The organism is Consotaella salsifontis (genome assembly GCF_900167365.1).
GTDB lineage: Bacteria > Pseudomonadota > Alphaproteobacteria > Rhizobiales > Rhizobiaceae > Consotaella > Consotaella salsifontis.
Genome location: NZ_FUXL01000008.1, coordinates 110,393 through 166,070 on the forward strand (window position 1 = coordinate 110,393; position 55,678 = coordinate 166,070).

The 55,678-nt window shown below is 65.1% G+C and carries 54 protein-coding genes, 1 other RNA gene and 1 pseudogene (2 of these 56 cut by a window edge); 27 read left to right on the top strand and 29 right to left on the bottom strand.

Features of this window, described 5'->3' with window-relative positions:
• A protein-coding gene (locus tag B5D38_RS12940) for an ATP-binding protein (RefSeq protein WP_245319191.1) crosses the window boundary here: on the bottom strand, positions 1–474 show its beginning. Its footprint begins 801 nt before the window's first position; 474 of the gene's 1,275 nt are visible here — the first part of the coding sequence; the start codon lies at positions 472–474; its stop codon lies off the left edge, out of view.
• Entirely contained in the window at positions 471–1,199 is a 729-nt protein-coding gene (locus B5D38_RS12945; protein WP_078708850.1) for a response regulator transcription factor, read from the bottom strand. Before B5D38_RS12945 ends, B5D38_RS12940 begins: the two co-directional genes overlap by 4 nt.
• A gap of 231 nt (positions 1,200–1,430) precedes the next feature.
• On the opposite strand from B5D38_RS12945, the gene B5D38_RS12950 reads away from it, so the two are divergent.
• Entirely contained in the window at positions 1,431–2,270 is an 840-nt protein-coding gene (locus B5D38_RS12950; RefSeq protein ID WP_078708851.1) for a Spy/CpxP family protein refolding chaperone, read from the top strand.
• Between the two features lie 375 nt (positions 2,271–2,645).
• On the opposite strand, the gene recR is transcribed toward B5D38_RS12950, so the two are convergent.
• The 4 genes from recR to ffs all read right to left on the bottom strand — a co-directional run bounded on the left by recR (position 2,646) and on the right by ffs (position 5,902).
• On the bottom strand, positions 2,646–3,251 hold the full coding sequence (gene recR, locus B5D38_RS12955) for a recombination mediator RecR (protein ID WP_078708852.1): 606 nt from the start codon (positions 3,249–3,251) through the stop codon (positions 2,646–2,648).
• Positions 3,252–3,279: 28 nt separating this feature from the next.
• A complete protein-coding gene (locus tag B5D38_RS12960; RefSeq protein WP_078708853.1) occupies positions 3,280–3,603 on the bottom strand; it encodes a YbaB/EbfC family nucleoid-associated protein in 324 nt (107 codons plus the stop codon).
• An 81-nt stretch (positions 3,604–3,684) separates the two neighbouring features.
• Complete coding sequence (locus B5D38_RS12965) at positions 3,685–5,562, bottom strand: DNA polymerase III subunit gamma/tau (protein ID WP_078708942.1); 1,878 nt, start codon at positions 5,560–5,562, stop codon at positions 3,685–3,687.
• Positions 5,563–5,805: 243 nt separating this feature from the next.
• Positions 5,806–5,902: signal recognition particle sRNA small type (gene ffs, locus B5D38_RS12970), an RNA gene on the bottom strand.
• A 65-nt stretch (positions 5,903–5,967) separates the two neighbouring features.
• Here ffs and B5D38_RS12975 point away from each other — a divergent pair.
• The 4 genes and pseudogenes from B5D38_RS12975 to B5D38_RS12990 all read left to right on the top strand — a co-directional run bounded on the left by B5D38_RS12975 (position 5,968) and on the right by B5D38_RS12990 (position 10,200).
• On the top strand, positions 5,968–6,381 hold the full coding sequence (locus B5D38_RS12975; RefSeq protein WP_078708854.1) for an HIT domain-containing protein: 414 nt from the start codon (positions 5,968–5,970) through the stop codon (positions 6,379–6,381).
• A 7-nt stretch (positions 6,382–6,388) separates the two neighbouring features.
• Positions 6,389–7,312, top strand: coding sequence for an NAD(+) diphosphatase (gene nudC / locus B5D38_RS12980; RefSeq protein WP_078708855.1), 924 nt, complete (start codon positions 6,389–6,391; stop codon positions 7,310–7,312).
• Between the two features lie 98 nt (positions 7,313–7,410).
• The gene (locus B5D38_RS12985) at positions 7,411–8,616 is read left to right on the top strand and encodes an HlyD family secretion protein (protein WP_078708856.1); all 1,206 of its coding nucleotides are present in this window, start codon (positions 7,411–7,413) and stop codon (positions 8,614–8,616) included.
• Positions 8,544–10,200, top strand: a pseudogene (locus B5D38_RS12990) (DHA2 family efflux MFS transporter permease subunit). The gene B5D38_RS12985 and the pseudogene B5D38_RS12990 overlap by 73 nt, the downstream one beginning before the upstream one ends.
• 16 nt (positions 10,201–10,216) lie before the next feature.
• Here B5D38_RS12990 and B5D38_RS12995 read toward each other — a convergent pair.
• The gene (locus B5D38_RS12995) at positions 10,217–11,185 is read right to left on the bottom strand and encodes a prephenate dehydratase (RefSeq protein WP_078708943.1); all 969 of its coding nucleotides are present in this window, start codon (positions 11,183–11,185) and stop codon (positions 10,217–10,219) included.
• A 269-nt stretch (positions 11,186–11,454) separates the two neighbouring features.
• Between B5D38_RS12995 and B5D38_RS13000 the strand changes: the two genes are divergently transcribed.
• The 10 genes from B5D38_RS13000 (at position 11,455) to B5D38_RS13045 (ending at position 24,645) form a co-directional block, all read left to right on the top strand.
• Positions 11,455–12,435 carry a c-type cytochrome gene (locus B5D38_RS13000; protein ID WP_078708857.1) on the top strand — a complete coding sequence of 327 codons (981 nt, stop codon included), beginning with the start codon at positions 11,455–11,457 and terminating at the stop codon, positions 12,433–12,435.
• 104 nt (positions 12,436–12,539) lie between these two features.
• The gene (locus B5D38_RS13005; RefSeq protein WP_078708944.1) at positions 12,540–13,910 is read left to right on the top strand and encodes an IS1182 family transposase; all 1,371 of its coding nucleotides are present in this window, start codon (positions 12,540–12,542) and stop codon (positions 13,908–13,910) included.
• Positions 13,911–14,299: 389 nt separating this feature from the next.
• Positions 14,300–16,156 (top strand): extracellular solute-binding protein, encoded by a 1,857-nt coding sequence (locus B5D38_RS13010; RefSeq protein ID WP_078708945.1) that lies wholly within the window; start codon positions 14,300–14,302, stop codon positions 16,154–16,156.
• The gene (locus B5D38_RS13015; protein WP_078708858.1) at positions 16,153–18,012 is read left to right on the top strand and encodes an extracellular solute-binding protein; all 1,860 of its coding nucleotides are present in this window, start codon (positions 16,153–16,155) and stop codon (positions 18,010–18,012) included. Before B5D38_RS13010 ends, B5D38_RS13015 begins: the two co-directional genes overlap by 4 nt.
• A 35-nt stretch (positions 18,013–18,047) precedes the next feature.
• The gene (locus tag B5D38_RS13020) at positions 18,048–19,190 is read left to right on the top strand and encodes a microcin C ABC transporter permease YejB (RefSeq protein ID WP_078708859.1); all 1,143 of its coding nucleotides are present in this window, start codon (positions 18,048–18,050) and stop codon (positions 19,188–19,190) included.
• 98 nt (positions 19,191–19,288) lie between these two features.
• On the top strand, positions 19,289–20,398 hold the full coding sequence (locus tag B5D38_RS13025; protein ID WP_078708946.1) for an ABC transporter permease: 1,110 nt from the start codon (positions 19,289–19,291) through the stop codon (positions 20,396–20,398).
• Positions 20,399–20,402: 4 nt separating this feature from the next.
• Complete coding sequence (locus B5D38_RS13030; protein ID WP_078708860.1) at positions 20,403–21,404, top strand: cation diffusion facilitator family transporter; 1,002 nt, start codon at positions 20,403–20,405, stop codon at positions 21,402–21,404.
• An 8-nt stretch (positions 21,405–21,412) separates the two neighbouring features.
• A complete protein-coding gene (locus B5D38_RS13035; protein ID WP_078708861.1) occupies positions 21,413–23,050 on the top strand; it encodes an ABC transporter ATP-binding protein in 1,638 nt (545 codons plus the stop codon).
• Entirely contained in the window at positions 23,047–23,697 is a 651-nt protein-coding gene (locus tag B5D38_RS13040) for an NUDIX domain-containing protein (protein ID WP_078708862.1), read from the top strand. The genes B5D38_RS13035 and B5D38_RS13040 overlap by 4 nt, the downstream gene beginning before the upstream one ends.
• A 3-nt stretch (positions 23,698–23,700) precedes the next feature.
• Positions 23,701–24,645 (top strand): 2-hydroxyacid dehydrogenase, encoded by a 945-nt coding sequence (locus B5D38_RS13045; RefSeq protein WP_078708863.1) that lies wholly within the window; start codon positions 23,701–23,703, stop codon positions 24,643–24,645.
• Positions 24,646–24,729: 84 nt separating this feature from the next.
• Here B5D38_RS13045 and B5D38_RS13050 read toward each other — a convergent pair whose 3' ends face one another.
• Positions 24,730–24,927 (bottom strand): hypothetical protein, encoded by a 198-nt coding sequence (locus tag B5D38_RS13050; protein ID WP_078708864.1) that lies wholly within the window; start codon positions 24,925–24,927, stop codon positions 24,730–24,732.
• A 140-nt stretch (positions 24,928–25,067) separates the two neighbouring features.
• Here B5D38_RS13050 and B5D38_RS13055 point away from each other — a divergent pair, with 140 nt between their 5' ends.
• Entirely contained in the window at positions 25,068–25,985 is a 918-nt protein-coding gene (locus B5D38_RS13055; RefSeq protein ID WP_078708865.1) for a LysR substrate-binding domain-containing protein, read from the top strand.
• Here the strand turns inward: B5D38_RS13055 and B5D38_RS13060 are convergent.
• The 3 genes from B5D38_RS13060 to B5D38_RS13070 form a co-directional block, all read right to left on the bottom strand.
• Positions 25,966–26,829 (bottom strand): C40 family peptidase, encoded by an 864-nt coding sequence (locus B5D38_RS13060; RefSeq protein ID WP_078708866.1) that lies wholly within the window; start codon positions 26,827–26,829, stop codon positions 25,966–25,968. The two genes, B5D38_RS13055 and B5D38_RS13060, sit on opposite strands and share 20 nt — an antisense overlap.
• A complete protein-coding gene (locus tag B5D38_RS13065) occupies positions 26,826–27,176 on the bottom strand; it encodes a MarR family winged helix-turn-helix transcriptional regulator (protein ID WP_078708867.1) in 351 nt (116 codons plus the stop codon). The genes B5D38_RS13060 and B5D38_RS13065 overlap by 4 nt, the downstream gene beginning before the upstream one ends.
• 106 nt (positions 27,177–27,282) lie before the next feature.
• Entirely contained in the window at positions 27,283–28,674 is a 1,392-nt protein-coding gene (locus B5D38_RS13070) for a leucyl aminopeptidase family protein (RefSeq protein ID WP_078708947.1), read from the bottom strand.
• Between the two features lie 134 nt (positions 28,675–28,808).
• On the opposite strand from B5D38_RS13070, the gene B5D38_RS13075 reads away from it, so the two are divergent.
• Entirely contained in the window at positions 28,809–29,621 is an 813-nt protein-coding gene (locus tag B5D38_RS13075; RefSeq protein ID WP_078708868.1) for a tetratricopeptide repeat protein, read from the top strand.
• Between the two features lie 14 nt (positions 29,622–29,635).
• Here the strand turns inward: B5D38_RS13075 and B5D38_RS13080 are convergent, their stop codons facing one another.
• Positions 29,636–30,496, bottom strand: coding sequence for an alpha/beta fold hydrolase (locus B5D38_RS13080; protein WP_078708869.1), 861 nt, complete (start codon positions 30,494–30,496; stop codon positions 29,636–29,638).
• A 170-nt stretch (positions 30,497–30,666) separates the two neighbouring features.
• Between B5D38_RS13080 and B5D38_RS13085 the strand changes: the two genes are divergently transcribed.
• Positions 30,667–31,017 (top strand): DUF1428 domain-containing protein, encoded by a 351-nt coding sequence (locus B5D38_RS13085; protein WP_078708870.1) that lies wholly within the window; start codon positions 30,667–30,669, stop codon positions 31,015–31,017.
• Positions 31,018–31,096: 79 nt separating this feature from the next.
• Positions 31,097–31,753, top strand: coding sequence for a glutathione S-transferase family protein (locus B5D38_RS13090; RefSeq protein WP_078708871.1), 657 nt, complete (start codon positions 31,097–31,099; stop codon positions 31,751–31,753).
• A 15-nt stretch (positions 31,754–31,768) separates the two neighbouring features.
• Here B5D38_RS13090 and B5D38_RS13095 read toward each other — a convergent pair whose 3' ends face one another.
• The 8 genes from B5D38_RS13095 to B5D38_RS13130 all read right to left on the bottom strand — a co-directional run bounded on the left by B5D38_RS13095 (position 31,769) and on the right by B5D38_RS13130 (position 40,519).
• Positions 31,769–32,758: a type II secretion system F family protein gene (locus B5D38_RS13095; protein WP_078708872.1), complete on the bottom strand. Its 990-nt coding sequence runs from the start codon at positions 32,756–32,758 to the stop codon at positions 31,769–31,771.
• Between the two features lie 144 nt (positions 32,759–32,902).
• A complete protein-coding gene (locus B5D38_RS13100) occupies positions 32,903–33,916 on the bottom strand; it encodes a type II secretion system F family protein (RefSeq protein ID WP_425349333.1) in 1,014 nt (337 codons plus the stop codon).
• Positions 33,913–35,406, bottom strand: a complete 1,494-nt coding sequence (locus tag B5D38_RS13105) for a TadA family conjugal transfer-associated ATPase (protein WP_078708873.1) — start codon at positions 35,404–35,406, stop codon at positions 33,913–33,915. The genes B5D38_RS13100 and B5D38_RS13105 overlap by 4 nt, the downstream gene beginning before the upstream one ends.
• Positions 35,407–35,416: 10 nt before the next feature.
• Complete coding sequence (locus B5D38_RS13110; RefSeq protein WP_078708874.1) at positions 35,417–36,703, bottom strand: CpaE/TadZ family protein; 1,287 nt, start codon at positions 36,701–36,703, stop codon at positions 35,417–35,419.
• Between the two features lie 14 nt (positions 36,704–36,717).
• Positions 36,718–37,422: a CpaD family pilus assembly protein gene (locus B5D38_RS13115; protein ID WP_245319193.1), complete on the bottom strand. Its 705-nt coding sequence runs from the start codon at positions 37,420–37,422 to the stop codon at positions 36,718–36,720.
• 20 nt (positions 37,423–37,442) lie between these two features.
• Complete coding sequence (locus tag B5D38_RS13120) at positions 37,443–39,026, bottom strand: type II and III secretion system protein family protein (RefSeq protein WP_078708875.1); 1,584 nt, start codon at positions 39,024–39,026, stop codon at positions 37,443–37,445.
• Positions 39,027–39,034: 8 nt separating this feature from the next.
• Entirely contained in the window at positions 39,035–39,853 is an 819-nt protein-coding gene (gene cpaB / locus B5D38_RS13125) for a Flp pilus assembly protein CpaB (protein WP_078708876.1), read from the bottom strand.
• A gap of 147 nt (positions 39,854–40,000) precedes the next feature.
• Positions 40,001–40,519, bottom strand: coding sequence for an A24 family peptidase (locus B5D38_RS13130; RefSeq protein WP_078708877.1), 519 nt, complete (start codon positions 40,517–40,519; stop codon positions 40,001–40,003).
• Between the two features lie 185 nt (positions 40,520–40,704).
• On the opposite strand from B5D38_RS13130, the gene B5D38_RS13135 reads away from it, so the two are divergent.
• The 7 genes from B5D38_RS13135 to B5D38_RS13165 all read left to right on the top strand — a co-directional run bounded on the left by B5D38_RS13135 (position 40,705) and on the right by B5D38_RS13165 (position 46,158).
• On the top strand, positions 40,705–41,178 hold the full coding sequence (locus tag B5D38_RS13135; protein WP_078708878.1) for a pilus assembly protein N-terminal domain-containing protein: 474 nt from the start codon (positions 40,705–40,707) through the stop codon (positions 41,176–41,178).
• Positions 41,179–41,284: 106 nt separating this feature from the next.
• Positions 41,285–41,860, top strand: coding sequence for a TadE/TadG family type IV pilus assembly protein (locus B5D38_RS13140; protein ID WP_078708879.1), 576 nt, complete (start codon positions 41,285–41,287; stop codon positions 41,858–41,860).
• Positions 41,857–42,474 carry a TadE/TadG family type IV pilus assembly protein gene (locus B5D38_RS13145; protein WP_165690855.1) on the top strand — a complete coding sequence of 206 codons (618 nt, stop codon included), beginning with the start codon at positions 41,857–41,859 and terminating at the stop codon, positions 42,472–42,474. Before B5D38_RS13140 ends, B5D38_RS13145 begins: the two co-directional genes overlap by 4 nt.
• Positions 42,475–42,612: 138 nt before the next feature.
• A complete protein-coding gene (locus tag B5D38_RS13150) occupies positions 42,613–43,791 on the top strand; it encodes a phosphopentomutase (protein WP_078708881.1) in 1,179 nt (392 codons plus the stop codon).
• Complete coding sequence (locus B5D38_RS13155; protein WP_245319196.1) at positions 43,788–44,825, top strand: adenosine deaminase; 1,038 nt, start codon at positions 43,788–43,790, stop codon at positions 44,823–44,825. Before B5D38_RS13150 ends, B5D38_RS13155 begins: the two co-directional genes overlap by 4 nt.
• A gap of 40 nt (positions 44,826–44,865) precedes the next feature.
• The gene (gene upp, locus B5D38_RS13160; RefSeq protein ID WP_078708882.1) at positions 44,866–45,495 is read left to right on the top strand and encodes a uracil phosphoribosyltransferase; all 630 of its coding nucleotides are present in this window, start codon (positions 44,866–44,868) and stop codon (positions 45,493–45,495) included.
• Positions 45,496–45,636: 141 nt separating this feature from the next.
• Entirely contained in the window at positions 45,637–46,158 is a 522-nt protein-coding gene (locus tag B5D38_RS13165) for a retropepsin-like aspartic protease family protein (RefSeq protein WP_078708883.1), read from the top strand.
• A gap of 86 nt (positions 46,159–46,244) precedes the next feature.
• Here B5D38_RS13165 and B5D38_RS13170 read toward each other — a convergent pair whose 3' ends face one another.
• Together B5D38_RS13170 and B5D38_RS13180 are read right to left on the bottom strand one after the other, a co-directional pair.
• Positions 46,245–47,648 (bottom strand): PepSY-associated TM helix domain-containing protein, encoded by a 1,404-nt coding sequence (locus B5D38_RS13170; protein WP_078708884.1) that lies wholly within the window; start codon positions 47,646–47,648, stop codon positions 46,245–46,247.
• Positions 47,649–48,427: 779 nt separating this feature from the next.
• Positions 48,428–49,390, bottom strand: a complete 963-nt coding sequence (locus tag B5D38_RS13180) for a phosphoribosylaminoimidazolesuccinocarboxamide synthase (protein ID WP_078708886.1) — start codon at positions 49,388–49,390, stop codon at positions 48,428–48,430.
• A gap of 193 nt (positions 49,391–49,583) precedes the next feature.
• Between B5D38_RS13180 and B5D38_RS13185 the strand changes: the two genes are divergently transcribed.
• The gene (locus B5D38_RS13185) at positions 49,584–49,808 is read left to right on the top strand and encodes a hypothetical protein (RefSeq protein WP_165690856.1); all 225 of its coding nucleotides are present in this window, start codon (positions 49,584–49,586) and stop codon (positions 49,806–49,808) included.
• A gap of 90 nt (positions 49,809–49,898) precedes the next feature.
• Here B5D38_RS13185 and B5D38_RS13190 read toward each other — a convergent pair whose 3' ends face one another.
• The 7 genes in view from B5D38_RS13190 to B5D38_RS13220 are tightly spaced (at most 47 nt apart) and all read right to left on the bottom strand, a layout consistent with a single transcriptional unit that may run on beyond the window.
• Entirely contained in the window at positions 49,899–50,573 is a 675-nt protein-coding gene (locus B5D38_RS13190; RefSeq protein ID WP_207552945.1) for a hypothetical protein, read from the bottom strand.
• A gap of 45 nt (positions 50,574–50,618) precedes the next feature.
• A complete protein-coding gene (deoA, locus tag B5D38_RS13195; RefSeq protein ID WP_078708952.1) occupies positions 50,619–51,929 on the bottom strand; it encodes a thymidine phosphorylase in 1,311 nt (436 codons plus the stop codon).
• Positions 51,930–51,965: 36 nt separating this feature from the next.
• Positions 51,966–52,760: a purine-nucleoside phosphorylase gene (locus B5D38_RS13200; RefSeq protein WP_078708888.1), complete on the bottom strand. Its 795-nt coding sequence runs from the start codon at positions 52,758–52,760 to the stop codon at positions 51,966–51,968.
• Positions 52,757–53,152 carry a cytidine deaminase gene (locus B5D38_RS13205; protein ID WP_078708889.1) on the bottom strand — a complete coding sequence of 132 codons (396 nt, stop codon included), beginning with the start codon at positions 53,150–53,152 and terminating at the stop codon, positions 52,757–52,759. The genes B5D38_RS13200 and B5D38_RS13205 overlap by 4 nt, the downstream gene beginning before the upstream one ends.
• A gap of 47 nt (positions 53,153–53,199) precedes the next feature.
• Positions 53,200–54,174, bottom strand: a complete 975-nt coding sequence (locus B5D38_RS13210) for an ABC transporter permease (RefSeq protein ID WP_078708890.1) — start codon at positions 54,172–54,174, stop codon at positions 53,200–53,202.
• A complete protein-coding gene (locus B5D38_RS13215) occupies positions 54,174–55,310 on the bottom strand; it encodes an ABC transporter permease (protein WP_078708891.1) in 1,137 nt (378 codons plus the stop codon). The genes B5D38_RS13210 and B5D38_RS13215 overlap by 1 nt, the downstream gene beginning before the upstream one ends.
• A protein-coding gene (locus tag B5D38_RS13220; RefSeq protein ID WP_078708892.1) for a VOC family protein crosses the window boundary here: on the bottom strand, positions 55,307–55,678 show its 3' portion. The gene runs 78 nt beyond the window's last position; 372 of the gene's 450 nt are visible here — the last part of the coding sequence; its start codon lies beyond the right edge, outside the window; it ends in the stop codon at positions 55,307–55,309. Before B5D38_RS13220 ends, B5D38_RS13215 begins: the two co-directional genes overlap by 4 nt.

A 55,678-nucleotide genomic window follows, 5' to 3' on the forward strand; every position in this document is an offset into this window, starting at 1 on the left:
GGTGATCTTGGAGGCGGCGAGAAGCGAGATCGCTATGGCGCCGATGACGATGAGAAGCAGGTAGCTGGTCAGCGCGCGCCAGGGCGACGGCGGCCCGCTGGGAAACGGCAGATAGACCCAGGAGCCATCCCGCAGGAGAAAGCTGATGGCCTGGCTGCCGCCCGGCATGCGCACCGCTTTCACCGCCATCGACTGGTCATAGAAGGCCAGTTCGCGGCGCATTCGCCGGGTCAGTCTTTCGACCACAGCCTCGCGCGGAGGCTCTTCCCCAACCATCAGGCCAACCTCCCTCGCCCGCCGGGGCGAGCCGTCGATAAGGCGGGAGATGATGTGGATCTGGCGCGCAAGCGTATTGCCGAAGCTGTCGTCACGACGACGATCGGTGATCTGGAAGGTGACGATGGCGGCGACGATGACGACGCCGACGATGGCCACCGTGATGAGCAGCGCCAGACGGGCGCGCAGTGTCATCATGCGGCGACGTCCTCACGGCTGACATCGGCGGCGAACTGATAGCCGCCGTTGCGCACCGTCTTGAACAGCCGGAAGACGCCCGAGTCGCCGAACTTGCGGCGCAACCGGCTCATGGTGACGTCGATGGTGCGGTCGAACGGATCGGACATGCGCCCGTGCAAGAGGTCGAGCAGGAGATCGCGCGACAGGACCCGTCCCGGCCGGTCGAGGAAGATCAAGAGGAGATCGAACTCCGCGCCGGTGAGGTCGATCTCCGTCCCTTCGGCATCGGTCACGCGCCTTGCGCCCGGCGAGACGATGAAGTTCTCGAAGCGATAGCGGGCCGCGTTCGATGGAGTCTCGACGCCAGGCGCCGAGCCACGGCGCAACACCGCGCGGATGCGGGCGGCCAGCTCGCGCGGATTGAAGGGCTTGCCGAGATAGTCGTCGGCGCCGAGCTCGAGGCCGATGATACGGTCGACGTCCTCCTTCAGCGCGGTGAGCAGGATGACGGCCAGCTCCGGCCGCTCGCCCTTGAGCTGACGGCAGAGATCCAGCCCCGAGCCATCGGGAAGCATGACATCGAGCACCACAAGGTCGATCGCCCGGTCGGCGAGCGCCTGCTCGCATTCCCGGCAGGAGCCCGCCAGCACGGTCTGGAAGCCCTGGCTTTCGAGATAGCGCCCGAGAAGCTTGCGGATTTCCGGGTCGTCATCCACCACAAGAACGCGCGTCTTGTTTTCCATCGTCTCGTCCAGTCCATCACGATCAGTGATGTATCGCGATCATTCCGCTCCACGGCGGGGATTTTTGTTGCGAAAGGTTGCGCCCGCTCGCCGCAAGGGCCGACAGCCTCGCAAAAAGCCGCCTCCCGACGAAACAAAACGTAACACATCGATATTCCCCGATCATGGTCTGGGCTCGCCCCGGACGTATCTTCGGACCCATCGAAACCGAAAAACACGGGAGTTCATCTCATGCGTTTTCCGACGAAGACCACCGCTGCCCTTCTCGCGCTCGGCATCAGTGTTCCGGCGCTGGCGGTCGGCGCGGCCTCGGCGCAGCCCGCCCCACCCCCGCCTCCGCACGACCGGCCGATGGCGCAGCCTCCCCATCACTGGGGCCACCACGGCCCGAAGGGCTTTGGCTTCGGGATGATGGGCGGCGGTCCGAAGCTTCTCATGCTGTCGGGCGGGCTCAATGCGGCGGAGACGGCACTCGGCATCACCGACGACCAGCAGGACGCCTGGAAGGCCTTTACGTCGGCCGTCATCAACTTCGCCCAGACGATGCGCCCCGGCCCCATGGGTCCTGGCATGATGGGACCCGATATGATGGGTCCCGACATGATGGACCAGATGTCGTCTTCGGCCGATGACGACGACGAGGACACGGCACCGGATCAGCCACCTTCCGTGGCGACGCCCCAGTCCAACAGCGTGGCGCCCGTGCCGGAGCCGGATTCGTCGAACAACAGATCCCAGCGCAAGCTCGAGGACCTTCCAGCGGTGCGGATGCTGGATCGCATGATCGACCGGCAGGCCCAGCGCGCCGAGGCCGCGAAAAAACTGCGCGATGCAGTCAGCGGGCTTTCCGCCGTGCTCACGCCCGATCAGGTGAAGACAGCGCAGGCGCTTTTGCGCGAGATGCCCCATCGAGGAATGCATCGCGGCTGGCACCATCGCTGGCGCGACGACGGCCAGCGCGGCTGGCGCGATGGTCACAAGGGTCGCCATGGCGACTGGTCCAACGGTCCGCGCTGGTCGCAGGACAGTGACCAAAGCCCCTCGGACGACGACACCAACGACGACGAGTAAACCCGTTGGGACGCCCTCTTATGGGCGTCCCGGCTCTTTTCGATCCTGGATCGACCACACCTTCACAAACGGCACGGTTTCGCGGGCAAAAAACGACCCATCGGCGGTCGTTCGGGCCGCGGGCCGTGCCGCTGGCGTTTTTGAAAGGAGAGAAGGATGGGGAGGAAAAAGAAGAGCGCGGCGAAGTGAGGGGTGTTTTTGCGAGCCGCGCTCTTATCGAGTTATTTCCTGAGCTCAATCAACCATGACGATCTTGTGTCGACCTTACGAAATTTGCGGTTGGCAGCCTTGTTTCGCATCAAGCCCCTGAAACAGGCGAGCCCCGCGCAAGAATTGGCCGCCCGGCGTCCAAAGTTCGATCGCGCGCATCGCTCGTCACATCGCGGTTCGCGAGCGCATGGCGGCAGCGAGTGTTCCCTCGTCCAGATAATCCAGTTCCCCGCCCACCGGCACGCCATGGGCCAGGCGTGTGATCCGGACATCCATACCGGCCAGCTGGTCCATGATGTAATGCGCGGTGGTCTGACCCTCGACCGTCGCGTTGACCGCGAGAATCAGCTCTTTCACGCCACCGCCGGCGATGCGCTCAACCAGCTGGCGGATAGTGAGCTCGTCTGGCCCGATGCCTTCGAGCGGCGACAGCACGCCGCCGAGCACGTGATAGGCCGCGTTGAGCGCCTTGGCCCGCTCCAGCGCCCAGAGATCGGCGACGTCCTCCACGACGATGACGACGGAGTGGTCACGGCTCGCATCCGCGCAGATGGTGCAGGGATCGCGCGTATCGATGTTGCCGCAGGTCGAGCACACTTTCACGGTCTCGACGGCGGTTGCCATCGCGGCGGCCAGGGGCGCGAGAAGCTGCTCGCGACGCTTGACGAGCTGAAGCGTCGCCCGCCGGGCCGAGCGCGGACCGAGGCCCGGCAGTTTCGCCAAAAGCTGGATGAGCCGCTCGATTTCAGGGCCGGCGATGGATTTGGCCATGGGTGTTACCGGGTCGCGCCTCTGCCGATCAGAACGGGAACTTCATCCCGGCCGGCAGCGGCAGGCCGGCGGTGAGTGCCTCGGTCTTTTCCTGGATGGCTCGCTCCAGCTTTCCCTTCGCATCCGCATGGGCGGCGACGATCAGGTCTTCCAGGATTTCCTTTTCCTCAGGCTTGACGAGGGAAGGATCGATAAGGAGCGTCTTGAGGTCGCCCTTGCCATCGAGCGTCACCGCCACGAGGCCGCCGCCCGCATGGCCCTCCACCGCGATGTCCGCGATCTCGGCCTGAAGGCTCTGCATCTTCTCCTGCATCGCCTTGGCCTGCTTCATCATGCCCATCAGATCTTTCATCGCCGTCTCCTTGTGAGATTGGTTCGCAGAGCTCCCGCCCTCCCAAAGGGCCGGTGCTCTCATCCTCGCCCGCCGGCAGGTTTACTCGTCGTCCTCGTCCGGCTCGCCGGCTTCCATGTCGAGTGGAAGGTCGTCGTCATCAAGGGCCGGGACAGAGGTTTCCACCGCCTCGACGAGAACCTCCTCCACCGCATCCGGCGCACCGCGCAGCCGCACGTCGACGATGCGCGCACCGGGGAAGGCATCGAGAACCGCCGCGACGTCGGGATCGGCCGAGGCATCGTTCAGCAGCGCCTCATGCTCGGCCTTCTCCTTCTCCTCGAGAGTCGGCGCGCCCGCCTCCCGGCTGATCGAGACGACCCAGCGCCGGCCCGTCCACTCGTGGAGCTTTCGCGCCAGATCCCCGGCGAAGGCGGCCGGGCATTCCGGCGTCGGCGCGAATTCCAGACGCCCCGGCTCGATCTTCACCAGCCGAAGATACCGGCGGATGCGCACGTGAAGCAGCGAATCGCGCTTTTCCTTGGCGAGCGCGGCAAGCGCCTCTGCCGAATCGAGCACAGGCTCGGCATCCGCCGCCACCTGAAGGCTCGGCTGGGGCCGCGACTGGACGCCGGCCGCGCCGAAGCCCCCATGAGAAAGCGTCGACCCGCCTCCCCTGCCCGAGGCGGACGCGCGGGCGGCATCTCCGCCGGGACCGACGGGCATGGAGGAGCGTGAAGCCGGACTCCCCGAACCGCCGCCTCCCCCGCCGGAAGATGACGGCCCGCCTGGAGATGGCAAGGCTCCGCCCGATTCGATCTGCCGTAACAGATCGTCCGGCGACGGCAGATCGGCGGCATAGGCGATGCGGATCAGCGCCATCTCCACCGCCTGACGCGGATCGACGGCGCGTTGTGCCTCCTCGATCGCCTTGAGCAGCATCTGCCAAACCTGGGAGAGGGTGCGCACCGACAGTGTCTTGGCGAAGGCTTCGCCGCGCTCCCGCTCGGCGGGCGAAAGCGCGGCGTCCGAGCCCGCTCCCGGCACGAAGCGCAGCGAGGTGACGAGGTGAGTGAAGTTCGCGAGGTCGGTGAGTACCACCGCCGGGTCGGCGCCCGCCGCGTATTGATCGCGCAGTTCGGCCAGTGCCGCCGAGGCATCGCCCTTCATCAGGTGCTCGAAGAGGTCGATCACCCGGACGCGATCGGCAAGCCCCAGCATGTCGCGCACGGCATCCGCCATGACGTGGCCCGCGCCATGGGCGATCGCCTGATCGAAGATGGACAGGGCGTCGCGCGCCGAGCCTTCCGCCGAGCGCGCCATGAGACGCAGGGCCTCGTCCTCGACGTCAACGCCCTCCGCCTCGCCGATCTTCTTCAGGTGGGCCATCAGCTCGCCCGAGTCGATGCGTCTCAGGTCGAAGCGCTGACAGCGGGAGAGAACGGTGATCGGAACCTTGCGGATCTCGGTCGTGGCGAAGACGAACTTCACATGCTCCGGCGGCTCCTCCAGCGTCTTCAAAAGGCCGTTGAACGCCTGGTTGGAGAGCATGTGGACTTCGTCGATGATGTAGACCTTGTAGCGCGCCGAGACCGGACGGTAGCGCACCTGGGCGATGATCTCGCGGATGTCGTCGATGCCGGTGTGGGAGGCGGCGTCCATCTCCACCACGTCCACATGCCGCCCCTCCATGATCGCCTGGCAGTGAACGCCGAATTCGCGCATGTGGATGGTGGGCTGGTCGACCGTCTCGGTCTTGTAGTTGAGGGCGCGCGCCAGAATGCGGGCAGTGGTCGTCTTGCCGACACCGCGTACGCCCGTCAGCATCCATGCCTGGGCGATGCGCCCCGTCTCGAAGGCGTTGGTCAGTGTGCGCACCATCGGCGACTGGCCGATGAGATCGTCGAAGCTTTGCGGCCGATACTTTCTCGCCAGCACCCGATAGGGCGTGGCCGGCCCGGTTCCGCCAGTCTCGCTCATGGCCGCGAGCGCCCGCCCGCCGGACGGACGGCGGCGCAATGAAGCCGAGAAGCGCGCTCGGTCATGATCGTATCCGGCTCCCTCGAAGATATCTGAAGAGAACGTCTCCTCCGCGCGGTTGTGTGGCAAAGAGGGAGACGACGCAAGGCGCGCCTTCAAGAAATCGCTGGACGGGACAGGATGGAAAGGCCGCTCGGCAAAGCAAAAGGCCCGATCGCGGCGCGACCGGGCCTTTCAAAAAAGGTGGGAGGCTGGCACGGCGACCCGTGCCTGGCTCGTTGGGGCTGCTTCCTTCCGGACCTGACCCGGTTGGCGAGTGGCGCGTCCACCACCAACCTCCCATGCCTCATATCGACAATCGCCGCGCCAAATGCAAGGGTCGTCATCGAATTGGATTCGCGAACCATGTTGAGCTTTCATCTCGACCCTCGTTTGGAGGCCGAAACCCTTCCTGTCGGCCCTCTCGGCCTTTGCATGCTCCGGCTGATGAACGACCGGCGCTGGCCCTGGCTGGCGCTCGTGCCCCAGCGGGCCCAAATCACCGAATTTCACGACCTGACGCCCCTCGACCAGACCATGCTGACCTTCGAGGCCGCACTCGTGGGACGGGTGCTGAAGCGCGAGACCAAGGCCGAGACGATCAACACGGCGATGATCACCAATGTCATCCCGATGTTTCACCTGCAAATGGTCGCCCGCACCGCTGGCGATCCCTTATGGCCCGAACCCGTGTTCGGCCGCGGCGGCTCCCTGCCCTACGAAGAGGGCGAGGGCGAGCGTTTCGCCGAGACCCTGCGCCAGGCCCTTCTGGCATCCTGAGGTAGATATGATTTCCGAAATCAGTGAGAGGACCGGCTTTGCCGGCAACCGGATTCGCCGCGATTCCGAGCGGCGAACCGAGGAAACCCTGCGTCTGGCGCTCGCCGACACCGAGACCCGCGCCTTCCTCGGCGGCGACGCCGGCTGGCTGGTCAAGCACAACGGCTTCTTTCACGACGGGCTCTTCTCCGTCGAAGAGGCGCGCGCGCTTCATGCCCGGATCGAGGAGGCGGTGCTCCTCGGCACGGACATCGAAGGTCGACCTCGCCTCGCCATCCCGGCCGAGGCGCCGGCCGCGCCCAGCGACGAGCTGGCTGTCATCGATCTTCGCACGATCGGCCAACAAGGCCTTCTCGACCGCGACGCCGAGGGCCAGATGGCGCAGGCCGCCCACCTTCTCACCTGGCACCGGAACAACCGCTTCTGTGGTCGCTGCGGCTCGCCCACCCTGTCCGAGGCGGCGGGGGTGCGGCGCCGCTGCCCCGCCTGTGAGGCGCTGTTCTTCCCGCGCACGGACCCCGTGACCATCATGCTCGTGCATGACGGCGCGGGCCGCGCGATTCTCGCCCGCCAACCGCGCTTCAAGACGCTGTTCTGGTCGTGCCTCGCCGGCTTCGTCGAGCCGGGAGAAACGATGGAGCACGCGGTTCGCCGCGAAACGCATGAGGAGGCCGGACTCGAGGTCGGCCGCGTCACCTATCTGGCCTCCCAGCCCTGGCCTTTTCCCGGTTCGCTGATGATAGGCTGCATCGCCGAGGCGGCGACGACCGAGATCGACTTCGACCGGGAGGAGTTGGAGGACTGCCGCTGGTTCTCTCGGGACGAGGTCATCGCCATGTTCGAGGGGCGCCATCCCGACGGGCTGACGCTGCCGCAGCCCTTCGCCATCGCCCACCATCTCATCAAGGCCTTCGCCGAGGGCAGCTTCTAGCGGGGTGCATGGCAGCCTCCCGCAGACGGCGCGAGGCGGAACGGATCGATGCGTCGAGAGTTGCCTGTCGGTTCCACCGACAATCGATGAGGCAAGGTATGGACGATGCGCAGGCCGCTGCTGCCGCGAAGCATTCGCCGGACAGCGCTTCGGACGACACCCCCGCCGCCGCTCGCCAGGATGGCTCCGGCTCCGGGGGCTCCGCTCCCTCCGCCGGGCACGGTGGCGAGGATCAGGGCAATGGCGCCGAGGACAAGCAGGCCAAGCGTTCGTTTCTTCGCCGCCATCCGTTCTGGGTGGCGCTTGCCGTCCTCGTCATCGCCGCCGCCGCGGTCGGCGGATATTTCTACTGGCTCATCGACATCGAACCCTACGAGAGCACAGACGACGCCTTCGTCGATTCGCGCCAGTTCGCCGTTTCGCCGAAGGTCTCGGGCTACGTGACCGAGGTCGCCGTCACCGACAATCAGCATGTGAACGCCGGCGATCTGCTCTTCAGGATCGACCAGCGGGATTATCAGATCGCCCTGCAACAGGCCGAGGCCCAGGAGGACGCGGCAAAGGCGGCGATCGCCAGCGCCGACGCGCAGATCGAGGCGCAGGAGGCGCAGGTCGAGGCCGCGCGGTCCCAGGTCGCCCAGGCGCAGGCCTCGCTCAATTTTGCCGAGGAACAGGCAAAGCGCGCCCAGGAGCTGGTAAAGAGCGGCGCCGGCACGGTGGAGACCGCCCAGCAACAGGCATCAAATCTCCAGCAGGCACAGGCCGATCTGGTCCATGCCAAGGCCGCCGTCACGGCCGCCGAGAAGCAGGTGCGCGCCCAGGCGGCGCAAAAGGGAACCGCCATCGCGGACGAGAAGAAGGCGGCTGCGCAGCTCGCGGCGGCCAATCTCGACCTTGAGCATACGACGATCGAGGCGGCCCAGCCCGGCCGGGTCGTCCGTCTGAGCGGCGCCAAGGGGGCGTTCGCCCAGGCCGGCCAGAGCCTGGCAATGTTCGTGCCCGACGAGGTATGGATCACCGCCAACTTCAAGGAGACGCAGATCACGGACATGCGGCCGGGCCAGCCCGCCGACATCTCGATCGACGCCTATCCTGATCAGGAGGTGAAGGGCCACGTCGCCTCGATCCAGCCTGGCTCCGGCACGGCCTTCTCCCTGCTTCCGGCAGAAAACGCCACCGGCAACTACGTCAAGGTCGTGCAGCGCATCCCCGTCAAGATCACCGTCGACAAATGGCCCGAGGACGTCGCCATCGGCCCCGGTATGTCGGTGGTGCCGACCGTGACCGTGCGGCCGCGGAGCTGAGGATCGTGAGCAAGGAGAACGCCGGCTCGGGCAACCCCTGGCTCATCGCCATCGTGGTGTCGATCGCGACCTTCATGGAGGTCCTCGACACCACCATCGCCAACGTCGCCCTGCGCTATATCTCGGGCGGCCTCGCCATCAGCGCCGACGAGGCGTCATGGGTGGTGACGACCTATCTCGTCTCCAACGCCATCGTGCTCACGGCTTCCAGCTTCATCGCCAAGCGCTATGGGCGCAAGTCCTTCTATCTCGGTTGCCTAGCGCTCTTCACCGTGGCCTCGATCTTGTGCGGCATGGCGTGGAGCCTTTCCTCGCTGCTCTTCTTCCGGGTACTTCAGGGCTTTGCCGGCGGCGGCATGGTGCCGATCTCCCAGTCGATCCTCGCCGACAGCTTCCCGCCGGAAAAGCGCGGCCAGGGCTTCGCCATGTTCGGCATCGCCGTCGTCGTCGCCCCGGTCATCGGCCCGACCCTCGGCGGCTGGCTCTCCGACAATTACTCCTGGCACTGGTGCTTCCTGATCAACGGCCCGGTCGGCGTGCTGGCCTTCTCGCTCGTCTATTTCCTGGTCAAGGAATCGGAAGAGGTCCGCAAGGAGCGCCAGAGGCTCAGAAGCCAGCATGTGCGCTTCGATCTCGTCGGCTTCCTGCTCGTGGCGGGCTTTCTCGGCTCGCTGGAGGTTGTGCTCGACCGTGGCCAGACCGACGACTGGTTCAGCTCCACCTTCATCATCGCGGTGGCCGCCATCTGCGCCCTGTGCTTCCTGGCGATGATTCCCTGGGAGGCGACCCGCGATAACCCGGTGATCGACGTCAGGATGGTGGCGAGCCGCCAGTTCGGCTCCTGCTTCGTCGTCATGATGGCGACCGGCGCGATCCTGATCGCCACGACGCAGTTCCTGCCCGAGCTCCTCCAGGAGTATTACGGCTACACCGCCACATGGGCAGGGCTGGCGCTTTCGCCCGGCGGTCTGGTGACGATGATGATGATGTTTATCGTCGGCCGCCTCACCGGCATCATCCAGCCGCGCTACCTGATCGCCGCCGGCGCATCGATCATCGCGCTGGCGATGTGGGACCTCACGCGGATTTATGCCGACCTCAACTTCGGCTTTTTCGTTTGGTCGCGGGTCTATATCGGCCTCGGCCTGCCGCTGATCTTCATTCCGATCACCACGGCGTCCTATTTCGGCATTCCGCCGGACAAGACCGATCAGGCATCGGCGCTGATCAACGTCGCGCGCAATGTCGGCGGTTCCGATCGGCGTGTCCATCGCGCAGAACACCCTCGCCTTCCGCGAGCAGTTCCACCACAGTCGCCTGATCGAGCACATCTCGCCGTCGAACCCCGCCTATCAGCAACAGCTTTCGGCAGCGACGGAGCATTTCGTTCAGCAGGGTTCATCGCCGGCCGCCGCTGGAAGTCAGGCTCTCGCGGCGATCGGCCAGGCGCTGTCGGCCCAGGTCGGGTACCTCGCCTATATCGACGTCTTCTTCGTGCTGATGGTGATCTCGGCGCTGACGGTGCCGCTCGCCCTCATCCTTCGCACCGTGCCGCTCGGCAAGGGCGCTCCCGCCGGCCACTGACGCCGGCGGCGCCTGATCATTGGCCAGGAAGAAGCAGCGCCGGGCGATCCTCGGCCGCCGGGTAGACGCCGAGATTGCGGTATTCGGCGGAGAAGAACTGGAGCTCCTTCAGCGCCCGGTCGAGCGCCGGATCGTGCGGATGGCCTTCGACGTCCGCATAGAAGAGCGTGGCCGCGAAGCTCCCGCCGAGCTGATAGCTCTCGAGCTTCGTCATGTTGATGCCGTTGGTGGCAAAGCCGCCCAGCGCCTTGTAGAGCGCCGCCGGGATGTTCTTCACCCGGAACACGAAGGTGGTGACGATATCGCGGCTGACATAGGTCCGCCCGGTCTCGTCGAGAGTCGCCTGACGTGGTGCCCAAAGGCTCAAGCGCTTTTCCTCGAAATCGGCGAGAGGCCGGCGGGCCGGATTGGCGAGAATGACGAAGCGGGTGACGTTGTTCTCGCCGTCCTCGACGTTGCGCTCCAGTATCTCCAGCCCGTAGACGTCGGCGGCGAGCCCCGGCGCGAGGGCCGCGCGCGTCTTGTCGCCGGAGGCGGCCACCTCGCGCGCCGCGCCGGCCGTGTCGGCGGCAACCTGCGCCTTCCAGCCCTTGCGGCGGATATAGTGGCGGCACTGGCCGAGGGCGTGGATGTGGCTGTGAACGCTGCGGATGCCGTCGGCCGTCACGCCGGGCAATGCCATCAGCTGAAAATGAATGGGCATGAAATGCTCGCCGACGATCTGAAGACCGGAGCCCGGCATCAGGAGATGGATGTCGGCGACGCGGCCCGCCAGCGTGTTCTCGATGGGGATCATCGCCAGCGCGACCTCGACCTCCTCGCCGTCATGCACAGCGCGCCCACTCTTCACCGCGTCGAAAGCGTCGTCGAAGGAGGCGCAGGGCAGACGCTTCAGCCGATCGCCGAAGACCGCCTGGCAAGCCATGTCGGAATTCGCGCCCGGCTCACCCTGATAAGCGATGAAGCGCCCGTCGATCTCCGGCATCACGTCGAAAAGATTCATGGTGTGGTCCCTCCTCGGACGGGCGAACGGAGCGCCGGCCGTACGACGCGGGGAGAACAAAGTGCGGCCTTGCCGATCGTCAGCAGGCCACATGAAAAATTGCGACAGCCCTGATACGGCATGGATACGAAGGACGGCGAAAGCACCCTTATAGGTGTTGCCTTCAAGGTGCAAAAGACCTAGTTTCCGCGCGCTTTAGGAGAATTATACCGGTGTTTCGCACCGCGTGACGTGGGAGCCGTCCTTTCGCGATGAATTCATTCGAGCTCAACAAGATCATCGGCGCGGTACTGGCGACGATCTTCGTTCTCTTTGGCGCCAGCCTCGTGGGCGGCGCCATTTTCCATTCGGAGGTGCCGGAGAAGTTCGGCTACGCCGTGGTGGTGAGCGAGGACAGCGAGGCCGCACCGGCGGCCGAGGCTCCAGCCGAGGTTCCCGTCGCAACGCTCCTTGCCTCGGCCGATGCCGATGCCGGCGCGTCGCAGTTCAAGAAGTGCCAGGCCTGCCATGACGGCACCAAGGGTGGTGCCAACAAGGTCGGTCCCGAGCTCTGGGGCGTGGTCGGCCGGCCGGTCGCCAGCCACGAAGGCTTCAACTATTCCTCCGCCATGAAGGACTTTTCCAAGGGCGGCGAGGAGCACTGGACCTTCGAGAACCTGAACCACTTCATCACCAACCCGAAGGGCTTCGTGCCCGGCACGGCCATGGGCTTCGCCGGCATCAAGAAGGACAGCGACCGGGCCAACCTGCTCGCCTATCTCCGCACCCTGTCGGACAATCCCGAGCCGCTGCCGACCCCTGAACCGGCGGCGCCCGCGACGACGACGGAGACCGGCGAGGCCGCAGGCGCTGCGACCGCGCAGCCCCAGGCGCCGGCGAATCAGCCGCCCGCCGCCACAGAAGAGGCCCCGGCCGCAGCCGGAACGAACGCACCAGCGGCCAGCGAGCAGCCCGGGACAGGCGAGCCGGCCGCCTCTGGCGACACCCAGGCGAACCAGCCCGCCGCTGCGGGGACAGCCGCCCCGCAGGCCAACCAGCCGGCTGAAGCTCCCGCCGATGCCACGAGCCCGCAGGGCGCCGTGACCACGCAGCCGACCACGGCCGAGCCTGCCGCGACGCCGCAGAGCGGAACGGCGGCGCCGACGGGCGGTGCCGACACGCAGCAGTCGTCGCCCGCGGCTCCGGCTGAGGCTCCTGCTCCGGCCGAGACGCCCGCGGCTCCCGCGCAATAACGCCGTTCGACATCGAGCGATTGATGAAAGGCCGGGCCGACGCCCGGCCTTCAGACTGCTGACAAAGCCCTGGCGTTAGCCGGGGCTTTTTGATTCATTGGGCCATGTTGAAGAGCCCAGCGCCTGAGCAGACTGCGATCGAGATGGTGACGCTCGATCAGTTGGTCCCCAAGGATCACCTGCTTCGCAAGATCGACGCGGTGATCGACTTCTCGTTCATCCATGACCGGGTTGCCGGGCTCTATTGTCCGGATAATGGCCGCCCGGCCCTCGATCCGACCTTGATGTTCAAGGCACTGTTCCTGGGCTATCTCTTCGGCATCCGCTCCGAGCGCCAGTTGGTGCGCGAGATCGAGGTGAATGTCGCCTATCGCTGGTTCCTGCGGCTGAAGCTGACCGATGCGGTGTTTGACGCCTCGACGATCAGCCAGAACCGCCGACGCCGCTTCACCGACGACAGCGTTGCGCGCGACATTTTCGATGCCATCGTCGAACAGGCGATCGACCACGGCCTGGTGGACGGGCGCGTGCTCTATACCGACTCCACCCATCTGAAGGCGAACGCCAACAAGAACCGCTTCGACAAGGCGGTCGTGGCCAAGTCGCACTCCGACTATTGGAACGACCTCGACGCCGCGGTGGAGGCCGAGCGCGCGGTGCACGGCCAAAAGCCGCTGAAGGCCAAGGAGCGCCAGCCGGTGGCGAGGGAGACCAAGGTCTCGCGCACCGATCCCGAGAGCGGCTACATGGTGCGGGACGGCAAGCCCAGGGGCTTTTTCTATCTCGACCACCGCACCGTCGACGGCAAGCTGGCGATCGTCACCGACACCTTCGCCACGCCGGCCAACGTCCACGATTCGATCGTCTACCTCTCACGCCTCGACCATCAGCGGGAGCGCTTCGGCTTCGATGTCGGCGCCGTCGGGCTGGATGCCGGCTATGCCACGGCGGGCATTGCCAAGGGGCTCGAAGATCGCAAGATCCTGGGCGTGACGGGCTATCGCAATCCGACGCCGCCCAAACCCGGCATGATGCGCAAGTCGAAGTTCACGTTCGAGGCCGAGGCCGACGGATATCGCTGCCCGCAGGGTCAGCTTCTCGCCTACGCCACCACCGATCGCCACGGCTACCGGCACTATCGCTCCGACCCAAGGGTCTGCCGGACCTGCCCACTTCTGGCTTCCTGCACGACCAACGCCAAGGCTGAGCGCACCATCACCCGCCATGTGTGGACCGAAAGCCGCGAAAGGACCGATGCCCATCGCCTGACACCCTGGGGCAAGGCGATCTACAAGCGGCGCAAGGAGACGGTGGAACGCTCCTTTGCCGATGCAAAGCAGCTCCATGGCCACCGCTACGCCCGGTTCCGAAGTCTGATCCGCGTCTCCAGCCAGTGCCTGCTCGCCGCAGCCGCTCAGAACATCAAGAAGATGGCCATCGCACTCAGCCGGATGCCGGCTCCGAGCCCCGCATGAGGGCTCCCAGCATCCGCTCCGACCTAGACAGACAAAATCGAGCAGCGATCCGCATCGCCACAAAAAACAAACCCCGCCAATAATGACGGGGTTCGTCAGCAGTCTGAAGGCCGGGCCGACGCCCGGCCTTTTTCGTTCGGCATGGCGTCAAACTGGTCCTGGCGGCGAAGCTCCGCCGAGGAGCGAAGGATTAAACTTTCGTCATTCCGGTTCTGAAGCCTCGGGTCCGCCATAGATTGTGGCATAGTCGCCCCGAATCGGTCATCCGTGCCCATCGAGAACTGGAGGTCAGCTTGACGCTCACTCGCCGATCCGCCCTTCGCCTTTCCCTTTATGCCGCCGCCCTGGCGGTCAGCGGATCATCGGCGCGAGCGCAGCAGTCCAATCCGTTGACGCCCAGCGATGCCGCGTCCACCGGCGCAGGCGCCTCCGCCGCCACGGGCGCCGACAGCGGCTGGGTGACGTGGGACACGCTGATCCGGCCGTCAAAATATGCCGACAGCTTTCCGCACTACGACTATGTCAATCCGGACGCGCCGAAGGGCGGAACGCTCAATCAGGTGGCGATCGGCTCTTTCGACAGCTTCAACCCTTTCATCGTGCGCGGCACGGCCGCGGCGGGCATGTCGGCGGGCAATGGTGGTTTCGGCGGCGGGCTGATCTATGAGACGCTGACCGAACAGTCCACCGACGAGCCGGGCGTCTCCTACGGGCTCATCGCCGAAGCGATGAAGTTTCCCGAGGACGATTCCTGGGTGAAGTTCCGCATCAATCCCAACGCGCGTTGGCATGACGGCGAGCCGATCACCGCAGACGATGTGATCTGGAGCTTCGATACGCTGAGGGAACTCCATCCCCAGTGGAACGCCTACTACCGCAACGTGGTGAAGGCGGAGAAGACGGGCGAGCGCGAGGTGACGTTCACCTTCGACCAGAAGGGCAACCGCGAGCTCCCTCACATCATGGGCGATCTCGTCGTGGTGCCCCGCCACTGGTGGGAAGGGACGGACGCCTCCGGCAAGAAGCGCGACATCACGCAGCCGACGCTGGAGCCGCCGCTGGGCTCCGCCCTATACAAGATCGACAGTTTCTCGACCGGCTCGTCCATCATCTGGGCGCGGGTGCCAGACGCATGGTCGAAGGATCTGCCCCAGAATGTCGGTCGCCACAACTTCGACCGGATGAAATTCGTCTACCTGCGCGATTCCAACGCCTCGTGGGAAGCGTTCAAGAAGGGCGGGCTCGACGATTGGCGTGTAGAGAACATTTCGCGGCGATGGGCCGAGGGCTACGACTTTCCGGCGGCCCAGAACGGACAGGTGATCAAGAAGGAGATTCACTCTCCCAGCGTCGAATCCATGCAGGCCTATGTCCTCAACAATCGCCTGCCTAAGTTCCAGGACCGGCGGGTGCGACAGGCGCTGACCCTCGCGTTCAACTTCGAAGAGATGAACCGGACGCTTTTCTACAACTCGTACAAGCGCATCACGAGCTATTTCGCCAACAGCGAACTTGCCGCGACGGGCCTGCCGAGCGAGGGCGAGCTGAAGTTTCTGGAGCCGCTGCGTGGGCAGATCCCGGACGAGGTCTTCACCAAGGAATTCACCCTTCCTGTCTATGACGACGCGGCTGCGACGCGCGAGCACCTGCGGCAGGCGCTCGATCTCTTCAAGCAGGCCGGCTACGAGCTGAAGGGAACCTCCCTCGTCAACGCCAAGACGGGCGAGCCCTTCACCATCGAATTCCTGGGCGACGACCCCACCGACAGCCGAACGCTGGAGCCTTTCGCCCGCCAGCTTCAGCGCCTCGGCATCAAGACCAACATTCGCATCATCGACACCAACCAGTATGTCGAGCGGATGACCAATTTCGATTTCGAGGTTATGGCCGCGAAGTACTATCCGCAGTCGCTGTCGCCCGGCAACGAGCAGCGAGACTTCTGGAGCTCGAAGGCGGCCGATAGTCCCGGCAGCCGCAACTATGCCGGCATCAAGAGCCCGGTCATCGACAAGCTGGTGGATACCATCGTCTATGCCGACAACCGCGACGATCTGGTGGCCGCGACGCGCGCGCTCGATCGCGTCATGCTTTGGGAATATTACGTCGTGCCGCAGTGGTACAAGGACACCATCTGGCTCGCCTACTGGAACAAGTTCGGCATGCCGGAAACGGCGCCGGAATATGCCGGCATCGACCCCTATTCCTGGTGGATCAAGGACGCCGCAAGCGGCGGCACGCCGCAATGAGCCTCATCCTCTCCCGCCGCCGCTTCGGCCAGCTCGCCCTGGGAGCGGGCGCCGCGGCGATGCTGCCGGGGCGGGCCCTCGCCGCGAATCCGACGGGCGTTCCGCTGCACGGCCTCTCGGTCTTCGGCGAGCTGAAATACGGGCCGGATTATACCGCCTTCGACTATGCCTCGCCGGAAGCGCCGGTCGGCGGCACGTTCCGCATGTCGGTGCCGAACTGGCTCTTCAACCAGTCGCCGCTCACCTTCGACACGCTGAACACCTTCGTGCTCAAGGGCAACGCGCCGCCGCGCATGGAGATGTGCTACGATGCGTTGATGACCTCCGCGCTGGACGAGCCCGATTCGATCTATTGCGCGCTGGCGCAAAGCGTGACGCTTTCGGCGGATCTCAACACCTTCACCTTCAAGCTGAGGCCCGAGGCGCGCTTTTCGGACGGCAGTCCGGTGACGGCGGCCGACGTCGCCTTTTCCTATCTCACCTTGCGCGATCACGGCCATCCCGACCTTGCCCTCGACCTGCGGGAACTGATCGACGCCGTCGCCGAGGATGAGGCGACCGTGCGGCTGATGTTTTCCGGCCGCCAGAGCTTGCAAACGGCGCTCGGCGTGCTGTCGTCCTATCCCGTTCTGCCGAAGGCTTTCTTCGACGGCCGCGATTTCGAGACCGCCGACATGACGGTCATTCCCGGCAGCGGCGGCTACCTCGTCGGCGCGTTCGAGCCCGGCCGCTTCATGGAATACGAGCGGCGCGACGACTATTGGGCACGGGACCTGCCCTTCGCGCGCGGCCTCGGCCACTTCCAAACCATCCGCATTGAGTTCTTCCGAGACCGGCAAATCGCCTTCGAGGCCTTCAAGAAGGGCGCGCTCTCCTGGCGCGAAGAGTTCACCGCCAAGAACTGGGCGACGGAATACGACTTTCCCGCCATGGTCGACGGACGCGTGAAGCGCCGCACGTTCCCCGGTGAGCGGCGGCCGAAATTCCAATGCTGGGCGCTCAACCAGCGCCGCGAGCGCTTCGCCGACCGGCGGGTGCGTCAGGCGATCAATCTGCTCTTCGACTTCGAGTGGACGAACGCCAACATGTTCTACGGGCTCTATCTGCACTCCGATTCCTGCTTCGAGGGCTCGGATTTCAAGGCCATGGGCGAGCCTTCGCCGGAGGAACTGGCGCTGCTGGAGCCCCTGCGCGGAGCGGTGCCGGAAGAGGTGTTCGGACCGGCCTGGACCCAGCCGGAATCCGACGGGACCGGCAACGACCGTAGACGCCTCAAGGCGGCGTTGGACCTCTTCGCCGCCGCCGGATGGAAATCCGAGGGCGGCGGGCTCAAGAACGCCGCCGGCGAGAGGTTCGCTCTCGAATTCCTGATCGACGACCAGGGTTTCGAGCGGGTCTATTCGAAGTTCATCGATACCGCCCGGCGCCTGGGGCTCGATGCGCGCTTCCGTCTGGTGGACGCGGCGCAGTATCAGGACCGCAAGAACCGCTTCGACTACGACATGATCGGCGGCGCCTGGAGCCTTGCGGCGACGCCGACGCGCGACAGCCTGACCACCTTCTTCGGTTCCGAGACGCGGAACCGCGAAGGCTCGTCAAATCTTCCCGGCATGGGCGATCCGGCCGTCGACGCGCTGATCGGCAATGCGGCTACGGCAAAGAGCCGCGAGGAGCTGGTGACGGCGATGCGCGCGCTCGATCGGCTGCTGCGCGTCCGCCTCGACTGGATTCCGAACATCCATTCCGCCGAGCATCGCGTCGCCTATTGGGACGAGTTCAGCTTCAGGGAAGACAAGCCGGACTATGGCTGGCCGGTTGAATCGCTCTGGTGGTCGAAGACCGCCGGCCAGAATTGATCCATCGTTTCGCTCAAGAGGTTTGATCAGGTCTCATGGGAGCCTACCTCATCCGCCGCCTGCTTTTGATGATCCCGACGCTGATCGGGATCATGGCGGTGTCGTTCCTGGTGGTCCAGTTCGCGCCGGGCGGGCCGGTGGAGCAGGTCATCGCCGAGCTTCAGGGCCAGGGCGGCGGCGCCACCGAGCGCGTCTCCGGCGGGGGCGGCGACTTCGGCGCGGGAGCGGCGACCTCCGATTCTCTCGGCTCCAGCTCCGGCTATCGCGGCGCGCAGGGGCTCGATCCGGAGTTCATCAAGCGGCTTGAAAAGCAGTTCGGCTTCGACAAGCCGCCGCTCCAGCGCTTCGGCTTGATGCTGTGGAACTACACCCGCTTCGACTTCGGCGAGAGCTATTTCCGCTCCATCTCGGTGATCGACCTGATCCTCGAGAAGATGCCGGTGTCGATCTCGCTCGGCCTGTGGATCACGCTCATTTCCTACCTCATTTCGATCCCGCTGGGCATTCGAAAAGCGCTGAAGGACGGCTCCACCTTCGACGTTTGGACCAGCGGCGTCATCATCGTCGCCTATGCCATTCCCGGCTTTCTTTTCGCGGTGCTGCTCATCGTGCTCTTCGCCGGCGGCTCGTTCTGGGACATCTTTCCCCTGCGCGGCCTCCTTTCGGATAGCGTCAAGGGCGCCTGGTGCGCGCCCTGGTCCAGCTCCTTCGACATCCCGGATTGCGTGACGCGCACCATTCCCGACTATTTCTGGCATCTAACGCTACCGCTGATCGCCTTGTCGCTGTCGGCCTTTGCAACGACGACGCTGCTGACGAAGAACTCCTTCCTCGACGAGATCAGGAAGCAGTATGTCGTCACCGCCCGCGCCAAGGGTCTTTCCGACCGCCGCGTGCTCTACGGTCACGTCTTCCGCAACGCGATGCTGATCATCATAGCCGGCTTTCCCGGCGCCTTCATTTCGTCCTTCTTCGCCGGCTCGCTGCTCATCGAAACCATCTTCTCGCTCGACGGGCTGGGACTTCTTGGCTTCGAATCGATCTACAAGCGCGACTATCCGGTGGTCTTCGGAACGCTCTACATCTTTTCGCTCATGGGCCTCGTCACCACGCTGATTTCCGATCTCACCTACACCTGGATCGATCCGCGCATCGATTTCGAGAAGCGGGAGGTGTGACCATGGATCGGCCCGACGAAAAGGACTTTCCGCAGGAGATCGACGCGGCGGCAACAGCCGGCGAGCAGACCAGCGGCATCGCCCAGCAGGCGCCCGAGATGCGCTTCAAGCGCTCGCGCCTCTCCCCTCTCAACCAGCGCCGCTGGAAGACCTTCAAGGCGCACCGGCGCGGCTACTGGTCGCTCTGGATCTTCGCGATCCTGTTCGTGCTGGCGATGTGCGCCGAATTGATCGCCAACGACCGGCCGCTCCTCGTCGAATACAAGGGCGAGTTCTACTATCCGATCCTCGTTGATTACCCGGAAGAGACCTTCGGCGGTTTCCTGCCCGTCACGAACTACCGCGATCCCTTCGTCCAGGAGGAGATTACGGCCAATGGCTGGATGATCTGGCCGCCGATCCGCTATTCCTACGACACGGTCAACAACGAGGTGCCGACGCCGGCCCCTTCCGCCCCCTCCTGGACCTTCTCCAAGGAGGATCTGTGCAAGCAGTATCCGCAAGGGGTGGACGATCCCAACTGCACGTTCGGCAACCGCAACTGGCTCGGCACAGACGATCAGGCGCGCGACGTCTTCGCCCGCCTGATCTACGGCTTCCGCATCTCAGTGCTCTTCGGCCTGATCCTCACCGCCGCCTCGGCTGTCATCGGCGTTGGCGCCGGGGCGATCCAAGGCTATTTCGGCGGCTGGGTAGACCTTCTCTTCCAGCGCTTCATCGAGATCTGGTCGTCGATCCCGGTGCTTTATCTGCTCCTCATCATCGCCGCGATCCTGCCCCCTGGTTTCTGGGTTCTGCTTGGCATCATGCTGCTGTTTTCCTGGGTCGCCTTTGTCGGCGTCGTCCGGGCGGAGTTCCTGCGGGCGCGCAATTTCGAATACGTCAACGCAGCGCGCGCGCTCGGCGTCGGCGACTGGACGATCATGTTCCGCCATCTCCTGCCCAATGCCATGGTGGCGACGCTGACCTTCCTGCCCTTCATCCTGAACGGGTCGATCACAACCCTGACCTCCCTCGACTTCCTTGGCTTCGGCCTGCCGCCGGGGTCGCCGTCGCTGGGCGAGCTTCTGGCCCAGGGCAAGAACAACCTTCAGGCGCCCTGGCTCGGCATTTCCGGCTTCGTGACGATCTCGATCATGCTGTCGCTGCTTATCTTCATCGGCGAGGCGGTGCGCGACGCTTTCGACCCCAGAAAGAGCTTCGGGTGAGATCATGAGTGCTCATCGTCACGACCACCACGACCATGATCACGGCGGGCACGATCATGGGCATTCCCATGCGCTGGGCGGCCACGCTCACGGCGCCAATCAGAGCCGCATGGCGATTGCCGCGCTCCTCACCGGAGCCTTCATGCTGGCCGAGGTGGTGGGCGGCCTTCTGTCCGGCTCGCTGGCGCTGCTCGCCGATGCCGGGCACATGCTCACCGACTTTGCCTCGCTGGGGCTCGGCTGGTTCGCCTTCCGCCTCTCGACCCGGCCAAGCGACGACAAGCGCACCTATGGCTACGACCGCTTTCAGGTGCTGGTCGCCTTCGTCAACGGTCTCGCCCTCTTCGTCATCGCCGCCTTCATCGTCTACGAGGCCTATGAGAGGCTGATGCAGCCGATCGAGGTGCTGGGTGGAGCGATGCTGGTGATCGCGCTCGCCGGCCTTCTCGTGAATGTCGCGGTCTTCTTCGTCCTTCACGGCGCCGACAGGGAAAACCTCAATGTCCGGGGCGCCGTGCTCCACGTGATCGGCGACCTTCTAGGCTCGGTGGCCGCGCTTGCCGCAGCCCTGGTGATCATGGCGACGGGCTGGACGCCCATCGACCCGATCCTGTCGGTCCTCGTCGCGCTGATCCTCCTCGTCTCGGCCTGGCGCCTGGTCCGCGACGCCGGCCATGTCCTTCTCGAAGGCGCGCCGAACGATCTCGAACTCGCCGCCATCGGGCCGCATCTCATCGAGAACGTGCCCGCGGTTCGCAGCATCCACCATGTCCACGCCTGGGCGATCACGCCTGAAAGGAAGATGGTAACGCTTCACGCGGCCATCGCGGACGCCGCCGACGGCCCGGCGGTGACGCGGGCGATCAAGGCTGAGCTGCGGCAGCGCTTCTCGGTCGATCACGCGACCGTCGAGGTCGAGCATCGCCTCTGCGCCGATGCCGACGCGAAGAATCCTTGCACATCCGGCTCGGGCGCGCCCGTCGCCGGCCACCACGCCCATCACTGAGGAGCGCCATGAGCCAGACCGCCGCCCCTCTCGTTTCCGTCGAGGACCTTTCCGTCGCCTTTCGCCAGGAGGGGCGGGTCAGCCTCGCCGTGGACCAGATATCCTTTTCGATCGCTCCGGGCGAGACGCTGGCGCTCGTCGGCGAGTCGGGCTCGGGCAAATCGGTTTCGGCGCTGTCGATCCTGAAGCTCTTGCCCTATCCCGCCGCCAGCCATCCCACGGGGTCCGTGCGCTTCGGCGGCATCGACCTGATCAAGGGCAGCGAAAAGGATCTAAGGGCGGTGCGCGGCAACCGCATCTCGATGATCTTCCAGGAGCCGATGACCTCGCTCAACCCGCTCCATACCATCGAGCGGCAGGTGGGCGAGGTGCTCACCGTCCATCGCGGCCTGTCCGAGGCGAAGGCGCGCGAGCGCACGCTGGAGCTGCTTCATCAGGTCGGCATCCGCGAGCCGGAAAAGCGCCTCGGCGCCTTTCCGCACCAGCTCTCCGGCGGCCAGCGCCAGCGCGTGATGATCGCGATGGCGTTGGCCAACGAGCCGGATCTTCTCATCGCCGACGAGCCGACGACCGCCCTCGACGTCACAGTGCAGGCGCAGATCCTGGAGCTTCTGAAGCAGCTTCAAGCCGAGCGCCACATGGCGATGCTCTTCATCACCCACGACCTCGGCATCGTCCGACGCATCGCCGACCGGGTGTGCGTCATGCATCGCGGCAAGATCGTCGAGGAAGGACCGACGGGGCGCATCTTCGCGGCCCCCGAACATCCCTACACCCGCCATCTGCTCGCCGCCGAGCCCAAGGGCGCGCCTCCGGCGGCCAATCTCAATGCGCCGGTCGTCATGGAGGCCAAGGACGTCAAGGTCTGGTTCCCCATCAAGGCCGGGCTCATGCGCAAGACCGTCGGCCATGTAAAGGCGGTGGACGGCATCGACCTCACGGTGCGCGCCGGCCAGACGGTGGGCGTCGTCGGCGAATCGGGCTCGGGCAAGACCACGCTCGGCCTCGCCCTCACCCGAATGATCTCCTCCAGGGGCGAGATCACCTTCGACGGCGCGCGGATCGACAACCGCTCCTTCAAGGCCATGCGCCCGTTGCGCAAGAGCATCCAGATCGTCTTCCAGGACCCTTACGGCTCCCTCTCGCCGCGCATGTCGGTGGCCGAGATCATCGCCGAGGGTCTGCTCATCCACGAGCCGAAACTCTCGGCCGCCGAGCGCGACGCCAAGGTGGTTTCCGCGCTCACCGAGGTCGGGCTCGATCCGGCGACGCGCTTTCGCTATCCGCACGAATTTTCCGGCGGTCAGCGCCAGCGCGTCGCGATCGCCAGGGCCATGGTTCTGAGCCCGCGCTTCGTCATGCTGGACGAGCCGACATCCGCCCTCGACATGAGCGTTCAGGCGCAGGTGGTCGATCTCCTGCGCGATCTCCAGAAGCGCCACGAGCTCGCCTACCTCTTCATCAGCCACGACCTGAAGGTCGTGCGCGCGCTCGCCAACGAGGTCATCGTCGTGCGCGCCGGCGAGGTGGTGGAGCGTGGCCCATCCGCGGAAATCTTCGAGCGGCCGAAGACCGACTACACCCGCGCCCTGATGGCCGCCGCCTTCAACATCACCGCCGCGCCGGAGGGTATCGTCTCCGAATGACCACGCCCGACACCGCCCGCTTTGCCGACCATGCTTTCCCCTTCGACCAGATCGAACGCCAGCGGGTTTATGACGGGTTTCGCCCCGTCGACGAGGTGACGCTGACGCACCGTTCTCTTTCGGACGGCGGTGTTCTCGGGCCGATGAACCGTCAGATCATGCATGTCGGCCAGGTGGCGGCCATCATCGCCTTCGATCCATGGCGCGAAGTCATGGTGGTGATCCGCCAGTTTCGGCTCGGTGCCGAGCTCGCGCTCGGTCTCGGCGCGGCTGTCGAATTGCCGGCGGGCGTCGTCGATCCGGGGGAAACGCTGGATGAAGCGGCCCGACGCGAGCTCCGGGAGGAAACCGGGCTGGAGGCTTTGGCATTGGCTCCCGCCTACGCCATCATGCCGACACCGGCCCTCACAGACGAGGTGGCTTATATCTTTCTTGCCCTGGTCGATTCATCGAGGCTTGCCGAATCCGCCGGCAACAGCCATGAACACGAGGATATTCGTCCCATGGTCGGCACGCTCGACGATCTCGTCGCCGCCGCCGACGCGGGTCGGATCGTGAACGGGAATCTCGTCGGTGCCCTCAATTGGTTCGCCCGCAAGGGTCGGTCTGTCGCGGCGGCGTTGGCGAAGAGCCTCGACGAGGAGTGACACTTGACGATTCTTCTGTCCATCACCGGTTTCGAGCCGACGCGCTGGCTCAAGGCGCTGACCGATCATGCGCCGCAGCGCTCGATCCTGCTCCACCCGGAGAACGCCCACGACCCCTCGATCGAATATGCCGTCGTTTGGCACCAGCCGACGGGGTTGCTCGCCGGTCTGCCAAACCTCAAGGCGATCTTCTCCATCGGCGCCGGCGTCGACCATGTTCTCAAGGATAAGCGCCTGCCCGACGTGCCGATCGTGCGCATCGTCGCCGACGACCTGACGACGCGCATGAGCGAATACGTCGTCTGGCGGGTGCTCGACCATATGCGCCGGGGCCTCGCGTATCATGCCCAGCAGGACGCGGTGCATTGGCGTCCGCGCCGCCGCCAGCCAAAGGCCAGCGAAGTCACCGTCGGCATCATGGGCTTCGGCGAACTTGGCCGTGACGCGGCCGGCAAGCTCGCAGGGCTCGGCTTTTCCATCGCCGGCTGGAGCCGCTCAGAGAAACACATCGAGGGTGTCCAGCATTTCTCCGGCGAGGCAGGATTGGACGCCTTCCTCAGCGTCAGCGACATCGTCGTCTGCCTTCTGCCGTTGACGGCGGAAACGCGCGGCATTCTCAACTACGGCCTCTTCACCCGGATGAAGAAGCAGACGCCCATGGGCGGCCCTGTCCTCATCAACGCCGGGCGCGGCAGGCTCCATGTCGAAGCCGATATCGTCAGGGCGCTCGACGAGAAGGTGCTGTTCGAGGTGTCCCTAGACGTCTTCGAGCACGAGCCCCTGCCCCCGGCGAGCCCCTTGTGGAAGAACACGCGGGCTTTCCTGACGCCTCATATCGCCGCCGTTTCGGAACCCGAGGCGCTGGCACCGCTGATCATCCAGCAGATCAACGCGTTCGAGCGCGGCGAGCCGCTGAAGCACATTGTAAACCGCACGACCGGCTACTGAGGAAGTTCCTGTCTTTCTCGATCCTATGAAAAAGGCGAAGCTCCGGCCGCGCTTCGCCTTTTTCTTTTCCGCGTCCCTCTCTTCTCAGAGGAAACGGCCGATCTCGTCGTGGCCTCCAAGCGGGCGTTCCCGGCCGTCGAGGAGACCGAGATCGCGCAGCCGGCTCGCGGAGAGAGCTTCAACGTCGAGTGAAATGGCGCGCCGCTTGCTCCAGCCAAGGCGCGGCAGGGCTTCGAGCCAGGAAGCCAGCAAGCCCTGCGCGGGGTTATCCACGATGCTCATGATGGTTGCCTCCGGGTCATTGGACCCACCTCTATTGATCGTCAGAACCGATAGAGCACCCTGGAGGGCTTGATTTCCAACAGAACGAGCGGGATCATGCATAAGCTGAACTTATTCATGATCCCTGACCCCGAGCGTCCATGACCGATCGCCGCGACCTGCCGCCGCTTGCCGCCATCCGCGCCTTCGAGACGGCTGCCCGCCATCTCTCGTTCACCAGGGCGGGGGAGGAATTGGGCATGACGCAAGCGGCGGTGAGCTATCAGATCAAGCTTCTGGAGGAGCGGGTGGGAGCGGCCCTCTTCGTCCGCCAGGCCCGCGCCGTATCGCTCACCTCCGTCGGCGAGGAGCTGGCCAGGGTCAGCAGCGAGGCGCTCGATCGTCTCAGCACAGCCTATTCCGCCGCGCGCGGCCACGCCGGCGGTGTTCTCTCGATCAGCGTCTTCCCAAGCTTTGCCGCGATGTGGCTCGCGCCCCGTATCGGCGCCTTCCAGATGGCGCATTCGGACCTTGCCGTCCGGGTGGACGCGACGCGCGCCATGGTCGATCTCACCCGCGACGACATCGACTGCGTCATTCGCGGCGGCTCGGGCCACTGGCCCGGCTTGAAGGCCCATTTCATCTGGCCGATGGACTGCGCCCCGATGGCAAGCCCCGCCTTCATCGAACGCTTCGGTCCCTTCAGAAGGCCTGAGGACCTCATCGGCGTTCCAATGGTGGCGCCGGGCGACCCGTGGTGGACGTTCTGGTTTGAGCACTGGAAGGTCGCCTATGACCCCGGCGCGAAGGCGCTCGCGGGCATGGGCGACGGCCATCTCGAAGCGCGCTCCGCCATGGCCGGCCACGGCGTCTCCATCCTGTCGCCCCGCCTCGTCAGGGAAACGCTTGCCTCAGGCCAGCTGGTGCAGCTGTTCGAGACCCTGATCCTGACCGGCCGCAGCTATTGGCTGTGCTATCTGGAAAGCCGCCGCAACCTGCCGAAGATCCGCGCCTTCCGCGACTGGCTCATGGCCGAGATCGCCGAGGAGGAAACGCAAATCAGCGCGCCATCCGCCTGACGCTGGTGACAGGCAGCCCCTTTTCCTCGGTTCGGGCCAAGGTTTCCGCCAGCGGCTCGATCGCCGTCATCATGTGATGGGCGTTGGCATGAAGAAGGTTCGCGCCATCGACCATGATGCCGACATGACCCTTCCAGAAGACGAGATCACCGCGCTCAAGCCCTTCGACGCCGGCAAGACGGGTGCCGAGGCTTCGTTCCTGCATGTCGGTGTCGCGCGGCGCGGTGATGCCCGCCATGCGGCACGCGACCTGGACCAGACCGGAACAATCGATCCCCATGAAGGTCTTGCCGCCCCACAGATAGGGAGCGCCGAGAAAGCGCTCGGCCACGGAGACGAAATCGTCCGCCGCCTCATTGGGCGCGCCAAGATGCTGCGTGACGATCGCTCCCGCCGGCCGGATCAGGCCATAGCGGGCGTTATGGTCTACGGCCTCTGCTGCCACCGTGACTCTTGCTCCCATGGGGAGGGCGAAGAGCGGCGGCAGCTTGATGTCCGGCCCAGGGAAGACCAGCGTTCGCGGCGCGATGATGCGATGGGTCGGCGCCGCGTCCCGCTCACCCAGCGCGTCGGACGACATCCAGCCGACATAGGAATCGTCCTCGAGCTGCACCCAGGCCCAGCCTTCGGGCGTCGTCTCGAACACCAGGATATCCTCGCCGAACAGCGCCTCGGTCTCGGCCATGGCGTCAGGGCGCGGGAAACGCTTCAGCGGTGTAACAGGCGCGCTCACCCTGGCCGGCATGCCCTCGACGAAGCGGTCCGCCTCCACCCTCCCCTTCAAGCGCGCATCCGCCAAGTCCGGCCGGAATGCGTTGAGGCGATGGTCCAGGGCATCGGTCATGGGGCAAGGGTTCCTGCAAGGACGACGAAGCGGTCGGCGAGCTTTGAGACGTAGAGACTGCCGGCGACGGTCCGGCGAACGAGAACATTGCGCTTGTCTTGCGGATCGCGCCGACGCTCCAAGAGCCCTAGAGTGCCGAGGCTATCCAGCGCGCGGGTGATCACCGGTTTGGTGACGGCGAGCTTGGCGGCAAGCCCGCGCACGGTGTGGGGTGGCGGCTCGAGATAGACCGTCAGGAGGATCGCCGTCTGCCTCAGCGAAAGATCGGGCTCCGCCGCCCGCGCCTGGGCGAGCGCGGACTGATGCAGGAGCCTCAAGGCCTGCGCCGGCCGCAACTCGATCCCCATCGGCGAAACTCGTTTCGGTCCCGTTCCGACGAAGATAGGACAAGCCAGACGTCCGGCGCAAGGTCAAACATGATCGCCTCGAAACCGGAGCTCCGAGGCGATTTGCCTATCGGCCGTAGCGCTCCTCCAGCACTCGGGCGATGGCGCGGATGGCCTGCGCCTCACCGCCGACATCGCCGATGGGCGACGCCTTCGGCCGCCAGCCATAGATGTCGAAATGCGACCAGACCTTCGCCTTCTCCACGAAGCCTTCAAGGAAGAGCGCCGCGGTGATGGAGCCGGCGAAGCCGTCCGAGGTGACGTTGTTGGTGTCGGCGACCTTGGAGGCGAGGTTGGCCGCGTAGGGCTGCCACAGCGGCATGCGCCAAACCGGATCGACGACCGCGCCGCCGGCGGCGGCAAGTGCCCCGGCAAAAGCGTCGTCCGCCGTGTAGAAGGGTACGACCTCCGGCCCTAGGGCGACGCGCGCCGCCCCCGTCAGCGTCGCCATGTCGACGATGATCTCCGGGGCCTCCTCGTCGGCGAGCGCCAGGGCATCGGCGAGAACGAGGCGCCCCTCGGCATCGGTGTTGCCGATCTCGACCGTCTTGCCCTTGCGGCTGCGCAGAATGTCCGACGGGCGGAAAGCGGAGGCGGAGATCGAGTTTTCCACCGCCGGGATGAGAACGCGCAGGCGCACGTCCAGCTTTTTCGTCATTACGAGGCGAGCGAGGCCCAGAACGTTTGCCGCGCCGCCCATGTCCTTCTTCATGAGAAGCATGGACGAGCTTGGCTTGATGTCGAGGCCGCCCGTATCGAAGCAGACGCCCTTGCCGACCAGCGTCACCTTGGGCGCGTCCTCGCGGCCCCAGGAAAAGTCGATGAGACGCGGAGCGACCGCGCCGGCGCGGCCGACAGCATGGATCATCGGGAAGTTGCCATCGAGCAGCGCGTCACCGACGATCGAGCGCCCCTCGGCGCCAAACTCCTTCGCCAGGCTCAGCGCGGCCGCCTCGAGCGTGTCGGGCTGCATGTCGTTGGTCGGCGTGTTGATGAGGTCGCGCACCATGGCGACGGCAGCGGCGATCTCCTGCGCGCGGGCGCCATCGACACCGTCGGCCACGGCGAGCCTCGCGCCGCTCTTTTCCTTCGGCTGCGCCTTGTAGCGCTCGAAGCGGTAGGCGCCAAGGAGGAAGAACAGCGCGGCGAGATCGCCGTCGAGCGGGCTTGCGCCGGAAAAGGCGAAGGCGCCTGCCGGCAGTTCGCGCGCGAGATGCCCCGCCAGGAGCGCGAGCCGTGTCGCATCCTTCGGCGCCGTCTCGCCGAGACCGAGGAGCGCGCACCTGATGGCCTGCCCCGCCTCGCCCGGCACGAGCAGAACGCGGCCCGCCTCTGCCTTGAACCCGGTGGCCTTTGCCCAGGCCTTCGCCGCGTCAGGCAGGGCGTCGATCCCCCGCCCATCCACCGCGAAGATCGGGGTGGCGTTTTCGCTCGCGTTCTGAAGCAAGCCGTCTTCCATCATTGTCATCCTCTGTCCCCTGTGGCCGGCCCGGCATTAACGGGTCGTTAGGGTTAACGAAATACTGTCGCCTCCGACTCCCCCCTTCATCCCGTGGGCGCTTCGCCCCCTCCGGGACCAGGAGATTCGCCGAGATGACGCACCATAATCGCCCTGGCCGGGCCATGCGACAGGCAATTCTGGCAGCAGGCGCCGCCTTCCTGCTCATGTCCGGGGGGTGCGCCTCGGTTTCCCGCGAAACCACGGGCTCCGTCGCTCCGGCACTCTCCCGCCCCGTCAGCCAAATGAGCGTCTCCGAGCTCAACCAGACGGTGCGCGTCTATGGCGCGGCCTATCAGAAGAACCCGAAGGACAAGAGGACCGGCCTCACCTACGCCTCGATCCTCCAGATGACCGGACGCAACGACCAGTCGCTCGCCGTCATGCAGCAGGTGGCGATCGCCCATCCCAAGGATCGCGATGTGCTCTCGGCCTACGGCAAGGCGTTGGCGGCGGCGGGCGACCTCAACAAGGCGCTGGAAACCGTACGCCGGGCGCAGACGCCCGATTCGCCGGACTGGCGGCTGTTCTCGGCGGAAGGCGCGATCCTCGACCAGCTCGGCCAGTCCGACAGTGCCCGTGTGCTTTACCGCAAGGCGCTCGACATCGCGCCGAACGAGCCATCCGTGCTGTCCAATCTGGGCATGTCCTATCTTCTCGCCAACGATCTGCCGAATGCCGAGACCTATCTTCGTCAGGCGGTGCGCCAGCCCGGCGCCGACAGCCGCGTCAGGCAGAATCTCGCCCTCGTCGTCGGGCTTCAGGGGCGCTTCGAGGAGGCGGAGAAGATCGCCTCGGCCGAACTCTCCCCTGACGAGGCCGAGGCCAACGTCGCCTACCTCAAGCAGATGCTCGCCCAGCAGAACACTTGGTCGATGCTGAAGGACGCCGACAAGAAGAAGGGTTGATCCCCGCGCGGGGCTTAGCCTTCGGCGATAAAGGCGAGCAGCGAGCGCGCCAATTCCTCTGGCGCCTCCTCGGCCATGTGGTGGCCGCTGTCGATTCCGTGTCCGCAGAGACGGGTCGTCCAGGGCCGCCAGACGTTCAGAACGTCGCCATAGAGCTCCACGAGGTCGTCCTTGAGCGACCACAGCACGAGAGTCGGACAGGAGATGCGTCGCCCGGCGCGCCGGTCTTCCTCGTCATGGCGCCGATCGATCGCAAGGCCGGCGCGATAATCCTCGACCATGCCATGGACAGTCTCGGGATCGTGGATCGCCGCGCGGAAATCCTCGTAGGCTTCCGCTCCCATCTTTTCGGGTGAGCCGCCGTACCACGCGTCGGGATCGGCGAGGATGGCGCGCTCCGGCTTTTCCTCCACCGCGAAGAAGAACCAGTGCCACCATGCCCTGGCGAAGCGCGCATCGCAGCGCTCGATCGCTTCGAGAATGGGGACGCCGTCCAGAATGGCAAGGTGGGTGACGGAATCAGGATGGTCCATTGCCGCCCGAAAGGCGGTGTAGCTGCCGCGATCATGGCCGACGATAGCGAAATGTTCGTGCCCCAGCGCGCGCATCAGGGCGACACAGTCGCCAGCCTTCGCCCGCTTCGACGAACCGGCATGGTCGGGCGCGTCGCCGGGCTTGGACGATTGGCCAAAGCCGCGAAGATCTGGACAGACGACGGTATGGTGCTCGGCCAGCAGCGGCGCCACCCGATGCCATGTGGCGTGGGTGCGGGGATGGCCGTGGAGAAGCAACACCGGGCTGCCTTTTCCGCCATATCGCACCCGAAGTCGCGCCTCCGGCACGTCGATCATCGTCAGCTCGAAGCCCTCGAACATCCGCAATGGGCCTCCCCTTCCAGACTTCTTCGCCCCACCGCTCCTCGGGCGCACGACCAAGAATGGCGCGATCGATGCCGGCGCCAAGGCCCGGTGCCGATCGAAGATTGACTTAAGGATTTTAGGTTGATATCAACTTATATCGCTGATCCCCAGGGAGGAGATTTCACATGGCCTATGTCGACGGATTTGTCCTGGCGGTGCCGACCGCCAACAAGGAAGCCTACACCGCCTTCGCCAAGAAGGCCCTGCCGCTATTCAGGGAATATGGCGCGACCCGGTTGATGGAGTGCTGGGGCAACGACGTTCCACGCGGCAAGACCACCGATTTCTACGGCGCGGTCAAGGCCGAGGAAAGCGAGAGCGTCGTCTTCAGCTGGCTGGAATGGCCGTCCAAGGAGGTTCGCGACGCAGGCATGAAGAAGATGATGGAAGACCCCCGCATGAAGGAGATGGGCGAAATGCCCTTCGACGGCCAGCGCATGATCTTCGGCGGTTTCGAGCCCATCGTCGAGGGGTAGCGGCCCCTTTTGTGCGGGATCATTCCCGGTTCAGGGACGTCATAGGACGGACGTCCGGCTGGACATCCAAGGTGCACTCATGATCGAGCTTTACGGCCATCCTTTCGCGGCCTTCGTCTGGAAGGCGCTCATCGCGCTTTACGAGCGCGACATTGCCTTCGCATTCCGCGTGCTCGGCCCGGATCATCCCGAAAACGTCGCCCGTTTCGCAGGATTGTCGCCAACCGGCCAGTTCCCGGTGTTGGTGGAAGGCGGGCGCAGCGTCGTCGAATCCGCGGCGATCATCGAGTATCTCGACCTCCATCATGGCGATGCCGAGCCTATGGTCCCGCGCGACCCCAAAGCGGCGATCGAGGCGCGTCAGATGGACGGCATCTTCGACGACTATGTGGCCGTGCCCATGCAGGCGATCGTCGCTGACGCCCTGCGCGGCGGCGCCGATCGCGATCCTTTCGGCTTGGCGGCCGCCCATCGCACTCTGGACAAGAGCTATTGCTGGCTGGAGGGCTGGCTCACCGGGCGGACCTGGGCGGCCGGCGAGCGCTTTGGCATAGCCGATTGCGCGGCCGCGCCGGCTCTCTTCTACAGCCACTGGGTCCACCCGATCCCGGATGAACTGGCGGCCCTCGGCACCTATCGCGCGCGCCTCCTTGCTCGACCCTCGATCCGGCGCGTCATCGACGAGGCAAGGCCCTTCAGAGCATTCTTTCCCCTGCCGATCCCCGACCGCGACTGATCCGCCTGAAGGCTCCTATCCCAGATGCATGATCTGGATGAGAGCGGGCCCGATGATGACGGCGAAGAGCACCGGCAGGAAGAACACGATCATCGGCACGGTCAATTTCGGCGGAAGGCTCGCCGCCTTCTTCTCCGCCGCGTTCATGCGCATGTCGCGGTTCTCCTGGGCAAGGACGCGGATCGCCTGGGAGAGAGGTGTGCCGTACTTCTCCGCCTGGATAAGCGCCGTCGTTACGGCCTGAATGCCTTCCTGATCGGTGCGCTCGGAAAGGTTGGTGAAGGCCGCGCGCCGATCCGACAAAAAGGACAGCTCCGCGCAGAGAAGCGCGAGTTCCTCGGCGAGCGGAACCGACTGTATGCCGATCTCGTCTGCGACCCGGCGAAACGCCGCCTCAATGGAGACGCCCGATTCGACGCAGATCAGCAGCAGGTCGAGCGCATCCGGCCAAGCCCGCTGGATCGACTGGCGCCGCTTCTGGGCGAGGTTGCTCACGTAGATGTTGGGCAGATAGAAGCCGAAAAGAGCGGCGCCGAGGCAGATGAGCAGACGCAGCGACAAGGGCTTATCCGCCAAAAAGCCGAGGCCGAGAAGGTAAAGCAGGGTGACGGCGAAGAGCACGCCAGGCAACGCCGCGCGCAGAAACAGGAAGATAGTGAGCTGGCGCTGGCCGCGCAGACCCGCAACCTTCAGCTTGCGCACCGTCTTGTCGTCCGCCAGCAGATGACGAAGGTTCAGCTTGTTGACGACGGTGACGGCGAGGCCTTTGCCTGCATCCTGACGCAGACCGCCACGACTCCGCTCCCGCTCGATGGAGAGCCTCGCCCGCTCGCGCGCGCGCATCTGGTCTCGCTCCAGTGCGACCGCTTTCATCCGGTTCTTGAACTCGTTGCCCGAGAGGATCGGCAGCGCGATGGTCATGAATGTCGTAAACACGGCCACGGCCACCAGAATGCTGAGCAGCAGCGACTGCGACAATCCCAACCATTCCAGGAAGTTGTTCATGGGCGTCTCCGCTCTGGCGCCTGGTTCAGCGCGCTTTCCATGGCCATCGAACCCAACCGAACATTGCCCGATTTCGGCATTCGCTCTCGACCGATCAGCCGATCATGCTTCGCCAGGCATCCGCCTTCCAAACCCGCCCGCATCTTAGAAGTCGAAATTGATCATCTTGCGCATGATGAAGACGCCAAGCGACATCCAGACCAAGGCGGCTAAGATAATTAGTTTTCCTGTATTTGTATCGAACAGTATAAGCATGTAGTCCGGAGTCGTTAGATAGACGAGACCCGCAACAATCATTGGAAGAGACCCGATAATGATGCCCGAGGATTTTGCCTCCATCGACATCGATTGGATCTTCCCCTTCATTTTCTTACGGTCGCGCAAGACTCGCGAGAGATTATTGAGCGCTTCGGACAGGTTGCCGCCAGCCTGAGACTGGATGGCCAGCACGATGGAGAAGAAGTTGGCCTCCGCCAGTGGCATGTCGTGGTAGAGCCGCTCCACCGCGTCGGCGGTCGACAGGCCCATCTGCTGCGCCTCGACGATCTTGCGAAACTCCGAGCGCACGGGCTCGGGCGCGTCGCTGGCGATCATTCGCAGACAGTCGTTGAGCGGCAGACCGGAGCGGACGCCGCGCACGATGACGTCGACGGCGTTGGCGAATTCGTTGAGGAACTGCTTTTGGCGACGCTTGCGCAGCATCTGGATGGTCCAGCGCGGCAACCCCAGTCCGACGATAATCGCGAGACAAAGGACCACCGGCAGCGACCCGATGAAGAGCACGCCGATAAACGCCGTGGCGAGCCCAGAGACGACGCTGAAGAGAATGAAGTCGCGCCGCGAGAAGTTGAGGCCGGCCTGGGCGAGCAGGCGCTCGATCGGCAGTTTCGTCGTGTGCCGGTCGCGCTCCTTTTGCTTGGCCTCGATTTCCTTCAGCGAGCTCTGGATCGTGCGCCGCCGCTTGGCGGCCTCCTGAACGCGATCGCGCGCCGCGCGCTTGGCCTGGGCGTCGGTCTCGGCGCGCTTATAATGGCTGAGCCGGCTTTCGGCATTGCGCTCCGCGTCGATGCGCGAATAGAGCAAGGCATAGGCCAGCCCTCCCGCCGCAACAGACGACAGAACCATGAGCAGCACGATGTTCAAGAGTGATCCGGTCACGGAAGGGTGACCTCCTGCGCGGCCGCGTCGAGGGCGGCGGCAAGGCGCTGATCCTCGCCGAAATAGCGCGCGCGGTCCCAGAAGGCCGGGCGGCCGATGCCGGTGGAGCGGTGCTGGCCGATGATCTTGCCGCCCGCATCCTCGCCGAGAATGTCGTAGATGAAGAGATCCTGTGTGGTGATGACGTCGCCTTCCATGCCCACGACCTCGGTGATGTGGGTGATGCGGCGCGAGCCGTCGCGAAGACGCGCCGCCTGGATGATCACGTCCACCGAGCCGACGATGATCTCCCGCACGGTGCGCGGCGGCAGCGAATAGCCACCCATGGCGATCATCGATTCCATGCGGTTCAGGCACTCGCGCGGACTGTTGGCGTGGATGGTGCCCATCGAGCCGTCGTGGCCGGTGTTCATCGCCTGGAGAAGGTCGAAGACCTCCGGTCCGCGCACCTCGCCCACGATGATGCGCTCGGGCCGCATGCGCAGACAGTTCTTGACGAGGTCGCGCATGGTGATCTCGCCTTCGCCCTCGATGTTGGGCGGGCGGGTTTCGAGGCGCACCACGTGGGGCTGCTGGAGCTGAAGCTCGGCCGAGTCCTCGCAGGTGACGATGCGCTCGTCGGCGTCGATATAGCGGGTCAGGCAGTTGAGCAGCGTCGTCTTGCCCGAGCCGGTGCCGCCGGAGATGACGACGTTGCAGCGCACCCGGCCGATGATCTGGAGGATGGCCGCCCCCTCGGGCGAGATCGAGCCGAAGCGCACGAGCTGGTCGAGGGTGAGCTTGTCCCTCTTGAACTTTCGGATGGTGAGAGCCGGGCCGTCGATGGCGAGCGGCGGGGCGATGACGTTGACGCGTGATCCGTCGGGCAGGCGCGCGTCGCAGATGGGCGAGGACTCGTCGACACGCCGGCCGACCTGGCTGACGATGCGCTGGCAGATGTTGAGGAGCTGCTGGTTGTCTCGAAAACGGATATTGGTCGACTGAACCTTGCCGTTCACCTCGATGAAGGTCTGGCGGGCGCCGTTGACCATGATGTCGGCGATGTCGTCGCGGGCGAGCAGCGGCTCCAGAGGTCCGTAGCCGAGAACGTCGTTGCAGATGTCGGCAAGGAGCTGTTCCTGCTCCGAGATCGACATCGCGAAGCTCTTGATCGCGATGATGTCGTTGACAATGTCGCGGATTTCCTCGCGCGCGCTTTCCGCGTCGAGGCGGGCAAGCTGGGAAAGATCGATGGTGTCGATCAGAGCGGCGAAGACCTGCGCCTTGGTCGTATAATAGCTTTCCGAGCGCTCGCGCACCTGCTCGGGCTCGGGAGCCGCTGCAGCGGGGGCCACCGAGGATGGCGGAATGAGCGCCGAAGAGGCGGCCGAGCGCGATGGGGAAAAGCCCGGCTCCGGAACAGCGGCAACGGGAGCGCGTGCCGGCACTGCCGGCTCGGCTGCCGCCGGCCTGGTGGTCTTGGGTCCTTCGTTGCCGCGCTTTCCGAACATGGCCGAGTGTCTATCCGTTCTTGGCAGCGAGGGCCGGCTGGCGGCGCCGCAGGCGGGTGAAAAGGTCAAACGGCGAGGCACGCTTCGCCCGCTTGGCTTCCCCACGTCCCGTTATGGCATGGGCCACGCGGTGGAAGGCCTCGACAGCGGAATGCTTGGGGTCCGTCTCGCCGATCATCCGGCCGTTGTTGGCAGCCGCGCCGAAAACAGCGGGATCGAAGGCGATTTCCGCAAGCGGTTCCATCTCCAGCGGCTCAGCGAACTCGAAGGACGAGATTTCCGGCCGCTTGGGGATGGCGAGCTGGTTGAGGATAAGACGCGGCGAGCGGTCGTTGGGCCTCATCCGCTTCAGCATCTCCACCAGATTCTTGGCGTTGCGCAGATTGGGCAGATCGGGGGTCGCGGTGATGACGATCTCGTCCGAGAGGGCGAGCACGGTCTTCGTCCATTCGTTCCAAGTGTGCGGAACGTCGAGCACCACGATTGGCGCGCCGCGCTGGGCGGTTTCGATCAGCGGATTAAATGCGTCGGCCGAGAAATCGTAGGTCCGATCGAGAATAGACGGTGCGGCGAGCAGCGACAGGTGATCGGTGCACTTGGTCAAAAGGCGGTCCAGGAAGACGTCGTCCATGCGATCCGCCGAAAAAATCGCTTCGGCGATGCCCTGCGGCGGGTCCTGATCAAAGTTGATGTTGGCGGTGCCGAAGGGCAGATCGAGGTCGGCGAGAACGACGTCGGTCGAGAACAGCTGCGAGATCGACCAGGCCACATTGTGGGCGATCGTCGAGGAGCCGACGCCGCCCTTGGCGCCGACGAAGGCAAGGGTGCGGCCCAGCGGCTCCGCGTCCGGCGCGACGAAGAGATTGGCGATGACCGACAGGATGTCGCCCATGGACACCGGCGAGACGAGATATTCCGAGATGCCGCGACGGATCAGTTCGCGATAGAGGGTGACGTCGTTGGTATGGCCAATGATGACGACCTTGGAGCCAGGGTCGCAGACGTCGGCCAAGGCTTCCAGATCCTCCAGAAGCTGCGGTGCGCCGACGCGCGATTCGAGCATGACCAGATTGGGGGTTGGCGCGCTGGCGTAATGTTCCGCCGCGGCGCGGATGCCGCCCATGTGGACGCGGAGATGCGCCTTGACCATGCGCCGATCGGCCGCCGCCTGCTCCACCGCTTCGGCCACCGCCTCGGTTTCGCAGAAGGCCTGAATGGAGATGCGCGGGATCGGGCGCACCCGCTCGAGCTCGCCATCCATCGCGGCGTCCTCCCCGGTTCCGTTGACGTCGACCATTGCTTCCCTCCCGCTCACCAGTCGTAGTCCACGTTGGAACTGGGCGTTACCGCCCCTGTCGGATTGCCGGTGCGATAGTCGCCGATCACCTGCGTGCGGCGCTCGGCGTCGATCTCGCCCAGGCCGCGCGGGCTCAGCAGGTCGCGCGGATCGGCGATCTGGGCAGCGAGGTTCTGCTGACTGGCGCAACCGAAGTTGAAGTAGTTGCGGTTGTCGGAGGTGTTGGCCAAGTCCTCGGGCCAACGGCCACACGGGTCTGTCTTGGCGGCAAGTGTCACGTAGGCGAGATGGATCGGTGCCGGCCCGCCGAGATCCGCCGCCGGATAGGGCTGGACCAGGATGCGGTTGCTGCCGACGCCATTGGCCTTCAGCGCGGCGACGACGTCCCGCGTCACCAGATCGGCGGCCAGCGCATTGCCCGAGCCGCTGGGCTGGAGCACGCGGATGGTTGTGGCTCGGGCCGTCTTGAACCGCCCGGCAAAATCGCGGACCCGCTCGCGGTCGGCGGAGGAAAGCCGGCCTTCGGTCGAAACAACCGGTATATCGAGCCCCACCTCGGCCTCGGAGACGACAATCGGGTGGCGGGTGCGGTAGTCGTCCGGGATCGCACCGACCTCTACATGGTTGCGGTCGGCACACGCCGAAAGCGCCATGGCAAGACCAAGAGCGAGAGCCGCGGGGCGGGAAACGGCACGAGTCAGGGATGAAGGCGTGAACACTGTGGCTCTCCTCATGCCGATCACTTGTAGATGTAGCCGACGATGCCGTGGTACCGGCCCGGAGGCAGATCGGTCTTCATGGCGCCGTAGATGCGGTTGACGCGACCGAGGAAATTGGCCGAGCCGTCGCTGGAGAAAGACAGGCCGTCGTCGGGCCGCGCCAGCGCCTGGCGCGCCACCGGACGAACCAGATAGGGCGTGACGATCACCACCAGTTCGGTTTCGTAGCGCTGAAAGTCGCGGCTGCGGAACAACGTACCGAGGATCGGCAGCTTCGACATGCCAGGCAGCCCCGAGACGACCTGGCGAACCTCGTCGCGCACCAGGCCGGCGATGACCAGCGATCCGCCGGACGGCAGCTCGACGGTCGTGTCCGCGAGGCGCTTCCTGAGGCCGATGAGGCCAACGCCGGAGGAATAGGCGTCGCCCGGAATGTTGTAGGGCGTCTCGAAGGTTGGCTCGGAGACCGAGGTGCGGATCTTGAGCGAGATGCGCCCCGGCGAGAGCACCACGGGGGTGAAGTCCAGGCCGATGCCGTAATCGATCGTCTTGTGCTCGTAGCTCACCTTGGCCGGATTGACGACCTGCTTGGTGACGCCGTTGACGTCGACATATTCCACCGAGGGCGGCGTCGTGTCCTTGCCGCTGGGGACCTGGAACTCGCCGCCGACCTTGAAGCTCGCGGTCTCGCCGGAGATGGCGGTGAGGCTGGGTTCGGCGAGGGTGCGCATCACGCCGGCCTGCTCCATCGCACTGATCTGCGAATCGATGACCGATGAGCCGACCGTGCCGGATAGGGAGGCGCCCGAAGCGGAAATCGCCTTGCCGAGGCCAAAGGGACTGTCGCTGACCGCGCCGAAGGCAATGCCGTCGATGACGCTGTCGATGGTGCCGTTGAAGCCGAGCTGCTTGACCACCGAGCGCTGCACCTCGGCGACAGTCACCTTGAGCGTGACCTGATCCTCGCCGGCAATCTGAAGCAGGTTGACGATCTGGCTAGCCTGACGGTCTTCGCTGCCGATTGCAGCGTCGCCGCCATTACCGCCCACCGTCTTGAGGTATTGGCCGGTGGTCGCCTCGCCGCCGGTGACATAGATCCGGGCGAGTTGAACGGCGCGATCGGCCTGCTGCGGGGTCTCCACCGTGCCAGTCAGCACGACGTTGTCGTTCAGCATCTCGGCCTTGACGTCGGAGCCGGGAATGTACTTCGCGATGGTCCTCTCGAGACCTGAAATGTCCCGCTCGATCCGAAGGTCGAGAACGGCAACCTCGCGACCGGCTGCGTCGAAGACGAAAACGTTGGTCTGGCCGACCTGCTTGCCGAAGATATAGATGCGCCGCGCCGTGCGCGTCACGGCGTCCGCCACCTCGGGATTGGCGACCAGGATGTCATGCGCGTCGCGCGGCAGATCGATCACCTTGGACTTGTCGAGACCGAGGCTGATGGTCTGGTGCGGGCGGCTGATGGCCATCACCGAGCTTTCGGCGAACGCCGGAGCAGTTCCCACCAGCATCGCGACAAAGGCGATCACGGCCATCGCACCCGCCAAGCTGAGCCGTGCCGAGGGAACCGTACGAGGAGATGTTTCGGAGATCCGGTTCATGGCGCTCGTCACTTCTTGGTGGTGATGTCGACGGTCTGCCCGTAGCGGACGATACGGACCTTGTTCGGCTCATTGTTCTGCTGGGCGAGGAGGAAGGCGGCATAGCCCGGCGTGCCGGGCACGGAGTCGGCAAGCGAGCGGAGCGACAGGACGAGCTTGTCGGCGACCTGCTGGGCGACCGTCAGCGCCTCGGCCTGCTCAGGCGTCACCTCCAGCGTCGCCGTCGAGCCCACCACCACCTTGGTACCGTTCTGCTCCTCAATGGTCTGATCGATGGCAAGAACCCTAAGGTTCTTGATGATCGTTTCCGTATCGAACTGGTTGCCGGCGTTCTCGTTCTGATTGCGCCGCGTCATGATGACGTCGACATGGTCATTCGGAAGGATGAATCCGCCGGCGGACGTATCGGCAGATATCTGAACGGCGACAGCGCGCTTGCCGGAGGGCAGGATGGCCGACATGAAGCCGTGATCAGTCTTGATGAGCTTGCTCTCGCGCACCGGCTCGGAAGCGAAGAAGGACTGGCGCGCCACCGCGCCCTTGAGCTCGTCAATGGCGTCGGGGCGTTTGCTCTTCAGGATGAAATCAGGGCTGACCCCGTCCTCGGGCCATTTCTGCCAGGCGAGCATGCCGTCGACGGTGGACCCCATCGGCATGTCCTTGGACGTGACCAGAACCTCGGTCAGCTTGATGGGTGGCTCGGCCGGCGCAGCGGTAATGACGACTGGATCGCCCGTGTTGGACGAGGTCATGTTGAGCGCGATGAGCGCCGCCCCTCCAGCTGCCAGGAGAGCGATTCCCATCACCGCGAGCCGCGCGAGTTTCATCAAAAGACTCCTGCGAGACGCCCTCCCATGGAGAGCAGGCAGGAATCGTTATGGCGCGGAAACCCTCAATGTATGGTTAACAAACCACTATGGATAACGGTTAACATTTGCCTTCCGTGCGCTCGACCTGCGAAATCTTCCTCAACGTCAACCGAGAAGATTGGGCACCATCTGCGCCGCGGGCCCCACCCAGCTCAGCGCAGGAAACGCCATGAGCCCGGCGGCACCCAAAGCGACGCCATAGGGCACACCGACATGGGGCGACAGAAGTCGGTCGATAAAGGCGACCCCCGTGATCGGGGCGATAACACCGCGTGCGGTCAGCAGAAGCAGCGTCAGGGCGCCGCCCAGAAGGCCGCTGACCAAAAGAAAGATCAGCAGCGCCTCGCTCGGGCCGAACCAAAGCGCCGCGGCGGCGACGAGCTTGGCGTCGCCCCCGCCCATCCAGCCCGCAGAGAAGAAGCCGATCACGATCACCAGCGCAACGAAACCGACCGCCGCATGGAGCCCGATGGTCGCCAGCGGCATGCCCGCCATGGGCGCGGCGATGAAGAAGCAAAGCGCAAGGCCAAGCGTCAATTTGTTCGGGATGGTCATCGAAAGAATGTCGGAAATCGCCGCCGCGATCATGGCGAAAGGGAACAAGAGAAGAAGAAGCACCATCATCGCTCGATCCCGCCTACCTCGATTCGCGAAGTGTGAAGCACAGCGCCGACGATAGCCGTCTCTGCCTTAGGGCAAGGTTAAGAGGTGATGGCCGTCCATCCTTGTCGACGCGGAACGCGCGCTTAAAGCTTCATTCACCAAGGCGGCGTTACTTATCGGCGGTCAGCCGAACGGAGTCGACGTCCATGCCCGTTTTTCCTTCCGCGCGTCTCCTTGCCTCGGCCGCTTTCGCTCTTGCGGCGATCGTCGCGGCACCGGCCGCCAGGGCCGAGACAGACCCAATGCTGGAGGTCATCGTCGACCACGCGAGGGTTCTCAAGATCGACCGACCGGCCGCGACCGTCATTGTCGGAAATCCAGCCATCGTCGACGTGACGGTCCACGACTCGGAAACGCTGGTTCTCACCGGCCGGTCCTATGGCATTACCAATCTCATCATCCTCGACGATGCGGGCCAATCCATTATGGACGAGTCCGTTGTGGTCCAGACCTTCGAGAACAAGACCGTCCGCATCTATCGGCAGGCGGAACGCGTCACCTATGCCTGCGCGCCCGAATGCGAGCCGACCGTCACCATCGGCGACGAAACCTCGGCCTTCGCCCGGGCGACGAGCCAGTTCAAGACACGCCAGGAAATGGCCCTCGGCGCGGCGAAATGACATCCCTCGCAGGCGCCTCGAAGCAACAGCGTGGGTGAATCCGTCACCTGATGGTAAGGTTCGCTGGCCTATTCTCCGGCGTATCGACGTGCGGCGGAGACTTCGAATGCGCCCCGCAGAGGCCAAGGACACGCGGACAGAGCCAAAGGGGGCGGCGCCCGGCCGGGTGCCTCGTGGTCTGCGCGCCTTCCTGCCCCACAGCCGAGGTGCGACTGCGATAGAGTTCGCCATCCTTGCCGCTCCTTTCTTCGCCCTGGTCTTCGCCATTCTAGAGACATCGACGGTATTTCTCGCCGAGATGACCCTGGACCGCGCCGTCGATCAGGTCGGGCGGGAGCTGAGGACGGGTGAGGTCCAGAGGGACGGGGACGATGCCGGCAGATTCCGCAGCAGGCTATGCGCGCAAGTCGATTTCCTGATGGATTGCGCCAAGCTCGCCATCGACGTCAAAGCCTATGGCAAGTTCTCCGACATTCCCTCGACGCCGCCTATCAAGGAGGGCGCTCTCGACACCGCGAACTTCGGTTTCGCGCCGGCTGGCGAAAAGACCATCATGGCGCTCAGAGTCTATTACCGATGGCCGATCTACACCGACGTGATGCGCAAATATCTGGCCGATCTCAGCGACGGCTCCTTCCTCGTCGCCAGCGTCGCAGCCTTCCGCACGGAGCCTTTCGAATGATCGAAAGGTTCCGCCTGAACGTATTCGGCCTCGTTCGCGCGCGTTTGGGCCGGCTGCCGGCGCGCTTCGTCGCCGATGTCGCGGCGGTCGGCGCGGTCGAGTTCGCGCTCGTCGCACCGTTTCTCCTGGTGCTCTATCTCGGAGGGGCGGAAACCGCGATCGCCGTCTCGATCAACCGCAAGGTCCATCACGCCGCCACCGCAGTCAACGATCTCGTCACACAGAGTTCCACCACGCTGACGGCAGCCGATGTCATGGACATGATGAGCGTCGGCGGCACAACGCTCCAGCCCTACGGCTCGGCACCGTTCGGCATCAAGGTCACGGCCGTCAGCATCAACGCCGCGGGCGAGGCAACGGCCGCCTGGTCCTGTTCACGCGGCATGGCCAAGGACGCCGCCGGCACGAAGATCACTCTGCCCGCGGAGTTTCGCGCATTGAAGAACATGCAGATCGTCGTATCGCAGACCCTCTATCGTTACGTTCCTCTCGGCGGATACGGTCTGAACACTCCCATTGACATGGGCGAGACCGCCTATCTTTACCCTCGCATCTCATCGACCATCGAATGCGCCGATTGCGCTCCCGCCAGCGCTTGTACCGGCGCGAGCTGACGAGACTTCTCGCGCCTCAAGGTCGACCGGCGCTGGCCCGGCTGCTATCACGGCGGTTCCAAAGATGATCTGACGCATGATGTTGCCCGAAAGGTCGTGCATCCTTTCCCCATCATGCTCAAGCCACGAGGGTGCATCATGGGCCGCGCGATTCTAATGGTACTGGATTCCTTCGGCATCGGCGGCGCCCCCGACGCCGAAAAGTTCGGCGACGCCGGCGCCGACACGCTCGGCCATATTCGCGAAAGGCTACGCTCGGGTGCGGAAGGCGAGGCGCGCGATCTCGCCGTCCCCAACATGGCCGCGCTTGGGCTTTTCCGCGCGGCGGGAGACGAGGGCGAAGAACCGAAAGGCCTGTGGGGCTCCGCCGAGGAGGTCTCCAACGGCAAGGACACCCCTTCGGGCCATTGGGAGATTGCCGGCGTGCCGGTACGCTTCGACTGGGGCTATTTCCCGAACGAGATCCCCTGCTTTCCCGCCTCGCTGATCCAGCAGATCATGGACGATACGGACATTCCCGGCGTTCTCGGCCAGAAGCATGCCTCCGGCACCGACATCATCGACGAACTCGGCGAGGAGAGTCTCGCCACCGGCAAGCCCATCTTCTACACGTCCGCCGACTCCGTGCTCCAAATCGCCGCGCATGAGGAACAGTTCGGGCTCGAGCGCCTCTACAACCTCTGCGAGGTCGCGCGGCGCCATGTCGACCCCCTCAATATCGGCCGGGTGATCGCCCGCCCCTTCGTCGGCAAGGACCGGGCGAGCTTTAAGCGGACAGCGAACCGTCGCGACTATTCCGTGCCGCCGCCGGAGCCGACGCTTCTCGATCGTGCGGTCGCGGCCGGACGGCGGGTTATCGCCATAGGCAAGATCGGCGACATCTTCGCCCATCAGGGCATCAGCGAGGTCAGGAAAGGCGCCGGCAACATGGCCCTTTTCGACGCCATGATGAGCGCCATGCCCGACGCCAGGGATGGCGATCTCATCTTCGCGAACTTCGTCGATTTCGACATGATCTACGGCCACCGGCGCGATGTGGCGGGCTACGCCGGGGCGTTGGAGGAGTTCGACGCGCGGTTGCCTGAGCTGATGGCCGTGCTGAAGCCGGGCGATCTCGCCATCATCACCGCCGACCATGGCTGCGACCCGACCTGGCGCGGCACGGACCATACGCGCGAGGCCGTGCCCGTCCTCGCCTTCGGTCCCGGCATCGCCCCCCGCTTTATCGACCGGCGCAAGACCTTTGCCGATATCGGAGAATCGGTGGCGGCCCATCTCGGCCTCGCGCCCGGAGAGCATGGTGAGAGCTTCCTGTGAACGCCTCGCGCGTTCCAGGCCTGACCTCGTCGCCCATCCTGCCGAAGGCAGAGCTTCATTGCCATATCGAGGGCGCGGCGCGGCCCGCCCTGGTGGCGGCGCAGGCGGCGCGATACGGCGTCGACGTTTCCGGCATCATCGCCGAAGGGCGTTATCTCTGGCACGACTTCACCAGCTTCCTCGCCGCCTATGACCTTGCGGCCAGCGTCTTTCGCACCGGGGAAGACTATGCGCTCCTTGCTGAGGACCATCTGACGCGCCTTGCGGCCGACGGCACGATCTACTCGGAGTTCTTCATCTCCCCTGATCATGCCCGCGCCGCCGGACTTTCGCCAAGGGCCTATGTGGAGGGCCTCGCCGAGGGAATGGCGCGGGCAGAGGCCGCCACCGGGATCGTCGCGCGGATGATCGTCATCGGCGTCCGCCATCTCGGCGCCGAGGCCGTGGAGGCGGTGGCGCGCTGGGCGGCTGCCCTCGACCATCGGCTGGTCAGCGGCTTCGGGCTTGCCGGCGAAGAGCGGATGCACCATCCCGCCGATTTTGCCCGCGCCTTCGACATCGCGCGCGACGCCGGCCTCTCCCTCACCGTCCATGCCGGGGAGCTGGCCGGAGCGGAAAGCGTCGCCGCCGCGCTCGACGCCCTGCACCCGAGCCGCATCGGCCATGGCGTTCGCGCCATCGAGAGCGGGCCGCTGCTCCGCCGCCTGGCCGAGGAGCAGATCGTTCTCGAGGTGTGTCCGGGCTCGAACCTCGCGCTCGGCATCTTCGATGGAGTCGATACCCACCCCCTGCCCCGGCTGAAGGCCGCTGGCATCCCCGTCACCGTCAGCGCCGACGACCCGCCCTTCTTCGCCACCACCCTTGCCGAGGAATACGCGATGGCCGGCGCCATGGGCTTTTCGCAGGCCGACCTCGTCGATCTGACGCGCACGGCCATCGACGCGGCATTCGTGGACGAGGAAAGCCGTGGACGATTAAGGACGAAGCTGGAGGCCGCCGCCATTTCGCTTGGCGCATCGGACGTCACCCCGTAGAGTGCGCGGCGGCAAATTCTGACAGAGAGGTTCATGCGCCATGGACGGTATCACCGTCATCGCTCATCCGCTGGTCCAGCACAAGCTGACGATCATGCGCGACAAGGAAACCTCCACGGCGAGTTTTCGGCGGCTCCTCAGGGAAATTTCGACCCTGCTCTGCTACGAGGTCACGCGCGATCTGGACCTGACGACCCGGCCGATCGAGACGCCGATGGGGCCCATGGAGGCCCCGGTCCTTGAAGGCAAGAAGCTGGTCTTCGCCTCGATCCTTCGCGCCGGCAACGGGCTTCTGGAGGGCATGCTCGACCTCGTGCCCGCGGCGCGTGTCGCCCATATCGGCGTCTACCGCGATCATGAGACGCTCCAGCCCGTGGAGTACTATTTCAAGGCGCCGGAGGACCTGGAAAATCGGCTCGTCATCGTGGTCGATCCGATGCTCGCCACCGGCAACTCGGCGATCGCGGCGATCCAGCAGCTGAAGGCGCGCGGCGCGCGCAACATCCGCTTCCTCTGCCTTCTGGCCGCGCCTGAGGGCATCAGGAACTTCGCGGAGGGCCACCCGGACGTTCCCATGTTCACGGCGGCCATCGACAGCAAGCTCAACGAAAAAGGCTATATCGTGCCTGGCCTCGGCGACGCTGGCGACCGCATGTACGGTACGAAGTAGGCCAGCAGCCGACCGGCCCCGGCCACCGCGCCGCCCTTGGGGCGGCGTTAATCCTTTGCCTCCATGATCAAAGGTCGGGCCCGCCCGGCCTTTTTGCTGCCTGGGCGCTGGGAAACATGATCGGCAGGAGGTGAAGCGGCGATGGGCAGAGTGATGGTCGTTCTCTTGGGAGCCTCGCTCGTGGCGCTGGCCGCCCCTTCGGTCTTCGAGAGCTATAAGGGCTCGCTGATGAAGCCCGAGAGCGAGCGCCTCGACCCGCCGCCGGCCGTCGTCGAGGCATCGACGAGGCCCGTTGGCCGCCAGGAAAGGATCAAGGCCGGTCCCGACGGACATTTCCGCACTGATGCCCGGCTCAACGGCCGCCCTGTGCCGGTGCTGGTGGACACCGGCGCCACCTATCTGGCGATCAGCGAGGAGACGGCGCGCCGCGTCGGTCTTTTCGTGCGAACCGACGACTACCGCTACACCGCCAACACCGCGAACGGACCGCGCAAGGTGGCGCTCGCCCATCTCGACCGCGTCGAGATCGGCGACATCCGCGTGCGCGACGTCGACGCGCTGGTGATGAAAGGCGGCCTCTCCGAAACGCTCCTCGGCATGAGCTTTTTGAAGAAGCTCTCGCGCTATCAGGTCGAGAACGGCACGCTGGAGTTGGCGGAGTAGAGGGAGCTGCCCACCAGCGCCTGATCCTGTCGTTTACGCCGTCCGAATATCTGGCGGCCGCCGGTTTTGCGGCGGCCGCCATTTCATCACGCCGCCCGCACTCTCTTCGCGACCCCCAGCACCAGCTCGATTATCGCCACGACGATGAGCGACAAGCCGACCAGCGGAAAGAAGATTCCGCACGCGATCGCGATGACGAAAACCGCGGGCGGAACCCGGAAGTCCGCCGGGACACGCGGCGCCCCGAAGCCGCCCGCCGGCCGCCGCTTCCACCAGATCACGATCGCCGAGACCGCCATCGTCATGATGGCGATGCAGGCGGCCAGAAGGACGAGCTGGTTCAACAGGCCGAATTGCTGTCCCATGTGAAGGCTGACGCCCCATTCGGCCGCCGCCCCCAGCGCGCCAAGCTCGGCGAGCCCCATATCGAACAGGATCTTTCCGCTGTACTGGTCGAGATGGACGACGCGTTCCTTGCGCACGTCATCGGGATAAACGGAAGCGGTGAAGACGCCGTCCGGGCTGGTGGGAACGGCGATCGCGTAGCCTTTGGCAATGCCCGCTCCCTCGACCGTAGCAGTGATCTGGTCAAGGCTGGCGGGTTTCACGCCTATGCCGGGCGCGGTCTTCGAGACCGGCATGGGCTGCTGTTCCATGATCCAGGGCGAACGGTCCAGCGCCTGCGCGACGGGCACCGTAGAGACAGGGAACTTGTCCCAATAGCCATCTGGAATGCCGAGGCCTGCCGCATAGGCGAGCTTGTAGAACTGGTCGCCCCATACGCCCGACCAGGGAAGCCCGGTGAAGGCGAAGAACAGGATGAAGACGGAGGTGTAGATGCCGGTGACTGCATGCAGGTCGCGCCACCAGGGCCGCCCGCTTGTCGCGCTTCTAATTTTGAACCGGCCGACCTTTCGCCCACGCGGCCACCAGAGATAGATGCCGGTGATGACGAGCAGCACCGCCCAGCCGGCGACGGCCTCGATGATGCGGTTCGCCCACCAGCCGACATAGTCGAGACTGTGGAGCTTGCGCACGACATACATGACGGGCGAACCGGCCGCGCCGCCGTCCCACAAGCTTCCGAGCACGGCGCCATCGTAGGGATTGACGTAGATCACGTCGCTCAAGCCATCATCGTCCCGGATGCTGACCTGCGCGGCCTCGTCCGGCGTGGCGGACGGCCTGAACCCCTTCAGCGTTCCGGGATGCTCGGCGAGTGCTTTCGCGACGATCTGCGTGGGGGCGAGCATGGGGGCGCCGGTCGCCTCGACGCGCAGGAGGTCGCCATAGACGAGCGTGTTGATCTCGTCCTTGAAGAGATAGAGCGATCCGGTCACAGCCAGCAGGACCATGAACGGCAGAACGATCAGCCCGGCATAGAAGTGCCAGCGCCAGACAGAAGAATAGAGTCTGGGAAGAGGCGCGTTGCGCGCGCTCGGCGCCGCTGTCGTTGGGGTGGATGGAGAGGAAGATGTGATGTCGCTCATCGGGCGCCCTTCCAAAAAGGGCGTACGGCCGGAGCGATCGCGGCACACAGCCGCGTCGGCAAAGACGTCATGGATACGATACTCCGAATGAAGAGAATGCGGCCGGCAACGATCTTGCCGGCATGAGATCATTCAAACGAAGATGGCGGGTGGGGCGCGCGGGGACGGAATCAGGCCGGGCGGAGGGCGCGGCGACACGGTCCGCGCCTGAGGCAAGCGCGGCAAGCCTGCGACGTCGATCGCCTCGACCAGGCCTATCGAGTTCAATGGTGGGATGGCCGCGAGAAGATTCTGCATGCCGCCACAGGCCGTGGCACAGGGGCAGTCAAGGCAGCACCCAGAAGGCAGCGCCGGCTTTTCCGGTGTGCTCTGAGCCGCATCGGCGCTCTGACACAGAACGGTGGCGCCAGCGGTTCCTGGAAGCGCCATGGAGGCGCACGCAAGACCCGATAGAAAAAGCTGCGCAAACAGGAGCTGAACGAGAAAAAGGGTGAACGGCAACACCGTCCCCCTATCCCGCGTCCACCCCCGCAGCCGTCGCATGCACCGCTCCACATTCGAGCTACGTCGGGCGGAAGCCGCCGCGGACCAATTGGCGTTCGTATAGTAGAGTGGTCTATTCAGAAAATGCAATCGGGCGCATCGAGTGGCGAATGGGGGGGGCGCAAGGTCGCGCTTGCCCATCCCGACAGCGTCGATACCGGCACGCTGGAGTTGGCGGAGCAGGCCGTCAATCGCCAGGCTCGAACGGGTGCAGCCAGGCTCCCGACGCTTGGCCTCTACGGCCTCGAAAAATAACGCGACAGGTTCTGGCGCACGCGCGCGAGCGGCGTCTCGCCGGAAAGGTCCAGCTCGAAAATCTGGCCGGTGATCCTCTCGAAGGCATCGACATAGGTCTTCGACGCCGCCTCGATCAGATCATCCGGAATTTCCGGAATCGGATCATGATAGGGATCGCAGCGCGCGTCGACCCAGGCGCGCACGACGTCCTTGTCGAGCGAAGGCGGGCGCGTGCCGGCCTCGAACGCGCTTTGATAGCCATCGGCCAGCCAGAAGCGAGAGCTGTCGGGCGTGTGGATTTCGTCGGCGAGGATGATTTTGCCCGTCTCGTCGGTGCCGAACTCATACTTCGTGTCGACGAGGATCAGCCCGCGTTTCGCGGCCATTTCCTGGCCGCGCCTGAAGAGGGCAAGGGCGTAGGACGACAGCGCCTGCCATTGCTCTTCACGCAAGATGCCACGCGCGACGATCTCGTCGACGGCCAGCGGCTCGTCATGGCCGCCGTCGAAGGCCTTGGTGGTCGGCGTGATGATGGGCTCGCCGAGCTTCTCGTTGTCGCGTAGGCCATCGGCGAAATGGTGGCCGTACATCGCCCGCTCGCCCTTCTTGTAGCGCGTCAGGATCGATGTGCCGGTGGTCCCGGCGAGATAGCCGCGCACGACGATCTCGACGGGCAGCACCGTCAGCGTCCTGCCGATCACCACATTGGGGTCCGGGTAGTCGAGGACATGGTTCGGGCAGATGTCGGCCGTCGCCTCAAACCAGTATCGCGCGATTTGCGTCAACACCTGCCCCTTGAACGGGATAGCGGCGAGGATGCGGTCGAAGGCCGAAATTCTGTCCGTGGCGATGAGGATGCGCCTTTTGTCCGGCAGGTCGTAGCAGTCCCGCACCTTGCCGTAATAGGGGTTGGGCAGCTCGGGGATGCGGGCGTGGTCGAGGACGCGATGGGTCGGGGTCATGAACGCTGGCCAGATGATCCGAAGAGGTTCCGATCAGCTAGCACACTCTCTCGTCGGTGTCCGCCCTTCGCTGAACGGCTTCCCGCCAGTGAGACACCGGCCGAGGCCGCTCGCGCCGCCAGCGCATAATCCCGAAAAGTGGGAACCGGCCTTCGGAAAAGGTCATGCGCAAAGAACAAGATAGAGCGGGATGATGAGCGAAGCTCAACTCATCCCGCTTAAGGCCAGCCGTTCCGCCCCCAGCGACAGCGTCCTCGGCCAAACGCTGGCCGTCTCAGTCGCCCGTCATCCTCGGCCGAAGGCCGGGATCCATGCCGAAGCCGCCCGACCTGCTGGTTCGTCAACGAACTGCGGCACCATCGCCGAGGCATGGATCCCCGCGCTATCGCGCGAGGATGACGCGGGAGAGAAGCTGTGATGGGACTCCCTCCCTTGGCCGGGGTGGGGGCTGCCCCATTGAACGTTCAAATGTTACTGGATGAACAATCCGAATAGAAACCTCATTGAGTCAGATATTGAGAGAGTTCCGGAGTGTCATGACTGCATCGGCTGGACGGCCAATAATGGGGCTTCCAATTATGCCGGGCACCTGGCAGTTCTTATTAAACCACGTCTTCTTCGAGTTCCTCACGTGGGGGTTCGCCCGTAGGGCCATGCCGATCATCACTGTCTCAAGTTCATCTATCTCGCGTCCCGAGCGCCCGGAGGCGCGACAAAAGTTACCGCGGGTGGGCTCGACCTTGGCAACAAGGTGGATGGCGGGATAGCCATTCTTCCTTTGGTTTGCGCCGATGTAGTGATTGAGCTTGTGTTCCTGAAATATCTCGCCCCGGAAGCCAGTCTTGGCGTTCGTCTTGCCGACATACCAAGGAGTGTAGTTTGTTCCATGACAGGTCGAAAAGACATATATGCCTATGGCCCTAGGCAAGTCGGGAACCATGTTGTCGATAGCATCCCAGAACGCACGTAATGCCTCACCGGAAGCTTCACTTTCAGCTCTCGGCGCCCAAAATGGCCCGTAGACTTCGTACTTCATTTTATCTTGCGCCCCGCATAACCAGTACGCTTTATTTATAACAAAATTACCAAAGCGATCAATCAGGAGCCTCGATAGGATATTATCTATTTTCTGATCTTGCGTCACTACGACACGACTGGCGTTCACCGGGATAACGCACGGCATCGCCCGCCCTTCTCGCAGCAGGGCATACCGGCTCCGGCCGCCCCCTCATCCAAACCGGTCGATGACCGCCGGGCCGACATTCACCGCTCCCTCGCCGAGCGAATAGGCGGCCTCGACCATGCGGGCCGCCTCTTCCGCTGCCGCCTCGCTGCGGGCGTGGACGAGGCAGAGGGGATCGCCGGCACCGAGCTTCATCCCAAGCCCGACCAGATCGGTGAGGCCGACGGCGTGGTCCACCGGGTCCTGGGGTCGCGTGCGCCCGCCGCCGAGCGCCACCACGGCAAGGCCGAGGCCGCGCGTGTCGACGGCCGCCACCGTACCCGCCGCCCTCGCCTTCACCGGCACAATAACCGGCGAGGGTTCGAGATAGGCGTCCATCCTCTCGACGAAATCCACCGGCCCGCCAAGCGCCGTCACCATGCGGCCGAAGATCTCCGCCGCCTTGCCGCTCGCCAGCGCATCCTCCGCAGCCTTTCGGCCGGCGGCGCTATCCGGCGCGAGCTGGGCCAGCGCCAGCATCTCGGCGGAGAGCGCCAGCGTCACGTCGAGAAGACGCGGGTCCTGGCGCTTGCCGGTCAGAAAATCAACGGCATTGCGCACCTCGACGGCGTTGCCGGCGGCGCTCGCCAGTGCCTCGTTCATGTCGGTGAGGAGCGCCGAGGTCTTCAGCCCCGCCCCGTTCGCCACCTCGACGAGGCTTTTCGCAAGGGCGCGCGCATCCTCCTCCTTCGCCATGAAGGCGCCGGTGCCGCTCTTGACGTCGAGAACGAGGCCCTGGAGCCCGGCGGCGAGCTTCTTCGACAGGATCGAGGCGGTGATGAGGGGGATCGATTCCACCGTCGCCGTCACGTCGCGAATGCCATAGAAGCGCTTGTCGGCGGGCGCGAGCCGCCCGGTCTGGCCGATGACGGCGCAGCCCACCTCCCTCACCGTCCTGCGAAAGGTGGCATTGTCGGGCGTCACGCTGTAGCCGGGGATCGACTCCATCTTGTCGAGCGTGCCGCCGGTGTGGCCGAGGCCGCGCCCCGAGATCATCGGCACCGCCCCGCCGCAGGCGGCGACGATGGGCGCGAGCATCAAGGAGACGTTGTCGCCGACCCCGCCCGTCGAATGCTTGTCCACCACCGGCCGGTCGATGTCCGACCAGTCGAGCACATCGCCGGAATCGCGCATCGCCTCGGTGAGGGCAACGGTCTCGGTCCGGCTCATGCCGTTGAAGAAGACGGCCATGGCGAGCGCCGCCACCTGGCCTTCCGTCACCTTCTCGCCCTCGAAGCCGGCGATGAATGCCTTGATTTCCTCGCCCGTCAGCGTGCCCCCGTCGCGCTTCTTGCGCACCGTCTCCTGCGGCAGGATCGCCATGGTCTTATCCCCTTCCCGTCTCCGCCGCGCTCAGAAGCGCGACACGGCGGCGCCGAGAACGCGGGCGAGCTTCTGCCCGCCGAGCGGCGCCATGGTCTTCGTTTCCTCGTGGGAGAGTTCGGCCCCCGTCATGCCGGCGCCGAAATTGGTGATGACCGAGGCGCCGACGACCTTCATCCCGTAGAAGCGGGCAAGGATCGTCTCCGGCACGGTCGACATGCCGACAGCATCGGCGCCGAGGGTGCGCGCCATGCGGATTTCGGCGGGCGTCTCGAAGGACGGTCCGGAAAACCACATGTAGACGCCCTCGGCCACCTCGACGCCCACTTCCCGCGCCGCCTCGCGCATGGCGATGCGAAGGCCGCGGTCATAGGCCGCCGTCATGCCGACGAAGCGCGAGTCCGAGGGCTCGCCGATCAAAGGGTTCTTGCCCGAAAAGGCGATGTGGTCGGAAATCAGCATCACCGAGCCGGGCGCCATGGTCGGGTTGACCGAACCCGCCGAGTTGGTGAGGCAGAGCGTCTCGACGCCGAGGTCGCGAAGCGCCTCGATGGCGGGCCGCATCACCGAGGGATCGCCCGCCTCGTAATAGTGGACGCGTCCCGACAGAACGAGCACGGGAACGCCGCCGAGGGAGCCGGAGACGAATTCGCCGGCATGGCCCGAGACGCCGCTCACCGGCATCCCCTCGATTTCGCCATAGGGCACGCGGATCGCGTGGGAGAGGCTCTCCACCAGGGAGCCCAGCCCCGATCCAAGGATGAGGGCGATCTTCGGATGACGCCCCTCGATGCGTTCGGCCAGTGTCGCCGCGATCTTGTTCATGACAGCTCCTCCGCCTTGAAGCCGCGCGGGAAAATGTCCTCGAGCAGCACGGTTTCGACGACGCCCGTCTCGGCGTCGCAGAGATGGACACGGGTTTCAGGCGAGCCGAACTCGGCGATCCGCTGGCGGCAACCGCCGCAGGGCGGGCACGCCACCAGCCTTTCGGCCACCACGGCGATTTCGGCGATTTCGCCGCCGCCGTCCATGACCATGTGCGAGATGGCGGTCGTCTCGGCGCACCAGCCTTCGGGAAAGCTCACCACCTCGATGTTGCAGCCGGCATAGATGCGCCCGTCGCGCGTGCGCAGCGCCGCGCCCACCGGAAAGCGGGAATAGGGCGCGTGGCACTTTCGCATGGCGGATTTGGCTCGGACGAAGAGATCATCGGCCATAGGGCATGGCTCCCGGATTTGCTGTTACGCTCTGGCGGCCTCGGCCGTCACCGCTCCTTCACGTAGGGCACGCCGCCCGCCTTGGGCGGCGAGGGCCGGCCGACGAAACCGGCGAGCAGGATCACCGTCAAAATATAGGGCAACGCCTGGATGAACTGTACCGAAACCGTGCCGACGATGGGAAGGCTCGCCCCCTGAAGGCGGATGGCCAGCGCGTCGAGAATGCCGAAGAGAAGGCAGGCGAACATCACCGGCACCGGCTTCCAGTTGGCGAAGATCAGCGCGGCGAGCGCGATGTAGCCGCGCCCGGCAGTCATGTCCCGGTTGAAGCCGGCGGACTGTGCCACCGACATATAGGTGCCGGCAAAGCCCGTGAGGACGCCGCAGATAATCACGGCGCGGTAGCGCAGCCACGGCACGGAAACGCCGGCCGTGTCTACTGCCGCCGGGTTCTCGCCCACCGCCCGAAGCCTGAGGCCGAAGCGGGTGCGAAAGAGAATCCACCAGGTGAGAGGCACCATCAGGAAGGCGACATAGACGAGGAGGCTCTGGCCCGAGAGGACGTTGGCATAGAGCGGCCCGATCACGGGCACGCCCGCGACCTCTTGGGCAAATGGCAGATCGATGGTGCCGAAACGCGCCGCGCCGGAAAGGAAGGGCGTTCGCCCGCCCTGCCCGTACCAGGCCTGACCGAGGATGACCGTCAGCCCCGCCGCGACGAAGTTCAGCGCCGTGCCGGAGACGATCTGGTTGCCGCGATAGGTGATCGAGGCGAGGCCGTGAACCAAGCCGAAGAGGATGGTCGAGACGATGCCCGCCAGAAGGCCGATCCACGCCGAGCCGCTAGCGCTCGCGGCAACGGCAGAGAAGAACGCGCCGATCAGCATCTTGCCTTCGAGCGAGATGTCGAAAATGCCCGAGCGCTCGGAATAGAGGCCCGCCAGAGCGGCGAAGATCAGCGGCGTCGACAGACGCAGCGTCAGGGCGAGGATGGAGGTAAGGGCGGCGAAATCGAAATCCATCAGCGCGGCTCCTCCGCCTGGACGTCCTTCGATGGCCGGAACCGCACGAACTGAAAGGCTGCCCCGATGCCCGGCCGCAGCATATTCTCCATCGCGCCGGCGAAGAGGATGACGAGGCCCTGGATGATGACGATCATGTCGCGTGAGATATTCGGCATGTCGAAGGCGAGTTCCGCCCCGCCCTGGTAGAGCATGCCGAAAAGGAGAGCCGCCGGGATGATGCCGGCCGGATGCCCCCGCCCCATCAGCGCCACCGCGATGCCGACGAAGCCCGCGCCGGCAGGAAAATCGATCTGGACGCGAGCCTGGTCGCCCATCACCGGATTGAGCGCCATGAGCCCGGCAAGCCCGCCCGAGATCATCATGGTGATGACGACGACCTTGGTCTGCGACATGCCGGCATAGCGCGCCGCCGAGGGCGAGAAGCCGAGCGTGCGGATCTCATAGCCGAGGCGCGTGCGCCAGATCAGCACCCAGACCAGGAAAGCGGCGAGAAGCGCCAGGAAGAAGGAGACGTTGAGCGGTGCTCCGCCGAGGCTCGAGCCGAAAAGAGTGAACAGCCAGTCGAGCTTGGGCAACTGCCCTCCCGCCTGGAAGGTGCGGGTCTCCGGCGCCATGGAGCCCATGGGCTTCAGCATGCCGACGAGGAGATAGACCATCAGCGCCGAGGCGATGAAGTTGAACATGATCGTGGTGATGACCACGTGGCTGCCGCGACGGGCCTGAAGCCAACCGGGGATGAAGGCCCAGGCCGCGCCGAAGACGAAGCTCGCGATCACTGCCAGCGGAAAATTGACCCACCACGGCAGAACCGTATCCAGATTGAGCGCCACCAGCGCGCAGCCAAGGCCGCCGATATAGGCCTGCCCCTCCGAGCCGATGTTGAAGAGCCCGCCATGGAAGGCGACGGCGACGGAAAGCCCGGTGAGGATGAAGTTCGTCGTGTAGTAGAGGGTGAAGGCGATGCCGCCACCATAGCCGAAGGCACCGTAGAGCATCAGCTTGGCGGCCTCGACAGGGCTCTCGCCCACCAGGAGCACCACCAGACCAGCGACGATGAAGGCCACCGCCACATTGGCGATGGGAATGAGCCCGTACTCGATCCAGGCGGGCAGCTTGACGTAGGGACGGCTCATGCGGCTCCTTCGCCTTCATGTTTCGCGAGATCGAGATGCCCCTCGTCATCCAGCGCAAAGAACGGATTGAAGGCCAGCTCCCATAGGTGATCGTCAGGATCGGCGAAATAGCCCGAATAGCCACCCCAGAAAACCTTCTGCGGTCTTTTCACGGGCGCGGCGCCCGCGGCGAGCGCCAGCGCGAAGAGGCGGTCGACCTCGGCCTCGCTGGTCATGTTGATGGCGAGGGTGATGGGCGAATGCCCTCGCCCCGCAAAAGACGTTCCCGCGTCCTTGGCGAGATCGTCGCGACCGAAGAGAGACAGAACGAGGCGTGCCCCTTGCAGGAAGGCGACGCTGTCGTTGCCCGCCGCCGTCCGCTTCCAGCC

Bases quoted from the DNA above. Each gene is read 5' to 3' on its own strand.
- B5D38_RS13130 (WP_078708877.1), bottom strand. From the start codon at position 40,519: ATGATGGTGCTTCTTCTTCTCTTGTTCCCTTTCGCCATGATCGCGGCG.
- B5D38_RS13080 (WP_078708869.1), bottom strand. From the start codon at position 30,496: ATGTTCGAGGGCTTCGAGCTGACGATGATCGACGTGCCGGAGGCGCGA.
- B5D38_RS13165 (WP_078708883.1), top strand. From the start codon at position 45,637: ATGGGCAGAGTGATGGTCGTTCTCTTGGGAGCCTCGCTCGTGGCGCTG.
- B5D38_RS13020 (WP_078708859.1), top strand. From the start codon at position 18,048: ATGGGAGCCTACCTCATCCGCCGCCTGCTTTTGATGATCCCGACGCTG.
- B5D38_RS13185 (WP_165690856.1), top strand. From the start codon at position 49,584: ATGAGCGAAGCTCAACTCATCCCGCTTAAGGCCAGCCGTTCCGCCCCC.
- B5D38_RS13040 (WP_078708862.1), top strand. From the start codon at position 23,047: ATGACCACGCCCGACACCGCCCGCTTTGCCGACCATGCTTTCCCCTTC.
- nudC (WP_078708855.1), top strand. From the start codon at position 6,389: ATGATTTCCGAAATCAGTGAGAGGACCGGCTTTGCCGGCAACCGGATT.
- B5D38_RS13145 (WP_165690855.1), top strand. From the start codon at position 41,857: ATGATCGAAAGGTTCCGCCTGAACGTATTCGGCCTCGTTCGCGCGCGT.
- B5D38_RS13025 (WP_078708946.1), top strand. From the start codon at position 19,289: ATGCGCTTCAAGCGCTCGCGCCTCTCCCCTCTCAACCAGCGCCGCTGG.
- B5D38_RS13215 (WP_078708891.1), bottom strand. From the start codon at position 55,310: ATGAGCCGTCCCTACGTCAAGCTGCCCGCCTGGATCGAGTACGGGCTC.
- B5D38_RS13090 (WP_078708871.1), top strand. From the start codon at position 31,097: ATGATCGAGCTTTACGGCCATCCTTTCGCGGCCTTCGTCTGGAAGGCG.
- B5D38_RS13140 (WP_078708879.1), top strand. From the start codon at position 41,285: ATGCGCCCCGCAGAGGCCAAGGACACGCGGACAGAGCCAAAGGGGGCG.
- B5D38_RS12965 (WP_078708942.1), bottom strand. From the start codon at position 5,562: ATGAGCGAGACTGGCGGAACCGGGCCGGCCACGCCCTATCGGGTGCTG.
- B5D38_RS13210 (WP_078708890.1), bottom strand. From the start codon at position 54,174: ATGGATTTCGATTTCGCCGCCCTTACCTCCATCCTCGCCCTGACGCTG.
- B5D38_RS12960 (WP_078708853.1), bottom strand. From the start codon at position 3,603: ATGAAAGATCTGATGGGCATGATGAAGCAGGCCAAGGCGATGCAGGAG.
- B5D38_RS13190 (WP_207552945.1), bottom strand. From the start codon at position 50,573: ATGCCGTGCGTTATCCCGGTGAACGCCAGTCGTGTCGTAGTGACGCAA.
- B5D38_RS12945 (WP_078708850.1), bottom strand. From the start codon at position 1,199: ATGGAAAACAAGACGCGCGTTCTTGTGGTGGATGACGACCCGGAAATC.
- B5D38_RS13065 (WP_078708867.1), bottom strand. From the start codon at position 27,176: ATGGGGATCGAGTTGCGGCCGGCGCAGGCCTTGAGGCTCCTGCATCAG.
- B5D38_RS13205 (WP_078708889.1), bottom strand. From the start codon at position 53,152: ATGGCCGATGATCTCTTCGTCCGAGCCAAATCCGCCATGCGAAAGTGC.
- B5D38_RS12975 (WP_078708854.1), top strand. From the start codon at position 5,968: ATGTTGAGCTTTCATCTCGACCCTCGTTTGGAGGCCGAAACCCTTCCT.
- B5D38_RS13200 (WP_078708888.1), bottom strand. From the start codon at position 52,760: ATGAACAAGATCGCGGCGACACTGGCCGAACGCATCGAGGGGCGTCAT.
- B5D38_RS13070 (WP_078708947.1), bottom strand. From the start codon at position 28,674: ATGGAAGACGGCTTGCTTCAGAACGCGAGCGAAAACGCCACCCCGATC.
- B5D38_RS13030 (WP_078708860.1), top strand. From the start codon at position 20,403: ATGAGTGCTCATCGTCACGACCACCACGACCATGATCACGGCGGGCAC.
- B5D38_RS13035 (WP_078708861.1), top strand. From the start codon at position 21,413: ATGAGCCAGACCGCCGCCCCTCTCGTTTCCGTCGAGGACCTTTCCGTC.
- B5D38_RS12995 (WP_078708943.1), bottom strand. From the start codon at position 11,185: ATGCCGGAGATCGACGGGCGCTTCATCGCTTATCAGGGTGAGCCGGGC.
- B5D38_RS13085 (WP_078708870.1), top strand. From the start codon at position 30,667: ATGGCCTATGTCGACGGATTTGTCCTGGCGGTGCCGACCGCCAACAAG.
- B5D38_RS13055 (WP_078708865.1), top strand. From the start codon at position 25,068: ATGACCGATCGCCGCGACCTGCCGCCGCTTGCCGCCATCCGCGCCTTC.
- B5D38_RS13180 (WP_078708886.1), bottom strand. From the start codon at position 49,390: ATGACCCCGACCCATCGCGTCCTCGACCACGCCCGCATCCCCGAGCTG.
- B5D38_RS13095 (WP_078708872.1), bottom strand. From the start codon at position 32,758: ATGAACAACTTCCTGGAATGGTTGGGATTGTCGCAGTCGCTGCTGCTC.
- B5D38_RS13110 (WP_078708874.1), bottom strand. From the start codon at position 36,703: ATGGTCGACGTCAACGGAACCGGGGAGGACGCCGCGATGGATGGCGAG.
- B5D38_RS13050 (WP_078708864.1), bottom strand. From the start codon at position 24,927: ATGAGCATCGTGGATAACCCCGCGCAGGGCTTGCTGGCTTCCTGGCTC.
- B5D38_RS13005 (WP_078708944.1), top strand. From the start codon at position 12,540: ATGTTGAAGAGCCCAGCGCCTGAGCAGACTGCGATCGAGATGGTGACG.
- cpaB (WP_078708876.1), bottom strand. From the start codon at position 39,853: ATGAAACTCGCGCGGCTCGCGGTGATGGGAATCGCTCTCCTGGCAGCT.
- upp (WP_078708882.1), top strand. From the start codon at position 44,866: ATGGACGGTATCACCGTCATCGCTCATCCGCTGGTCCAGCACAAGCTG.
- B5D38_RS13170 (WP_078708884.1), bottom strand. From the start codon at position 47,648: ATGAGCGACATCACATCTTCCTCTCCATCCACCCCAACGACAGCGGCG.
- recR (WP_078708852.1), bottom strand. From the start codon at position 3,251: ATGGCCAAATCCATCGCCGGCCCTGAAATCGAGCGGCTCATCCAGCTT.
- B5D38_RS13015 (WP_078708858.1), top strand. From the start codon at position 16,153: ATGAGCCTCATCCTCTCCCGCCGCCGCTTCGGCCAGCTCGCCCTGGGA.
- B5D38_RS13150 (WP_078708881.1), top strand. From the start codon at position 42,613: ATGGGCCGCGCGATTCTAATGGTACTGGATTCCTTCGGCATCGGCGGC.
- B5D38_RS13135 (WP_078708878.1), top strand. From the start codon at position 40,705: ATGCCCGTTTTTCCTTCCGCGCGTCTCCTTGCCTCGGCCGCTTTCGCT.
- B5D38_RS13075 (WP_078708868.1), top strand. From the start codon at position 28,809: ATGACGCACCATAATCGCCCTGGCCGGGCCATGCGACAGGCAATTCTG.
- B5D38_RS12950 (WP_078708851.1), top strand. From the start codon at position 1,431: ATGCGTTTTCCGACGAAGACCACCGCTGCCCTTCTCGCGCTCGGCATC.
- B5D38_RS12985 (WP_078708856.1), top strand. From the start codon at position 7,411: ATGGACGATGCGCAGGCCGCTGCTGCCGCGAAGCATTCGCCGGACAGC.
- B5D38_RS13120 (WP_078708875.1), bottom strand. From the start codon at position 39,026: ATGAACCGGATCTCCGAAACATCTCCTCGTACGGTTCCCTCGGCACGG.
- B5D38_RS13060 (WP_078708866.1), bottom strand. From the start codon at position 26,829: ATGACCGATGCCCTGGACCATCGCCTCAACGCATTCCGGCCGGACTTG.
- B5D38_RS13000 (WP_078708857.1), top strand. From the start codon at position 11,455: ATGAATTCATTCGAGCTCAACAAGATCATCGGCGCGGTACTGGCGACG.
- B5D38_RS13105 (WP_078708873.1), bottom strand. From the start codon at position 35,406: ATGTTCGGAAAGCGCGGCAACGAAGGACCCAAGACCACCAGGCCGGCG.